This window comes from Aeromicrobium sp. Sec7.5, from assembly GCF_036867135.1.
Classification (GTDB): Bacteria; Actinomycetota; Actinomycetes; order Propionibacteriales; family Nocardioidaceae; genus Aeromicrobium.
Genome location: NZ_JBAJIJ010000002.1, coordinates 391666 through 446598, shown reverse-complemented (window position 1 = coordinate 446598; position 54933 = coordinate 391666). Strand labels below are relative to the sequence as shown.

The window sequence follows — 54933 nt, the reverse complement described above, 5'->3', positions numbered from 1 at the left end:
GTCCGTCGGGCTCCCCGCTGCGGGGGCTCGTCAACGTGCTCCCCACGGGCCGCAACTTCTACACCGTCGACCCGCGCGCCGTCCCGTCGCGCCTGGCGTGGGGCACGGGTCAGGCCATGGCCGAGTCGCTCCTCGCGAAGTACCTCGAGGAGACCGGCGAGTACCCGGCCTCGGTGGGGCTGTCGGTGTGGGGCACATCGGCGATGCGCACGAGCGGCGACGACATCGCCGAGGTGCTGGCCCTGCTGGGCGTCCGCCCGGTGTGGGACGAGGCGTCCCGCCGCGTCGGCGACCTCGAGGTCGTCTCGCTCGAGGAGCTGGGCCGCCCCCGCATCGACGTCACGGTGCGCATCTCGGGATTCTTCCGCGACGCGTTCCCGCACGTCGTGGCGATGCTCGACGACGCCGTGCGGCTCGTGGCGGGCCTCGACGAGCCCGCCGACCGCAACTTCGTGCGTGCCCACACGCAGGCCGACCTCGCCGAGCACGGTGACGACCGGCGCGCGACGACCCGTATCTTCGGCTCGGCCCCCGGGTCCTACGGTGCGGGCATCCTGCAGCTCGTGGAGTCGGGCACGTGGCGCGATGACGCGGATCTCGCCGAGGTGTACACGGCCTGGGGCGGCTTCGCCTACGGCCGCGACCTCTCCGGCGTGCCGGCGGCCGACGACATGCGCACGTCGTACAAGCGCATCAAGGTCGCCGCGAAGAACATCGACACCCGCGAGCACGACATCGCCGACTCCGACGACTACTACCAGTACCACGGCGGCATGGTCGCCACCGTGCGCGCGCTGACGGGCTCCGACCCCAAGGCCTACGTCGGCGACTCCACCTCGCCCGACGCGGTCCGCACCCGCACGCTGCAGGAGGAGACCAACCGCGTCTTCCGCTCGCGCGTCGTCAACCCGCGCTGGATCGGCGCGATGCGTCGCCACGGCTACAAGGGCGCGTTCGAGCTGGCGGCCACGGTCGACTACCTGTTCGGCTTCGACGCCACGGCCGGCGTGGTGCACGACTGGATGTACGAGTCGCTCGCGAAGGAGTACGTGCTCGACCCCGAGACGCAGGAGTTCATGCGCACGTCGAACCCGTGGGCGCTGCGGGGGATCGTCGAGAAGCTCGACGAGGCAGCCAAGCGTGGCCTGTGGGCCGAGCCCGACCCGGAGGTCGTGGCCGCGATGCACGCGGTCTACCTCGAGGTCGAGGGCGACCTGGAGGACCGGGCGTGACGGGGATCGACTGGTGGTGAGCCCGGCCGCTCAGCGCCTGCGCTTGGTCGGCATCGGCTGCGGCGACCCCGGGCACCTGACGGTCGAGGCGGTCGAGGCGCTGCGGTCGGCGTCGTTCGCGTTGGTCACCGTCAAGCGTGAGGGCGACCCCTTGGCGGCGGCCCGCCGCGCGATCCTCGACCGCTACGCCCCGGACCTGCGCGTCGTCGAGGTCGTCGACCCCGAGCGCGACCGGACGGAGCGCTCGACGGCGACGGTGGGTGACTACGAAGGCGTCGTGTCCGACTGGCACGAGGCCCGCGCCGCCGCCTGGGAGTCCGCCCTGACCGCCGCCTGGACCGACCCAGATTTGCGCCCAGTTGTGCAGTTCGTCGATGGCGATTCCGCACAACTGGGCGCAAATCTGGGTGCGGGGGTCCTGCTGGTGTGGGGTGACCCGGCGTTCTACGACTCGACGATCCGGGTGGTCGAGCGGGTGCTGGCGCGGGGCTCGCTGGACTTCGCGTGGGATGTCCTGCCGGGGATCTCCGCGCTGCAGCTGCTCGCGGCCCGACACCGCATCGTGCTGCACGAGGTGGGCCAGCCGATCACCGTCACGACGGCGCGGCGCCTGCGCGAGGCGGTCGACGGCGGCGCCGACAACGTGCTCGTGTTCCTGACGGGCCGCCTCGACCTCGCCGGCCTCGAGGACTGGACCATCTGGTGGGGCGCCAACCTCGGCGCCGACTCCGAGCGCCTCGTGTCGGGCCGGGTCGGCGACGTCGTGCCCGCGATCGAGTCCGCCCGTGTCGAGGCGAAGGCTGCCTCCGGCTGGGTCATGGACCTCTATCTCCTCCGCCGCTGAACTCCGCCCCGTGAGGTGCGACGAAGGAGCCTCGAAAGGGGTACCGCCACCAACCGAGGCTTCGAGGCTCGTGCGCCAGAGCGCACTCACACCTCAGCCACCGGAAGTGGCCTCAGCCGCGGACGTGGAGGCCGACCCAGTCGAGCAGCGGCTGCGTCTCGCGCCAGTCGGCGCGCACGACGTCGAGCAGGGCGGGCGTGCCCACGACGTCGGGACCGAAGCCGCGATCGCGGCGCACCGTCAGCGACTTGTGGCGCAGCAGGTCGATCCGTGGGTGGTCGGCGTCGTAGCCGCGGGGCGAGGTCTTGAGCCGCTGCCCACCGCGCACCCACCCGGCTGACTCGAGCGTCTCGACGATCGCCTCCAGCTCGGCGCCGAACGTGTCGTGCACGATCGCCTCGCGCAGGCTCGCGACGCGTGCGGGGGAGGCGTCGTAGAACCCGGCGCCGGTCGCGATTCCTGGCGCACCGACCTGCACGTAGTAGCCGAGCGACGGGCCGACCGCGACGAAGATCCCCTGGTGGGTCTTGTAGGGCGTCTTGTCCTTGCTGAACCGGACGTCGCGGTACGGCCGGAAGATCTTGGCCTGGCCGAACTCGTTGCCGAGCGCAGCCACGAATGCCTTCGCCGGTGCCGCGACGTGCTCGTCGTAGCGGTGCCGGTTCTCGGTCCAGAAGGTCTTGGTGTTGTCGGCCTCGAGGTCGTCGTAGAAGTCGAGCGCAGCCTCGGGGAATCCGTCGAACGTCACCGCTCGAGCCTACGCACCGGCGGTGATCGGTCCGCGGTGTGATCCATGTCGCTTGCGCCGGACGGGTCCGCAGGGTCTAAGTTAGGCAAGGCTTTCCAACTGACCCGAAAGGACCAGGCGTGCCTCCCTCGGACCACCTGCTCACGATCGACTCGATCGACGAGTACGCCGCGACGCTGCACCGCGGCGTCGACCACCTCGCGCGCCACCTGTCGGGCCTCGAGCGTCCCTTCTCCGGGGTCACGCCCGCCGAGTCCGCGGCCAAGGTCGGCCCGGTCGACCTCGACGGCCCCACACTCGACCTCGAGGGCGTGCTCGCCGAGCTGAGCGAGGTCTACCTCGACGACGCGGTCTGGTTCCACGACCCCCGCTACGCCGCCCACCTCAACTGCCCCGTGGCCGTGCCGGCGCTGCTGGCCGAGGTGTTCGTCTCGGCCGTCAACTCCTCCCTCGACACGTGGGACCAGAGCGCCGGCGGCACCCTGATCGAGCGCAGGCTCGTCGACTGGACCGCCGGCCGCATCGGCTTCGACGCGGAGGCCGACGGCATCTTCACGAGCGGCGGCACGCAGTCGAACCTGCAGGCGCTCCTGCTCGCCCGGGGCCAGGCGTGCCTCGCCGAGAGCGACCCCACGGCACCGCTGGCGGCCACGCTCGCGCGCCTGCGCATCTTCGCCACGGCCGAGAGCCACTTCAGCGTGCAGAAGGCCGCGAGCGTCATGGGACTCGGGGCCGAGGCGGTCGTGCTCGTGCCCACCGACCACCTGCACCGCATGGACCCGTTCGCCCTCGCCGACGCGCTGGCCAGCGCTGCGGCGCACGACCTGCTGCCGATGGCGGTCGTCGCCACCGCCGGCACCACCGACCTCGGCGCGATCGACCCGATCGACCGCATCGCCGACGTCTGCGCGGCCCAGGCAGGGGTGCCGGGCCCTGGGCGGCAAGATGAGTACGGGGTGCCGGGCCCTGGGCGGCAAGATGGGCAGAGCACCTGGCTCCACGTCGACGCCGCGTACGGGGGAGGCCTGCTGGCCTCGACCAGGCGCCGTCACCTTCTCGCCGGCATCGAGCGGGCCGACTCGGTCACGATCGACTTCCACAAGACGTGGTTTCAGCCGGTCAGCTCCAGCGCGATCATCGTGCGCGACGCCGAGACGATGCGGCATGTCACGTGGCACGCCGACTACCTCAACCCCAAGGCCGCGCAGCTGCCCAACCAGGTCGACAAGAGCATGCAGACGACGCGCCGCTTCGATGCGTTGAAGCTCTGGACGACGCTGCGCATGACCGGTGCCGACGCGATCGGCGACATGTTCGACACGACGATCGACCTGGCCCGCGAGCTCTTCTGGGTCCTGACCGACGACGAGTGGGCGGCTGACTTCGAGGTCGCGATGCAGCCCACGCTCTCGACCGTGGTCTTCCGCTTCCGGCCGGTCGAGATCGACCCCGCGGACGCCTCGGCGCTCAACACCCGCATCCGCCGCGAGCTGTTCGCCGGTGGTGAGGGGATCGTCGCGTCGACGACGTTCCACGGCGAGACCTGGCTCAAGCTGACGCTCCTCAACCCCACGGCCACGGTCGGCGGGCTCTGCGACCTGCTCGACCTGGTGCGCACGACGGGCCACCGCCTCCTCGACACGACCGAGGTCACCCGATGAGCGAGCATCAGCGAGCGATCCATCGGATCCTCATCGCGACATCGCCATACCGTTCTTCCCTCATGGAGGTGTCGCGATGAGCACCCACGACGTCATCGGCATCGGGGTCGGTCCGTTCAACCTCGGGCTCGCCGCGCTCGCCGAGCCGCTCCACGACCTCGACGCGGTCTTCCTGGAGTCGCGCGACCAGTTCGAGTGGCACCCGGGCATGGTGCTCGAGGACGCGACGCTGCAGGTGCCCTTCATGGCCGACCTGGTCACGATGGCCGACCCCACGTCGCGGTTCTCGTACCTGAACTTCCTCAAGCAGGTCGGCCGCCTCTACCCGTTCTACATCCGCGAGAGCTTCTACCCGCTGCGGTCGGAGTTCGTGGAGTACGGCCGCTGGGTCGCCGAGCAGCTGGACGGCGTGCACTTCGGTCGGCACGTCACCGAGGTCACGCACGACGGCGAGCAGTACGTCGTGCGCGCCCGGGTGGGGCAGGAGACGCAGACCTACCGCGCCCCGCGCCTCGTGCTCGGCACGGGCTCGACGCCGTACGTGCCGCCGGCCGCGGCGGAGCACCTCACGAGCGACGCGCCGGCCGTGCACTCCTCGGCGTACGTGCAGAACCGCGACGCGCTGCTGGCCCGAGGGAGCGTCACGATCGTGGGCAGCGGCCAGAGCGCGGCCGAGATCTACCTCGACCTGCTCACGGCGGGCGGGCCCCAGGTCACGTGGATCACGCGGTCGCCGCGGTTCTTCCCGATGGAGTACACCAAGCTCACGCTGGAGATGACCTCGCCGGAGTACACCGCGTACTTCCAGGGGCTCCCCGACGTCACCCGCGAGACGCTCCTGCGCGAGCAGCGCAGCCTCTACAAGGGCATCAGCGGCGACCTCGTCGACACGATCTACGACACGCTCTACCGCCTCCGCGCCCAGGGTCGCTGCGACACCCGCCTGCTGACCGCCACGGAGCTCACCGACCTCACGTGGGACGGCGACGAGTTCTCGCTTCGCCTGCGGCACGCCGAGACCGGTGAGGCCTTCGGCTCGACCACCGGCGCCGTCGTCCTGGCGACGGGGTACCGCTCGGTCGTGCCCACGTTCACGGACGGCGTCCGCGACCGCATCCGGTGGGACGAGCGCGGGCGCTACGCCGCGAGCGCCGACTACCAGGTCGGCACCCACCCCGGCGAGATCTGGGTGCAGAACGGTGAGGAGCACACGCACGGCTTCGTGGCGCCCGACCTCGGCATGGGTGCGTTCCGCAGCTCGGTCATCCTCAACTCGATGCTGGACCGCGAGGTGTACCCCGTCGAGACGCGCATCGCGGTGCAGGAGTTCGGCACGCCGTCGTGGGCCCGGCTGCGGGAGGGAGCGCGGTGAGCGCCCGAGGCGCGATCGGGCTCGAGCCGCTCGACCTCGACCGGCACCTGGAGCTGCTGCACGCGTGGGTCACGCACCCGCGGTCGGTGTACTGGCAGATGCAGGACGCGTCGCTCGAGGACGTGCACGCGGAGTACGCGGCGATCGCGGCGAATCCTCACCACGAGGCCCGGATCGGCACGGTCGACGGTGCGCCGGCGTTCCTCGTCGAGCGGTACGACCCGGCGCACTCCGAGCTGGCGGGCCACCTCGCGCCCACCGACGGCGACGTCGGCATGCACGTCCTCGTCGCGCCCCTCGCAACGGGGGCCGAGCCGGTCGCCGGCCACACCGACGCGATCTTCGCCGCGGTCATGGCCTGGCTGTTCGAGGACCCCGCCGTCACGCGCGTCGTCGTCGAGCCCGACGCCCGCAACGAGGCGATCCGGGCCAAGAACGTCGCTGCCGGTTTCGTCGAGCTGCAGGAGATCGAGCTGCCCACCAAGACCGCGATGCTCAGCACGTGTAGCCGCGAGGCCTTCGCCGCGAGTTCCCTCGGTGTCGAGCAGAGCGGAGGCGCCCGTGCCCTCGTCTGACACCCTCGCGCCGGTGATCGACCCGAGCTCGGCGCACCTCGAGCCGGCCGCGATGGAGGCGGCGCACCGCCACCTCGTCGCCAAGATCCTGGCCGAGCTGACGCACGAGCGTCTGCTCACGCCACAGGCGGTCGCGGGACACGTCGACACCTGGGTCGTCCGCACCGAGGGCGGTTCCGAATACCGCTTCCGCGGCCGGGTGCACCACCTCGAGCACTGGACGATCGACCCCGCCAGCATCGAGCGGCGGGCCGGCGCGGAGCTGGCCGCGGTCGACGCGATGGACGTCGTGGTCGACCTCGCGCCGGTGCTCGGCATCCCTGACGCGCTGCTGCCGGTGTACCTCGAGGAGGTGGCCTCCACTCTGCAGTCGGCGGCGTGGAAGCGCACGCACCACCGGCTCACGTCGGCCGATCTCGTGCACGCCGACCTGCCCACGATCGAGGCGGCGATGACCGAGGGCCACCCGGCCTTCATCGCCAACAACGGGCGCATCGGCTTCTCGCTCGACGACTTCGCGGCGTACGCGCCGGAGGCCGGGGCGCCGGTGCACCTGCAGTGGACCGCGGTGCGACGCAGCCTCGCGCACCTCTCGGTCGGCGAGGGCTGGGACGAGGCGTCGCTGTGGGCCCACGAGCTCGACGACGACCTGGTCGCGGGCTGGCGCGAGCTGCTGCGTGGCCTGGGCGAGGACCCCGACGACTACCTCTTCGCACCCGCGCACCCGTGGCAGTGGCAGCACAAGCTCGCCATCACCTTCGCCCCCGACGTGGCCCGCCGCGACATCGTGCCGCTCGGCCCGGGGCGCGACGACCACCGCGCGCAGCAGTCGATCCGCACGTTCCTCAACGCCTCCGACCCGGCGCGCCACTACGTCAAGACGGCGCTCTCGATCCAGAACATGGGCTTCCTGCGCGGGCTCTCGCCGCACTACATGCGTCCGACCCCGGCCATCAACGACTGGGTGGCCGGCCGCGTGCGCACCGATCCGGAGCTGCAGGAGTGCGGCTTCGACGTGCTGCGGGAGGTCGCCGCGATCGGCTACACCGGCGGCGCCTACCAGCGGCTGCCGCGGCCGTCGGCCCACCAGAAGATGTTCGCGGCGCTGTGGCGCGAGAGCGCCACGTCCCGCCTGCGCGAGGGCGAGCGCGCGGCCACGATGGCCTCCCTCCTGCACCGTGATGCCGACGGCGTGAGCCTGGTGTCGCAGCTCGTGGCCGCCTCGGGCCTGTCGGCCGCCGACTGGCTCTCCCGCTACCTCCGCGCGTACCTGCGGCCCCTCGTCCACTGCCTCGCGCAGCACCGGCTGGCCTTCATGCCGCACGGCGAGAACCTGATCCTCGTGCTGCGCGACCACGCGCCCGTGCGGGTGCTCATGAAGGACGTCGGCGAGGAGGTCGCGGTCTTCGCCGGGCCGGACGGGTCCGGGGTGGAGCTGCCCGACGACATTGCCCGCATCAAGGTCGACGTCGATCCCGACCTGCAGGTGCTGTCGATCCTGACCGACGCAGTCGACGGGTTCCTGCGCTTCCTCGCCGCGATCTGCGCCGACGACGGGCTGCTGTCCGACGACGACTTCTGGTCGCTCGCGCGCGAGGTCGTGCAGCAGCACGCCGCCGATCACCCCGAGCTCACCGACCGCCTTGCGGAGCTCGACGTCCTCCGGCCCCGGTTCGCCCACTCGTGCCTGAACCGGCTGCAGCTGCGCAACACGCTGCAGATGGTCGACCTCGCCGACCAGGCGTCGTCGCTCATCATGGCCGGCGAGCTCACCAACCCGATGGCCGTCGTGCGGAGCCGCGGGGCGTGAGCATCGAGCACGATCCGCACGGTGTCCCCGTCATCCGCGGCGCGTCCCTCCTGGAGGTCGCGCGCGAGCAGGGACGCTCGGTCGCGCGCGAGCGCGGGTGGCAGATCGAGCTCGAGCGGCTCCGGGGGGAGGGCCGCACGGCCGAGCTGCTCGGCACCGCGGGCGTGCCCTGGGACGTGTTCGCCCGGCGTTCCCTGCTCGAGGAGGTCGCCAAGCACGCCTACCGCGGCCTCGACGCGACGAGCCGGGCGTTCGTCGACGCGTTCGTCGACGGCGTCAACGGTGGCCTGCTGGCGTCGCCGACCCCGCCCGAGCTGGCCCGCGTCGGCGCCCGGCCGGGGGAGTGGAAGCCATGGACGCCGCTCGCGGTGTTCCTCGTGCAGCACGTGCTGTTCGCGACGTTCCCCACGAAGTGGTGGCGCGAGCGGCTCGCGACCGTCGTGGGCGAGGACGCCGTGGCGCTGTTCGACCTCGAGGGTCCCGTCTGGTCGGGCTCCAATGCGTGGGCGGTCGGCGGCGATCGCACCGCGTCGGGCCTGCCGATCGTGGCCGGCGACCCGCACCGCCTGATCGAGTCGCCCGGCGTCTACCAGCAGGTGCGCCTCGTAGGTCCGGACTTCGACGTCGTGGGCCTGACCTTCCCGGGTGTGCCGGGGGTGCAGCACTTCGCACACACGGGTCACGTCGCGTGGGGGATCACGAACGCGATGGCCGACTACCAGGACCTCTACGTCGAACGCCTGCGTCGCGACGAGACTGGTGTCATCGGGGAGGGCCTCATGGTCGAGGGGCCCGACGGCTGGTACGACGCCGACACCTCGACGAGTCGCGTGCAGGTGCGTGGCGGCCCACCGGTCGATGTCGAGATCATCGTGACCCGCAACGGGCCGGTGGTCCACGGCGGTCCGGGCGAGCGCGCCTACGCGTTGCGCACGCCGTCGTTCGCGCTGCGCGACCTCGGGTTCTCGGCCCTCGTGCCGCTGTTGCACGCGCGGACGGTCGACGACGTGGAGACCGCCTTCGCCGCCTGGGTCGAGCCGGTCAACGACGTGCTGGTCGCGGACACGACCGGGGCCGTGCGCCACCTCACGGCGGGCCGGGTCCCGGTGCGCGCCGAGGCGAACCGGCAGCGACCCGTCCCCGCCTGGGAGCCCGGGCACGAGTGGACCGGGTGGGCCGACGCGATGCCGCGGCACGACGTCCCCGCCGACGGGTTCGTCGTCACCGCCAACGAGCGCCGGGGCGAGGCGCCCTGGCTCGGCATCGAGTTCGCACCACCGCACCGGGCCCGCCGGATCGCCGAGCTGCTCGCCGCCGACGCGAAGGTCGACGCGACCCTCTGCGCGCGCATCCAGACCGACACGTTCCTGCCGACGGCGGCCCGGCTGCAGGGACTCGTCGCCGACCTGGCGTCGCTCAGCCCCGGCGCCGGCCGGTGGCGTGACGCGATCGTCGCCTGGGACGGCCACATGGACGCCGACAGCATCGGAGCCGGCGCCTTCGGGGCGTGGCGAAGCGAGCTGGTGCGGCGCATCGCTGCCGCCGACGCCTTGGCGGGGCTCGAGGGCACTCCGGAGGCCGGGCCCCTCTTCGAGCCGTGGTTCCTCGTCGCGACCCGGGTCATGACGGGCCTCGACGCGATCGTCGTCGACGGCGGCCGCGTCCTCGGCGTGGACCTCGTCGAGCTCGCCCGTGAGGCGCTCGAGGCGCTGGGGGAGTCGGAGCCCGCGACGTGGGGCAGTCGGCACACGCTCTGGCCGCTCAGCGCCACCGACGAGCCGCCGCCGCGCACCGTGCGGCTCTCGGGCGACCTCGACTGCGTCCTCTCCACCACCGCGGCGCCGACGCTCGACGACCTGTGCTTCCGCGGCCCGGTCGCCCGCTACGTGTGGGACCTGGCCGACCGGTCCGCCGGAGGATGGGTCGTGCCGCTCGGCGCCAGCGGGCTCGGCGACACCGACCACGCCTTCGACCAGCTCGACGCCTGGGCGGACGGTCACCTGATCAGCCTTCCGGAGGACGCACCGTGACCCCGACCTTGACCGTCCGACCGATCGACCCGGTCGCGGACGCGGACGCGATCCACCGCTGGGTCACCGAGGACCGCGGCAGCTTCTGGATGATGAGCGAGTACACGCTCGAAGAGGTCCGGGAGGTGTACACGTGGCTCGACGAGCAGCCCACCCACACGGCCTCGTTCGTCCTCGCCGACGGAGCGCCGGCTGCGATCGTGCAGACCTATCGCGTCGACGCCGAGGTCGAGCCGATCTCGCAGCTGATCGACCACCGCCCCGGCGACCTCGGCATCCACTTCTTCGTCGCCGGAGGCGACACGCACCGCGAGGGCTGGACGGCGAGCCTGGTCGCGGCGGGAGCCCGGCACGTGCTGGCCGACCGCTCGATCCGGCGGCTCGTGCTCGACCCCGACGTGGACAACACCGCCGCGATCGACCTCGCCGAGCGCTTCGGCGCGGTGCGCGGACCGATCGTCGACCTCGGTCACAAGACCGCGCAGGTCCTGCTCCTCGACGCCGCGTCGCTGCGCTGAACCCAGCCGATCGGGGGAGTTCGGTGCACCGAACTTCCCTGATCGGGTCTGGCAGCCATCGCGAGATGGGTGTACCGTCCATCCCATGGTGGACCTGTCGATGAGGCTCTACGTGGCGCAGGAGCCGCGTCAGCAGCTGCAGCGCGGTCTCGCCCGCACCGCCGCCTTCGTCGCGGTGTTCTGTGCGATCCCCGGCGTGGCCGCCCTCTTCGGCTGAACCCCACCCCGCTGCTGTCCTAGACTCCGCACCATGTCGGTCACGTCGGTCGGGGACCTCACCCCCAGCGTGCAGAACTACCTCAAGGCCATCTGGAGCCTGCAGGAGTGGACCACCGACCCCGTCACCGCGAGCCGTATCGCCGCACGGGTCGAGCTCCGCACGTCCACCGTCTCCGGGGCCCTCGCCAAGCTGACCGAGCAGGGACTCGTCGAGCACGACCGCTACGGCACCGTCGAGCTGACGCCGGCTGGCCGCACGATGGCGCTCGCGATGGTGCGCCGGCACCGCTTGATCGAGACGTTCCTGGTCAAGGTGCTCGACTACTCGTGGGACCAGGTCGACGACGAGGCCGAGCACCTCGAGCACGCGGTGTCCGACTTCATGGTCGACCGCATCGACGAGGTGCTCGGTCGGCCCACGCGCGACCCGCACGGCGACCCGATCCCCGACGCTGCCGGCGTCATCACGATGCCCGACGCGGTGCGACTCACGGGGGTGGACGCCGGGTCGGCGGTCCGCGTCGAGCGCATCTCCGACCGCGACCCCGGGCTGCTGCAGCACCTGGAGTTCGCGGGCGTCCTGCCCGGCGCCCAGCTCATGGTCGGTGAGGGCGAGCCGTACTCGGGCGCGATCGAGGTGCGGGTCGGCGACGGCGACGGCGTCAACCTCGGCACCTCCGCGACCGACGCCGTCTTCGTGACGATCCTCGGCTGACCTCACTCGGAGCAGCGGAGAGGACCTACGGCTGCGGGACGCCCGTCGGGTTGGGGTAGAAGATCACGCCGGTGGACTCGATCGAGCGGGCCATCGGCACCAGCGCGGGGACGAGGGCGTACGCACGGGCCGTGCCCTCCTGGTCGAGCCCGGCTCCGCACGAACGGTCGGTCGCGTCCTCGAGACGCTCCCGCGCCGCGCGGCCCGTCTCCGTCGCCTCGGTGCCGTCGACCCAGCCGAACTGCTGCAGACGGTCGAAGGCCGCGGCCCACTGCTCCTCGGTCCAGCCGCGAGAGCGGTATTGGTCGTGGGTCACGAGCCCGACGGCGGCAGCCAGCGCGTTCGACTCGGCACCGCCCAGCCCGGCCGCGGTGAGGACCGCGACGTGCGAGTCACCCCGGTACTCGCGCAGCACGGTGGCCGCGTGCCAGAGCTTCCCGAGCGGATCGGTCGGTGCCGGCACGCTGCGGTGGGCCGCGGCGAGCGGCCGGCCGGCGAGGTCGAGCATCCCGGCGAGCTGGTGGAGGGCGTCGGCCGTGCGGGCGACGTCGACGTCCGCGGGCAGGTCGACGAAGCCACGCTCCAGCGCCTCGCGGGCGCCGTCGAGGCGGGCCGTCAGCACGGCGTCGGGGGTGGTGCGGTCCCACGCGTCGGGCAGGGCCCGCCCGACCCGGCCGGGCGCGAAGCCGTGGAACAGGGCGGTGGCGACCTCCGGGCCGACCGCCCCGAGAGCGCCTCCGCGCGAGGCGCAGTAGCCCATCCAGAAGCCCCGCAGGCCCAGCTGCTCGTAACGCTCGATCGCCTCCGGTGCGAAGTACACGACGTCGTGGATGGCCTCGATGCTCCGCCAGAATTCCCGGGTGGTCATGACCTGAACCTACGGTGTCGCCGGGACCCGCACTGCGGGGTGCCCGATAGCGTCCGGGTCATGACCTTCACGACCCCTGACCTGTGCGACGAGCTGGGCGAGGCGGCGCGGGTCCTCGCGGCCGGCTTCCGCGACTTCGGCGGACGCGAGGTGTTCGACGGCCCGGTGCGCACGGTTCGGTGCCTCGGGGACAACTCGCGCGTCAAGGAGCTGCTGGCCACGCCGGGGGACGGCGCGGTCCTGGTGGTCGACGGCGGCGGGTCGCTCTCGGTCGCGCTGCTCGGCGACATGATCGCCGAGGGTGCGGTGGCCGAGGGCTGGGTCGGTGTCGTGATCGAGGGCGCCGTCCGTGACGTCGAGATCCTTCGCACCCTCCCGTTCGGGGTGCGTGCGCTCGGCTCGGTCCCGCGCCGGTCCGACCGCCAGGGTCGTGGCGAGGTCGATGTCCCCGTCACGGTCGGCGGCGTGCGCGTCGAGGTGGGCGACCACCTCTACGCCGATGCCACCGGAATCCTCGTCACCCGCCCCTGAACCCCCGAGAGGTGACCACATCTGGGCGGTCGGGGTCAGGGGTGCTCCTCGACGGTGCGGGAGTCGGTCAGGGTCAGGGCGCCCCAGCCCGCGACGAGCCCGACCACGACGGCCAGCGCGCCGAACATCACGCGCTCGCCGTGGAAGAACGAATCGACCAGGTCGCTGGTCCACGCACCGGACGGTAGGCGGGTCGTCACGAGCAGCGCGATGAGCGTGCCGACGACGGCCGTGCCGACGCTCGTGCCGACCTCCTGCGCGGTGTCGTTGAGCGCCGTGCCCATGGACGTCCGGTTGGCCGGCATGGCCTCGACCAGGGCGACGGCGCAGATCGTCATGACGGTGCGCAGCCCGATCGTCATGACGACCAGCGAGACGGCGATCGCGAGGTAGCCGTGCTCGACGCCCCAGGCCATGCCGACGAGCGACGTGGTGAGGAAGCCGACGCCGACCAGGCAGGCGATGCGGTGGCCGAACCGTTTGGCCAGCGACTCCGACAGCGGCGAGGCCAGGATCATCGTGACGATGAGCGGCAGGTTGGCCAGTCCGGCGCGGACCGGGCTCCAGCCGTAGGCGTACTGGAAGTGCAGGATCAGCCCGAACATGACCCCGGCCATCGCGATCGAGGTGCCGACCTGGGCGATCGCAGCACCGCGGACCGTCCCGTTGCGGAACAGTCCGAGGTCGAGCATGGGCGACGGCGTCCGGCGCTCGTGCCACATGAAGGCGCCCAGGGCGACGGCGGCCCCGACGACCGTCAGGAGCGTCGTCGCGGCGAGCCACCCGTGCTCCACGGCGGTCGTGAGGGTGTAGCAGGCCAGGCCGATCGCGGCGATGCTCAGCACGGCACCGGGCAGGTCGAGCCGGTCGTCGGTCAGGTCCTCCCGGCGGTCGGGTGCGACGCCCTTCCAGACACCGATGCCGGCGATGAGCGCGATCGGCGCGTTGACGACGAGCAGCCACTCCCAGCTGACGTGGGCGAGTGCGGTGCCGCCGAGCAGCGGTCCGAGCACGAAGCCCGACAGTCCAACGGTGATCATCAGCGTCATGGCGCGCATGCGCAGTGCCTGGTCCTCGAAGAGCCGAAACACGAGCGAGTTCGTGATGGGTGCCATGGCTGCGGCGCAGATGCCCAGGGCGGCGCGCAGGGCGATGAGCTCGCCCGCGGTCGACACGAGCACGACGAACAGGCTCAGCACGCCGAACGCTGCGAGTCCGACGAGCAGCACGCGTCGCCGGCCGAGTCGGTCGGCGGTCGCGCCGGCGGTGAGGAGCAGCCCGCCGAAGGTCAGCGAGTAGGCCCCGGTGATCCACTGCAGGGTCGTGGTCTCCCCGCCGAGGTCGCGACCGATCGTGGGCAGCGCGATCGTCAGCAGCGTGTTGTCGACCATCTCGACGAAGAACGCCAGGCACAGAGCGGCGAGCGGGATCCACGCCGCACGTAGCGACGGGTAGGTGCGGCTGGGGGTGGGAGTCGTGGTGGTGGTCATCGCGACCCGCCTCCTCTCGGAAGTTATCGAACAACGTTCGAGTTTCGAACGTCGTTCGATAACATAGAACGTTGTTCGATGTTGCGCAAGGTGTGGTGGGATGTGCGTCATGGCACCACCCAGGGAGCGACCCGCCGCGCGCCGGCGAAGTGGTCGTCCGCGCGTCACGCACTCGATGAACGCGGTGCTGACCGAGGCGGTCGCGCTGCTCGACGAGGCCGGCGAGCCGGCGCTCACCTTCCGGGCCCTGGCCGAGCGTCTCGGCGGCGGGGTCGCCAGCATCTACTGGTACGTCTCGAGCAAGGACGAGCTGCTCGACCGCGCCACCGACCACGTGCTCGAGCGCGTGCTCGCCGACGTCGCGCGCCTGCCCGCCACCGACGAACCGATCGACGATCTCCGCAGTGTTGCGCTGACGTTGTTCGACGCGGTTGTCGACCGGCCGTGGCTCGGCGCCTACTTCATGCGCAACACGGCTCTGCAGCCTTCTGGTCTGAAGATGTACGACCGACTCGGACGAGAGGTGCTGCGGCTCGAGGGCCTGACGCCCCTGCAGCAGTTCCACGCTGTGTCGGCGGTCATCGGCTTCGTCGTGGGCACGGCGGCCGACCTCGGTCAGGAGCCGCCGCGCGAGGTGCTCGAAGGCAAGGTCGGTCGTGCGGAGTATCTCGAGCGGTTTGCCGACCAATGGCGAGCGCTCGACGCCGATGAGTTCCCCTTCGTGACGCACATCGTCGAGGAGTTCTCCGGGCACGACGACGCTGTCCAGTTCCGGGCGGGGCTTGACCTCTTGCTGGCCGGGCTCCGGCTGCAGGCCGGACTCTGACGTCGGACCTAGTCGGCAGTCGACTCCTGACGATCCCGTGACCTCCGCCTGATCGCGGATCTCGCCGTCAGGGCACCGATCGCGCCGACCGCGGCCAGCAGGACGATGCCGGTGATGACCGCCGCCGTCTCCGTCCGTGGCGCGCCTCGGCCCTGTCCCACCATCTCGTCGGGAGCCACGAGGCACATGGCCCCGAGGAGTCCGATGAAGGCCGTGGTCAGGGCCAGGGTCGCCGACACGGCCGTGGCCGAGGTGGTCCACTCCAGCATCACGGCACCGAACGCGAGGAAGAGTGCGGTCATCACGAGCATCAAGGTCGGCGCCGCGAGGTTGACGACCAGTCGGCTCGACTCCGCCCACAGCGGTTCGCCCGTCGTGGCCCAGCGCGCGGCCGTCGCGACCGGCAGCATCACGCCGAAGGCGAGGAAGACCCAGCCGGTCGCCCGGTCGTTCAGGGACGGCTCATGGCTCACGCGACCACTCTCGCACGACGCGACGGCGGGGTGCGGGTCTCGGACGGGGTGCCTCAACCGACCCAGGCTTCGAGGCTCGTCGCCAGGGCTCCTCGCACCTCAACCACCGGTGGTGGGAAACGCCCGCTCGTCGTGGGCGTTGACGACCGTCACGTCGGGGTCGGCGTGCAGCGCGGCCAGCGCGGCATGGTTGATCTTGAGCCGCTTCGGGAGGCGCACGACGGTCTTCTCGAACGCGCGGAGGATGCCGACCTTCGCGAGCGAGGGGTCGTAGTGGCTGGCGTCGAACACCGCGTCCCCGGCGTGCACGACCAGCCCCGACTCACCCTCGACCGTGACCGCCGCATGCCCACGCGTGTGGCCGATCATCGGCACGAGGGTGATGCCGTCGAGCACCTGGATCGCCGACAGTCCGTGCCGCCACGGGTCGCCCTCGCCGGCGTGGCTCTGGACGACCGGGGATCCGCCGAGGTGGGCGGAGCGGTAGCGCGACTTCTCGATCGCCTTGATGTCGGAGGTCGCTGCCGCCCACTCGGCCGCGGTGGTGTGCCAGGTGGCCTGCGGGAAGTCGAGCGCACCGCCGACGTGGTCGAAGTCGAGATGCGTCAGCACGACGTGGGCGACGTCGGCCGGGTCGAACCCGGCGGCCTCGACGGCGTCGATGGCCGTCACGCCCGCCTTCGGCCGCAGCAGGTGACGGGCCGGTCCGAGCCGCTTCGGGTCCGCCAGGTCGGCGCGACCGAGCCCGCTGTCGACCAGCACCAGGCCGTCCGGGTGCTCCACGAGCAGGACGTGGCAGATGATCGGGGGGCCCAGCGGCGGCGCCATGCGCCCCGCGACGAGATGGTGGACGCGCATGCCGCGATGCTAGGCCCGCGAGCGCTCCCGCAGGTCCCGATCGCCTACTTCTTCTTGGCAGGCTTCTTGCGGGCGGCGGGGCGGTGGACGAGCACGGGCGCGGTGGCCTGGTTGAGCACCTTGTTCGCGACCGAGCCCATCAGCACGGCCTGGGTGCGGGTGCTGCTGCTCGCGAGCACGATGAGGCCGGAGCCGAACCGTGTGGCGGCCTTGAGGATCTCGTTCGCCGGCGACCCGCCGTAGACGTGGGTCGAGACGGGCGGACCCCAGTCGGTGAGCTCCGCGGCGACGCTCAGCACGGCCTTCTCGGCCGACGCGCGGAACGACATCTCGTCGATGCTGGAGTCGTCGTCGGTCGCGAACGGGACGGCCGCCAGGGGGCTCACGACGGCGACGACCGAGACCTTCGTGACGGTCTTCGCGGCGACGGTCTTGCGCAGGAACTTCGCCGCGTCGTGGGACTGGCGAGATCCGTCGGTGGCAACGAGGACGTGCATGGCAACCCCTAGTGGTGTGTGAGCTCAGGTCAGCCGGTGAGCTCGGCCGGATCGATGGACTGCGGGTCGCCCGACATGGCGAGCCGGTTGATGAAGTACAGGACGACACCCAAGGCCAGAATGCCACCGCACCAGACCAGAGAGCCAGGGTCGTCGATCGCGGTGTAGATCAGGATCGCGACGTTCGCGACCACGCCGAGGTACAGCAGGAAGGTCGGGGCGCTGTAGTTCTCGTGGTCGACGCCGGAACCACGACGCAGGACGAGTGCGGCGAGGCAGACCACGCCGTAGACGACGATCAGGAACAGCACCGTCACGGTGGCGAGACGATCGACGTCGGCCGTGGCGAGCAGCAGGCACACCAGGCTCGCGGTGAAGATGATCGCGACCCACGGCGTGCGCCGGGTGGCGTGGGTGCGGGCGAAGATCCGGGGCACGATGCCCTGCTTCGCCATGCCGTACATGATCCGCGACTGGGCGACGAGGGAGACGAGCGCGGTGTTGGTGACGGCGACCAGCGCAATGACGGCGAAGACCTCGTCGGGGACCGCGAGCGGCCCGGCCTGGACGACGGTCAGGAGGCTGCCGCCCTCGCCGCTGTCGGCCGCGAGGTCCTCGATCGGGGCGACCATCGAGGCGATGAACGCGATGACCATGTAGAGGACGCCGGCCGTGGCCATGCCGCCCAGCAGTGCCTTCGGGAAGACCTTGCTCGGCTCACGGACCTCCTCGGCGATGTTCGCCGCGTTCTCGAACCCGGTCATCGCGAAGAACGCCAGGGCCACGCCGCTCAGCACCACGAGCGCCGGGTTGCCGTCATTGAGGTCGAACGGCTGGCTGAAGTCCGCGTCGCCGCTGACGACCACCAGGATGCCGACGAGCAGGACGATCGCGAGCCCGACCGTCTCGACGGCCGTCATGATGGCGTTGGCCCACACCGACTCGCTGATGCCGCGGAAGTTCAGCAGCGACAGGACGATGATGAAGACGATGGCCACGGCAGTCGTGGACATGCCCTCGAGGATCGTGCCCTCGGTGACCGACTCGAAGTAGGTGCCGCCGAAGACCCGGGCGAGCGTGCCCGCCGCGGCGATCGTGGCGGCGAGCAGGCAGAACGTCACGAGGAACGTCACGGGCGGGCTCTTGAACGCCTTGTGCGTGTAGAGAGCGGCGCCGGCGGCCTGGGGGTACTTCGTGATCAGCTCGGCGTAGGCGAACCCGGTCAGGAGGGCGACGGAGACGCCGATGACGAACGACAGCCAGAACGCGCCTCCCACCGTGAACGCCATGACGCCGATGAGGGCGTAGATGCCGGACCCGAGCACGTCGCCGAGCACGTAGAAGAACAGGAGCGGCCCGCCGATGGCCCGCTGCAGCTCCTCGGTGGGTGCCGGTCCTCGACCGGACGACGTCGGGGCATCGGTCATGAGCGTGCTCCTCGTCCAACGTGGTGCGGCCGTTCCCGACACTCTGGCACCGCGGTCCGGGGCCGCAACTCGGCACTGATGCCGGGGATCTCGGTGGCCTACCCTGAGGTGACTGACGGGGCCGACCGACGGAGGTGGCGCATGAAGGTGCTCGTGACCGGAGGAGCTCGCTCGGGCAAGTCCTTCCACGCGGAGTCGTTGGTGGTCGGCGAGCCGGTCGTCACCTACGTGGCTCCGGGCCCCGCGCCCGAGGTCGAGGACGACCCCGACTGGGCGGCGCGCGTCGCCTCGCACCGGTCGCGCCGACCGGCGCACTGGGCCACGGTGGAGTCGGTCGAGCTGCCGGACGCCATCGCCGCCGCCGAGGGCGCGGTGATCGTCGACTGCCTGGGCACCTGGATCACCGCCCAGCTCGACGAGCTCGACGCGTGGGACGCCCTGCAGGACGACTGGGAGCCCGTGCTGCGCGAGCGCATCGCCGCGGTCGCGCGCGCCGTGGCCGAGAGCGAGCAGCCGATCGTCGTGGTCACGAACGAGGTCGGCATGGGCGTGGTGCCCGAACACCGGTCGGGTCGGCTGTTCCGTGACATGCTCGGGCGCGCCAACCAAGCCGTCGCGGCCGAGTGCGACCAGGTGCTCCTCGTCGTCGCCGGCCGAGTCCTGACCCTCTGACCGATCGGACCCCGCCATGCGCACCACCGTGACCTTCGACGTGCAGGGAACCACCGTGGAGGCCTGGGCCTACGCACCGGACGACCCCGCCGGGCCGGTTCCGGTCGTCGTGCTCGGTCACGGGCTCGGCTACGTGAAGTCGGCCGGTCTCGACGCCTTCGCGAGCCGGTTCGTCGAGGCCGGCTACGCGGCGCTGGCGTTCGACTACCGCAGCTTCGGCGGAAGCGGGGGCGAGCCGCGCCAGGTGCTCTCGGTCAAGCGCCAGCTGGAGGACTGGGACGCCGCGATCGCGTTCGCCCGCACGCTGCCCGGCGTCGATCCGGATCGCGTCGTGGTGTGGGGCACGAGCTTCGGCGGCGGCCACGCCCTGACGCTGGCGCACCGGTCCGACCTCGCCGCCGCGATCGCCCAGTGCCCGTTCACCGACGGCATCGCCTCGCTGCGGGTGGTGCCCACGCTGACCTCGCTCAAGGTGACCTGGACGGCACTCCGGGATCTCGTCGCGCGCCTGTTCCGCCGTGATCCGGTCTACATCGCCGGTTCAGCCCCCGCTGGGGGGACCGCGATGATGACCGCGCCCGATGCCGAGCCGGCCATGCGGGTGCTCACGGCCGACGCCCCGGACTTCGAGAACCGGATGGCGGGCCGCGCCGCGGTCGAGGTCATGCTCTACGGGCCCGGCCGCAAGGTGAAGGGCATCCGCACGCCAGTGCTGGCAGCGGTCTGCGACCGCGACACCGTGGCGCCGTCACGCACGGCGACCCGCCAGCTCGCGCGGTCGTCGGCGATCGAGGTGCGTCACCACGATGTGGGTCACTTCGAGATCTACCTCGGCGAACCGTTCGAGGCGGCCGTCGCCGACTACCTCGAGTTCCTCGAGCGCGTCGTCCCGGTCAGCTGACGCTCGACGCCGGAGGCGTCATGGCCCAGCGGATCGTGCGGACCGCGGTCTCGCCGCCGAGGCGGATCGCGGTCGACTCCGAGACGGGGAGCCAGGGCAGGCGCAGCGGCAGCCGGGCCCATCGGGGCAGCAGCCCCACGGCGGCGCCGGCGAGCAGTGCGTAGGGCGCGCGCAGCGGCAGCGGGACCGGTGGGTTGACCAGGAGGAAGCGCGCGGTCCGACGGGCTGCCGGTGTGCTCCGCAGCTCCGACCGGTAGCCGGCCAGCGCCTGCTCGAGCTCGGCGACCGATGCGGGGACGTCCTCGGCGCCGAGCTGCCGGGCGACGACGGCCGCCTCGGCCAGGTACTGGTCGCGTCCTGCGGCGTCGAGGGGCTTCGCTCCGTATCGGTTGTGCGCACGCAGGAAGCTGTCGACCTCGGCGACGTGCACCCAGCGCAGCAGGTGCGGGTCGGACGCCCGGTACGGCCGACCGTCGGGCGCCGTGCCGGTGATGGTGTCGTGGACCGCACGAACCGCGCGGACCATGCGGTCGGCATCGGCCTCGGTGCCGAACGTCGTGGTGGCGAGGAAGTGGCTCGTGCGCTGCAGGCGGCCCCACGGGTCACCCCGGAAGCCCGAGTGCTGGTCGACCGCGGCCATCGCGAGGGGGTGCAGCGACTGCAGCAGCAGCGCCCGGATGCCGCCGATGAACATCGAGGCGTCACCGTGCACCTGCACGATCGCCGAGTCGGGACCGAACCGACGCGGCCCGTCGGCGAAGTGGATGCGGTCGCGGTGCGCCGGGCCGTCGTCGCCCGCGACGCGGGCGAAGATCAGCTCGCCGAGCTTCGCGCGGGGGTCCATGCCGCCAGTGTGCCTCGGGGGCCCTCGTCGCGCCGCTCGACGGCTCAGGGCGACTAGCCTGAGCCGGTGGCCCGTCGACTCACACCGTTGCCCCCCGCCGAGCTCGCCGCGGTCCTCGCCCGGCTCGACGCCGGCGGCGCCGAGCGTGCCGACCTCGCCGCCGCGACGCGCCACTTCATGGCGGTGCTGGAGTCGCGCTCGCCCGGCCACAGCGTCGAGGTCCGGGTGCCGCCATTCGCGGCGGTCCAGGTGGTCGAGGGCGCCAAGCACACTCGCGGCACCCCGCCTGCGGTGGTGGAGACCGACGCCCCCACCTGGATCGCCCTGGCGAGGGGCACGACCACCTGGGCCGAGGCCCGGGCTGCGTACCGGGTGAAGGCCAGCGGTGAGCGCTCCGACCTCACCCCCCACCTCCCCCTCACCTGAGCCCTCGGGTTGCGGTACCCCTTTCGAGGCTCGTTCCTCGCACCTCAAGGGGCGGGGCTCCGCCCGCACTCCCGGTGGTTGAGGTGTGAGGAGCGCCAGCGACGAGCCTCGAAACCTTGGTCAGGTGGTGGTGTCGGTACCCCTTTCGGGGCTCGTTCCTCGCACCTCAAGGGGCGGGGCTTCGCCCGCACTCCCGGTGGTTGAGGTGTGAGGAGCGCCAGCGACGAGCCTCGAAACCTTGGTCAGGTGGTGGTGTCGGTACCCCTTTCGAGGCTCGTTCCTCGCACCTCAAGGGGCGGGGCTCCGCCCGCACTCCCGGTGGTTGAGGTGTGAGGAGCGCCAGCGACGAGCCTCGAAACCTTGGTCAGGTGGTGGTGTCGGTACCCCTTTCGAGGCTCCTCGTTCCTCACTCGCACCTCAAGGGGCGGCGCTTCGCCCGTCCCGGTCAGACCTGGCGCTGCTGGTCGCCCCAGTACGGCTTGCGCAGGTCGCGCTTGAGGATCTTGCCCGACGGGTTGCGGGGGAGGGCGCCGATCACATCGATCGTGGTCGGGGCCTTGTAGTGGGCCAGGTGCTCCTTCGTGAAGCCGATCAGCTCCTCCGCCGTCGCCTCCACACCGGGCCGCAGGGCCACGACGGCCTTGACCGTCTCGCCCCACCGGTCGTCGGGCACGCCGATCACGGCGGCCTCCAGCACGGCGGGGTGCTCGGCCAGGACGCGCTCGACCTCGGGGGAGTACACGTTCTCGCCGCCGGTGATGATCATGTCCTTGATTCGGTCCTCGATGAAGATGAAGCCGCCGTCGTCGACGCGTCCGACGTCGCCCGTGCGCACCCAGCCGTCGTCGGTGATGAGCTCCGAGGTGGCCTCGGGGCGCCCCAGGTACCCGATCGTGGCCTGCTCGGTGCGGAACCAGAGCTCGCCGGACGTGCCGGTGGGCACGTCCTCGAGCGTGCCCGGGTCGACGACCCGCAGCTCGGCCCCCTCGACCGGCTGACCGACCGAGAGCAGGCGCTCCGGACGGTCCAGGTCACGGTGGGCGGCGTCGTCGAGCACCGAGATGACCCCGCCGAACTCGGTCATGCCGTAGACCTGCATGAACGAGGTGTCGGGCCAGGCCTCGATGACCTTGCGCACGACCGGCGGCGGCATGGGCGCGGCGCCGTAGCCGACCTGGCGGAGGCGACCGAACAGGCCCATCGCCTGCTCGCCGGCCTGCAGCAGCGCCGCGATGACGGGCGGCACGAGGAACGCGTGGGTGCAGCCGGCGAGCATCGCCCCGGCCATCAGGGTCGGATCGACCTCCTTGACCACGAAGGCGGGAATGCCGTGCGTCAGCCCGAGGAGCGCGTACGACGTGCCCCCGACGTGGAACATCGGCATCGCGACCATCATCATCGAGCCCTCGGCGTACTCCGCGTCGCCGCCGCCGACGTAGCAGTGCCGCACCATGGCGTGCTGCGTGAGCTGCACGCCCTTGGGCCGCCCGGTGGTGCCGGAGGAGTACATGACGACGCAGACGTCGTCGGGCACGACGTCGGGCTGGCGGTCGATCGGCTCGGTGCCCGTCGTCCAGGCCTCGAACTCGTCGTGCTCACCGCCCAGGCGCACGGCCCGCTCGACGTGCTCGAGTCGGTCGGCCACGAGGTCGTAGGCGTCCTGGAGGTCGGCGCCGACGACGGCGAGCCGCGCGCCGCTGTCGTTGACGACGTAGTCGAGCTCGTCGCCGGCCAGGCGCCAGTTGACCACCGTGGTGGCCGCGCCGACCAGGCTGCCGCCCAGGATGAGCTGGAGGATCGCCGGGTTGTTCTTCTCGAGCACCGCCACGCGGTCACCCCGTCCGATGCCGCTCGCCCGCAGTGCGGCGGCCGTGCGCCGCACCGACGCCCAGGCCTCGGCGAAGGTCCACGTGCGCTCGCCGTAGATCCAGCACGTCGCGTCGGGCTGGACCCGGGCCTGGTGCTCGAGGAAGTCGGGCAGGAAGGTGGCGGTGGGGACGGTGGTCATGGGCGCTCCTGACAGGCGTGTGACGGCGATCACATGAGCCTAGGTGGCCCCGTGGCACAGCCGCCAGGGTGCCCGGCACCAAGGGTCCTTCAGGCCGTGGCGAGCGCCGTGATCCAGCAGGCCGTCGAGACGACGTTCGTCGCGGTGCGGGCCAGGTTCCACCGGGTCCACGGGCGCTCGAAGCGGGCCCGCAGGTCGGACGCCTCGCCCGTGCCGCGCTCCAGCGCCTCGTTCATCGGCACGTTGCGTCCGATCGTGATGGCCAGCGTGGCGACGTACGTGACCAGGCCGGCGAGCGCCCACCCGGCGCCACCGGAGTCGCGAGCCGTGACGGTGGCGGCGATGCCGAGCAGCAGCGAGCCCGCGAACAGCACCGCGAACACCGGGTTGAGGATCGCCCGGTTGACCTCGCGCATCGTCTGCACGACCGTGGCGTCGTCGGCGCGGCGCAACCCGGGCATCACGGCGTAGGCGAAGCCTGCGAACAGGCCGGCGACCAGCCCCGTGGTCAGGGCGGTCGCCCCGAGCAGCAGCTCGGTCACGGCCAGGCTCAGCGCTCGAGCAGCTCGGCGAGCCGCTTGAGCGTCTTGGTCATCGCCTTCCCGGTGTTGTCGGGCATCGAGCCCTTCTTCAGGAAGACCTTCTGCTTGTCCTGGCTGACGTCCCACGTCTCACGGACGAGGGTGCCGTCACCGGCGGGCTCGAGCTCGTAGCGCCAGATGCGCCCGCCGATCAGCCCGCCGAGGCCGGTCGTCTTCCAGGCGATGAGCCGGTCCTGCTCGTACTCGACCACGACGTTCTTGGTCGAGTAGGGCAGGCCCATCTTCATCGACATCCCGAACTCCGAGCCGAGGTGGAGCGGCTCGCCGGGCTGCTTGACGCCCTTGACCGTGCCGGAGCCGTCGATCTCCTGGTGCCGTGAGGCATCGGCGACAACGGCGAAGATGGCGGAGGCGGGGGCCTCGATGACGCGCTCCACGTGGACCTGATCGCTGCTCATGCCCCCCATCCCACCAGACGAGCGCGGTTCTGCAGGCCGAACGGTCGGCTCAGCCGAGCGCGAAGGCCGTCAGGAAGCCGCACGCGGTCGCCAGGCCGACCCACCAGCCGCCCTCGCGGTAGGCCTCCGGGAACAGCGTGTCGGCCAGCACCGCGATCGTGGCGCCGCCGGCGAAGGCCTGCACGAGGGCGATCGAGGTGTCGCTCATGGCGTCGGAGGCCGCATAGGCGCCGACGGTGCAGGCCACGAGCACCAGGCCCGTGAACGCCCAGAGTCCGAGGGCACGCGCGTGGCCGAAGCTCGACCGGCCGAGCAGGGCGCCGCTGCTGACCGCCTCGGGCACGTTGCCCACACTGATCGCCACGAGCAGCACGACGCTGCCACCCTGCACGAGGCCCACGCCGAGCGCGATGTTCTCCGGGATGCCGTCGAGGACCGCGCCGAGCAGCAGGGCCGGCCCGGCAGCCGCGGCGCCCAGCCGGGTGTCGAGCAGGTGGCTCGCACCGACGTAGACGCCTGCGCCGAGCAGCAGCGCCCCGCCCGCCAGCAGGACGCCCTCCGACCGGAACGCCGGACCGAAGAGCTCCTCGGACGCGGCCGCGGTGAGCGTGCCGGCACCGAACGCCATCAGCACCGCGAGCACGGGTATCGGCAGCTGCCACCGCAGGCCGACCGCTGCGCCGATCACGAGCGGTACCGCGGTCGCCACCCCGAACCAGAAGGCCATCGCCATGCGTCCGAGGCTAGCCACCGGCGGCCGTCGCGCACGCCGTGGCTCGGTGGGCGGTAGGCCGGCTCCGGTCGCGGCCCTACACTGGTGCCGTGGCGCGCGGCGATGGTCTTCTCACCCACGACATCGATCCCTCGGATCGGGGTCCTCAGGACGCCTGTGGCGTCTTCGGCGTCTGGGCGCCGGGCGAAGAGGTCGCGAAGCTGACCTACTTCGGCCTGTACGCGTTGCAGCACCGCGGCCAGGAGTCGGCGGGCATCGCGGTCAGCAACGGCCGCCAGATCCTCGTCTACAAGGACATGGGCCTCGTGAGCCAGGTCTTCGACGAGTCCACGCTCGACTCGCTCAAGGGCGAGATCGCGATCGGTCACGCCCGCTACTCCACGACCGGCTCCAGCGTGTGGCAGAACGCGCAGCCGACGTTCCGTCCCACGGCGTCCGGCTCGGTGGCCCTGGGCCACAACGGCAACCTCACCAACACCGCCGAGCTCGTCGAGCTGCTCGACCAGCGCACGGCGGGCGAGAGCCGTCCGCACGAGACCGCCACGAGCGACACCGCCGCGATGGCGAGCCTGCTCGCGTCCTACCGCGATCGCTCCGTCGAGGAGGCCGCGCTCGAGGTCCTGCCGAAGGTGCGCGGCGCCTTCTCGCTCGTGTTCATGGACGAGCACACGCTCTACGCCGCCCGCGACCCGCAGGGCATCCGTCCCCTCGTCCTCGGCCGCCTCGAGCGCGGCTGGGTCGTGGCCAGCGAGACCGCGGCCCTCGACATCGTGGGCGCCTCCTACATCCGGGAGATCGAGCCGGGCGAGTTCATCGCGGTCGACGAGAACGGCCTGCGCAGCGAGCGCTTCGCCGAGCCGGCCCCCAAGGGCTGCATCTTCGAGTACGTCTACCTCGCGCGCCCCGACACCACGATCAACGACCAGCGCGTGTTCAGCGTCCGCGAGCGCATCGGTCGCAAGCTGGCGAACACCGCACCGGTCGAGGCCGACCTCGTCATCCCCGTGCCGGAGTCGGGCACGCCCGCCGCGATCGGCTACGCCGCCGAGTCGGGCATCCCGTTCGGCCACGGCCTGGTCAAGAACTCCTACGTGGGCCGCACGTTCATCCAGCCGTCGCAGACCATCCGCCAGCTCGGCATCCGGCTCAAGCTCAACCCGCTGCGCGACGTCGTGGCCGGCAAGCGCCTCGTCGTCGTCGACGACTCGATCGTCCGCGGCAACACCCAGCGGGCGCTCGTGCGCATGCTCCGCGAGTTCGGTGCGGCCGAGGTCCACGTGCGCATCTCGAGCCCACCGGTCAAGTGGCCGTGCTTCTACGGCATCGACTTCGCCTCGCGGGCCGAGCTCATCGCCAACGGCATCAGCGTCGACGAGATCCGCCGCTCGATCGGCGCCGACTCGCTGTCGTACGTCGAGCTCGACGACCTCGTCGAGGCCACGAACGTGCCGAAGGACAACCTCTGCCGGGCGTGCTTCGACGGCATCTACCCCGTCGCTCTCCCCGAGGACGACCTGATCGGCAAGCACCTCCTGGAGCTGCCCGCCGACACCACGACCCTGAAGGTGATCCAGTGACCGACTACGCGGCCGCCGGCGTCTCCGTCGCCGAGGGCGATCGCGCCGTCGAGCTCATGAAGACCTGGGTCGACAAGGCCCGCCGCCCCGAGGTCGTGGGCGGCATCGGCGGCTTCGCCGGCCTGTTCGACGCCTCAGCCCTGAAGGACTACCGCCGGCCGCTGCTGGCCACCTCCGCCGACGGCGTCGGCACCAAGGTCCAGATCGCCCAGCGCATGGACAAGCACGACACGATCGGCTTCGACCTCGTCGGCATGCTCGTCGACGACCTAGTGGTGTGCGGCGCCGAGCCGTTGTTCATGACCGACTACATCGCGTGCGGCAAGGTCGTGCCCGAGCGCATCGCCGAGATCGTCAAGGGCATCGCGCAGGCGTGCGCAGAGTCCGGCACTGCCCTGCTGGGTGGCGAGACGGCCGAGCACCCCGGCCTGCTGAGCCCCGACGAGTACGACATCGCCGGCTCCACCACCGGAGTCGTCGAGGCCGACGATCTCCTGGGCCGTGAGCTCGTCCGTCCCGGTGACGTCGTGATCGCGATGGCGTCGTCGGGCCTGCACTCCAACGGCTACTCACTCGTGCGCCACGTGTTCTTCGGCGGAGGCAACCGCGAGGGCGCGGGCTGGTCGCTCGACCGCCACGTGCCCGAGCTCGGCACGACGCTCGGCGAGGCCCTGCTCGTCCCCACCAAGCTCTACACGCTGCCGTGCCTCGCGCTCGCGCGCGCCGGCGGCGTCCACGCGATGTCGCACATCACCGGTGGCGGGCTCGCGGCCAACCTCGAGCGCGTCGTCCCGGAGTCGGTGTCGGTCCGCGTCGACCGCGCCACCTGGACGCCGGACCCGATGTTCGGTCTCGTCGCCGAGCTCGGGCGGGTGGAGCGCCCCGCGCTCGAGCAGGCGCTGAACGTAGGAGTCGGCATGATCGCGCTCGTGGAGCCCGAATCGGCTGACGCGGCGGTGCGGCTGCTCGCCGAGCACGGCGTCGAGGCCTGGGTCGCGGGCGAGGTGGCGGACGCCGGCGTCCACGGCGCCGGGGGCTCGGTCACGATGGTGGGGGAACACACCTCGACCCCGTGACGCATCTCGACCGATGATTCTGTAGGCTGACGGCACGACATACTCATCATCACTGTGCGAGGGGGTCGACCCATGGGGCGCGGCCGTGCGAAAGCCAAGCAGACCAAGGTTGCACGCAATCTCAAGTACCGGACCTTCGATCCGGACTTCAGCGACCTCCAGCGAGAGCTTCACGGCGAGGACGGCGAACCGATCCCTGATCAGTACGCCGAGCTCGCGGAGAAGCCTGAGCTCGTTGAGCAGCTGTTCAAGGACCGCGACGCCAGCTGATCCTTCGGGGTCTGCGCCGACGGCGGTGAATCCGCCGTCATCCGGCGTGCAGCGGTGACGGCAAGCTCACCGCCCCAGGCGGCTGGGCCACCAGAAGCGGCGGCCGATCCAGGCGACCATGGCCGGCGTCACGAGGCCACGGACCACGACGGTGTCGAGCAGCACGCCGAACCCGACGAGCACGCCGAGCTGCGCCAGGAGCACCAGCGGCAGCACACCCAGCACCGTGAACACCGCGGCGAGCAGGACGCCGGCGCTCGTGATGACACCACCGGTGACGGCGAGCGCGGTGACGACCGACTGCGTCGCGTCGCCCGTGGCCGCCATCTCCTCGCGAGCCCGGGCCGTGAGGAAGATGTTGTAGTCGACGCCCAGGGCCACGAGGAAGATGAAGGCGAGCAGGGGCGTGCTGACGTCCATCGCCGGCCACCCCAGGACGTGGTCGAAGAAGAGCCACCCGACCCCCAGGGCCGAGAGGTACGAGAGCACGGTCGTGGCACCCAGCAGCACCGCGGCCACGGCGGACCTCAGCAGCACGAGCAGCATCACGAGGACCACGGCCAGCACGAGCGGCACGATCTTGGTCCGGTCCGAGGCGGCGGTGTCCGCCTCGTCGACCGCTTCGGCATCGGGCCCGCCGACGGCAGCGTCGGGGTCGACCTCGTGCACGGCGTCGCGGAGTCGATCGATCGTCGCCAGTGCTGCACCGCTTCCGGGGTCGGCCTCGAGCACGACCCTGACCTCGCCGGTGGTGTCGTCCCCGCCTGCGGACTCGGCGGACTGGACGCCGTCGACCTCGGCTGCCGCGGCCGCGACGTCGCCGACCGAGTCCGCGACCGTCGCCACCACGGTGGGCGAGGAGATGCCGCCCGCGAACGCCGATGAGAGCGTCGACTGGGCGCTGATCGACTCCGGGGTGTCGAGGAACTGCTCGTCCTGCGCCAGCCCGGTCTTGATGCCGAGCGCGCCGAGCGCCATCGCGCCGAGCACCGCGAGTCCGGCGACGGTCACGACCGCGGGACGTGCCGTCACGGCGGCTCCGACCCGACCCCACACGCCTCGGTGCGCGCGGTCCTCGTCGCCCACCCGGGGGACGAAGGGCCAGAACAACCATCGACCGGGCAGCGACATGGCGGCCGGCAGCACCACGAGGGCGAAGAAGACGGCGACCGCGAGTCCGGCGGCGCCCGCCAGCCCGATCCGGCTCACGAAGGGGGAGTCCGCGACGAGCAGCGTGAGCAGGCCGAGGATCACGGTGCCGGAGCTCGACAGGATGGCCGGCGCGGCGGCACCGACGGCCTGCCGCATCGCCTCGTGGCGGCTCTCGTGCCGCCGGAGCTCCTCGCGGTACCGGGCGATCAGCAGCAGGGCGTAGTTCGTGCCCGCGCCGAAGACGAGCACCGACGTGATGCCCGTGATCGAGCCGTCGACCGCGAGCCCGCTCCAGGCCGAGACGGTGTCGACGACCTTGGCCGCCACCCGGTCGCCCAGGCCGATCACCGCGAGCGGCACGATCCACAACCACGGGCTGCGGTACGTGATGATGAGGAGCAGGGCCACGACCGAGGCGGTGACGAGCAGCAGGCGGGTGTCGGCACCGGAGAAGACCTCACCGAGATCGGCCTGGACGGCCGGTCCTCCCGTGACCTGGGTCGTGAGGCCGTCGGGCAGGTCGTCCTTCGCGATCGACCGGATCTCGGCGACCAGGTCGCCGTTCTCCTCGTTCGACAGGTCGCCGGACACCGGCACCTGCGCGAGGGCGACGGAACCGTCGTCGGAAGGGATCGGCCCGACGGCCTCGACGTCCAGCTCCTGGCTGAGGGCCTGCACGCGCTCGCCCGCGGCTGCGAGATCGGCGGCATCGAGTCCACCGTCGCGCGAGAACACGACGATGGCCGGCGCGTCGTCGCCCTCGGGCAGGGTGGCGAGCCGCTCCTGCGCGATCGACGACTCGGCGTCGTCGGGCAGGTTCGACCCGGCGTCGCTGCCCTCGGTCGGGGCCGGTGCCAGGACCAGCACGGCGGCTCCCAGCAGCAGTCCGGCGAGCAGGACCGCGATGGATCGGCCCGGGCCGACGAGACGCGCGAGGAAGAAGGTTCGATGATCGAAAGATTCCACGATCACACGATATGCTGACGATCGTGACGACGCACATCGGGGGGCGGCCCTCCACGAGCGACCGTCTGGAGCTCGTCCAGCGGCTGCAGCGGCTGACCACGGCGACCCTGCACTTCTCGGACCGGGCGGCGGCCTCGCGGGGCCTGCACCGCTCGGACTTGCAGGCGCTCCAGGCGCTCGTGGCCGCTCGAGCCTCCGGTGCGGCAGCGCTGACGCCGGGGGAGCTGGCGCAGGTGCTCGTGCTGAGTCCCTCCGCCACCACGACCCTCGTCGACCGCCTCGTGCGTGCCGGCCACGTCGAGCGTCACCACGACCAGGACGACCGCCGCCGCATCAGCCTGACGATGACCGAGCACGCGGGCACCGAGGCGCGGGCGATGTTCGGTCCGATGGCAGCCTCGATGGTCGAGCTCCTGGACGACTTCGACGACGCCGAGGTCGCCACGATCAGCCGCTTCCTCGCCGCCGCCACGAAGGTCATCACCCACGCCCAACCCGGAGAGACCCCGCCCGCCACCGGTGGTTGAGGTGTGAGTGCCGCCTGCGGCGCGAGCCTCGAAACCTCGGTCACGTGCGGGGCTGAGGTACCCCTTTCGAGGCTCGTTCCTCGCACCTCAAGGGGCGGGGCTCCGCCCGCAACCACCGGATGCGTCAGCCGGGGAGGTGGATGCCGCGGAGGCGGCCGACGTCGCGCATGCGCTGCTCGGCCTGCCGGTCGGCGGCCTCGGCCGACGTGATCTGCTCGCTGGCGGCCCGTCCGAGCACCGCGAGCGTCGTGTCGAAGATGCCGGTCGCCCGAGCCTTGGCCCGGTCGAAGCTGAACCCGTTCGGGTCGAGCTCGTCGGCCACCTGGATCACGCCGCCGGCGTTGACGCAGTAGTCGGGCGCGTACGTGATGCCCTTCTCGGTCAGGAGCTTGGCCGTTCCGTCGTGCGCGAGCTGGTTGTTGGCGCCGCCGCACACGACCCGGGCCGAGAGCGCGCTCACGACCGTGTCGGTCAAGGCGTGGCCGAGCGCGCACGGCGCGAAGACGTCGAGCTGCTCCGCCACGAGGGCGTCGGTCGAGTCCACGACCCGCACGCTCGGGTGCGCCGCGGTGATGGCCTCGAGCGCGCTGGCGCTCACGTCGGTGACGACGACCCGGGCGTCCTCCTCGACCAGGTGACGCACGAGGTGCCGGCCGACCTTGCCGACGCCGGCGATGCCGACCGTGCGACCGGCGAGCGAGGTGCTGCCCCAGACGTGCTCGGCACTGGCCCGCATGCCCTGGTACACGCCGAAGGCCGTGAGCACGGAGGAGTCGCCGGCGCCGCCGTGCTCGACCGTGCGGCCCGTGACGTACGAGGTCTCGCGGGCGATGACGTCCATGTCGGGGCTGAACGTGCCGACGTCGCACGCCGTGAAGTACCGGCCGTTGATCGACTCGACGAACCGGCCGTACGCGCGCAGGAGCGCCTCGGACTTGTCGACCTGCGGATCGCCGATGATGACGGCCTTGCCGCCGCCGAGGTCGAGACCGGCCAGCGCGTTCTTGTACGCCATGCCCTGGCTCAGGGCGAGCACGTCCGTGAGGGCGTCGGCCTCCGAGGCGTACGGGTAGAACCGGGTGCCGCCGAGGCCTGGGCCGAGGGCCGTGGAGTAGAGGCCGATGATCGCCTTGAGTCCGCTGGCGGGGTCGTGGCAGAAGACGACCTGCTCGTGCGGGTGGGCGAAGACGGTGGACGAGTCGCTCATGGTGATGCTCTTTCTCGTGGGTCGCGAGGGCGCGGTGGTGGGCGTCCTCGTCGGAGTGCCGCGGGGTGGTGCGGCTCCGCGTCGACTGTACCGCCGGCGTGGCCTCCTGGGGAGGGCTCGCTCAGTCCTTGCGGACCGACTGCTCCGCGGCGGACTCCGGGTCCTCCACCCCGCGGAAGCGTCGGAAGCTGTACACGATGATGGCCAGCGCGATGAGGGCCGAGAGGATCAAGGTCGCTCCGGTGCCCCAGCCGCCGATCAGCCAGTAGCGGTCGGCGAGCGGCCAGGCCTCGGGTGCGTCCGGTCGCAGACCCCACACCACGCCGAGGGCGCCCAGGACGAGGGCGCCGGAGACGCTCGCCAGGATCCGCGGCCAGGTCTGCACGCCGTCTGCCGCGGTCTTGAACGCCACGACCTTGACCGGCTCCAGACGACGCTCGGCCCACTCGTACTGCTGGGACAACACCGCCAGACCGGCAGCGAGCAGGAGCAGCCCGGGCCCGGGGAGGACCAGGGCCGCGATGCCGGCCAGCACCAGGAGCCAGCCGAGGATCGTGGCGGCGATGCGCCGAGCGGCGTGGGCGGACCTCGAGCGGCGGGTCCTGGACTCGCTCATCGGGGCGCCTGCGGGGAAGTCGTCATGCTTGATCCTCGCGCGCCGAGGGCCGCCGCGCTCGGTGACGGCGGGCCGGCCTCACGACGTGATCGCGTACAGGGGGGTCGTGCGGCCGATGCCCTTCAGCTCGACCTCACCGTGCTCCTCGCACCTGACCTCGTCGCGCACCAGCAGCCAGGTGGCCCGCGTCATGAGCACGCGGCCGGGCGGGCACTCGGTCTGGATCCGGGCGGCCAGGTTCACGGCGCGGCCGATCGCGGCGTACTTCTGGCGGGCGCCGGAGCCGACGTTGCCGACCGCCACGACGCCGGTGTTGATGCCCATGCGGATGCGGAACTCGACGTCGATGCCGGCCTGCTCCCACCGCGCGTTGAGGCCGACCACCGCCTCCTGCATCTCGACCGCCATCCGCACTGATCGCAGCGCGTGGTCGCGATCGTTCGTGGCAGTGGGGGCGCCGAAGAAGATCAGCACGGCATCGCCGACGAGCTCGTCGATCGTGCCGTCGTAGCGGCCCGCGATGGCCGCCATCTCGGAGAAGTACTCGCCGAGGACCAGGGCCAGGTCCTCGGGCTCCATGCGTTCGGTGGTCTCGGTGAAGCCGACGATGTCGGAGAAGAACACCGTGATCTTGCGTCGTTCGAGCCGGGTGGCGGTGTCACCGTGCTCGAGGACCGCGGCGGCCACCTGAGCCGGCACGTAGCGGCGGATGACCTCGTGGCTGCGGTCGAGGGCCTCGCGCTGCCGGTCGACCATCGCGAGCATGCCGAACGCGAGCACCATCGCGACCACGACGAAGACGAGCAGGGGCCCGCCGGTGCCGAGCAGGCGCGACACCGAGCCGGAGTCCTGCACCGAGTCGCCGATCAGGGCCGGTGCGTACGCGATGACGCCGAGGAAGCGCAGGGCCTCGAGCACGCCGGTCGCCGCGACGGCGCCGGCGACGGACAGGATGCCGTAGCTCCGGCCGAAGAGGATGCCGGTCAGCAGTCCCGTGACGGCGGGGAACAGCAGGAAGGGCGAGGCCCAGAACCCGAAGATGTAGGCGATCGCCACACCGAAGAGGCTGTACATCAGGGCCGTCGCGCCGAGCACCGACCTCGCGAGCCAGGTCTCGCCCTCGGGGTCGCGGGGCGCCAGCCAGGTCAGCATGGCCGCACTGGCGACGACGCCTGCCAGACCGGTCACGACGACCGGGCCGAAGAAGTCCATGCGGACCTGCTCGGAGCGGCCCACGAGGAAGAAGCAGAGCACCGAGGCGCCGGCCTGCGCGACGCTGAAGAGGCCCATGACGAGCGCGGCGCGCACGATCCGCGGCCGCGTGAGCACGTCGTCCAGCGTCAGGAGCCAGGGCGGCAGCTGGGCGTTGTGCATGGCCGGAGCCTAGTGCGCGAGGCTCGTCCCTCGCCTCGACGGTGGTTCGTTCCTCACCACTGCCGGGCTACGCCCGGACGCTTGCCCCGCTCCGCTCGGCCGGTGGACCCGCCAGGGGCCGGGTCATTCCTGCTTCCGCACCTTGCGCTGGAGCCGTTTGTCCATGCGGCGGACCTGCGGGGCGATCGCCTTCGTGAGCACGCCCGGCAGCACCGACATGCCGGCCTGGCCGATCGCGCCACCGAGGCTCGTGACGCGCGACGGTCGGTCCTCGGTGGCCTTGACGAGCCACGCACCCGCCTTCGCCGAGGTCATCATGGGCATCGCGGCGTAGATCGAGGTGGCGCCCGACATCTCGGTGCGGACCATCGGGAAGTAGACGACCGTGGTGGTGATGCCCCGGTGGCCGAGCTCGGCGAGCAGCGACCGTGCGTACGACTCGAGCGCACTCTTGCTGGCGAGGTAGGCCGAGAAGAGCGGGACGGGCACCTGCGTGGAGAGGGTCGAGCTGAAGACGACGTGCCCCTGACCGCGCTCGAGCATGGCGGGCAGGAACGCGTGCGTGAGCCGGACCGCGGCGAGGTAGTTGATGGCCATGACGCGCTCGTGGTCGTGCAGGCGGTCGAGCGAGTCGCTGATCGAGCGACGGATCGACCGGCCGGCGTTGTTGACGAGCACGTCGACGTGGCCGTGCTCGGCGAGCACCTGGTCGACGACCGCCTGCGTCGCGGTCTCGTCGGTGAGGTCGACGGCATGGACGCTGGCGGTGCCGCCGGCTGCGCGCACCCGGGCGGCGACGACGTCGAGCTCGTCGGCCCGTCGGGCGAGCAGGCACACGGTCCAGCCGCGTCGGCCGAGCTGCACCGCGGCCTCCGCCCCGATGCCGCTGGAGGACCCGGTGATGACGACGACGCGGGTCACGAGGCGCTCACCGTGACGTCGCTGAGCAGTGCCGTGAAGAGGCGGGTGACACGCTCGACCATCTGCGCCGCTGACTCGTCGGGGTGGGCCACCCACCAGTCCATCAGGGAGTCGACGATGCCGAGCCAGGCCGCGGTCATGACCGAGATGTCGCGCTCGTCGGAGTCGCCGGCCAGGGCGAGCAGCTCGGTCACTCCCTCCTGGGCCAGCCGGTCGATGCGGTGGGTGTGCTGGTTCACGATCGCCGCGATCGCTCCAGTGGCGGGGGCCGTGCGGTCGTGGAGGAGGCGCCAGAGGTGGCGCTGGTCCTCGAGCAGGGCGAACATGCCGTCGAGGGTGCGGATGCCGCGCTCGATGCCGACCGCGTCGCCTCGGGCGATGCGCTCGATCTCGTCGCCGACCAGGGCGCCGGCCTGGTGGAGGCACGCGGCGTACAGGCCCTCCTTGGAGCCGAAGTAGTTGTAGACCAGCGGCTTCGAGATGCCGGCGTCACGGGCGACCTCGGAGATGTTCGTGGCGGCGAAGCCGTCGGCCCCGAAGGCCATCGAGGCGACCGCGAGGATCTGCTGCTCGCGCTCGGCGCGGGGGACACCCTTGGTGCCGGCGTTGGGACGGGCCACGACGTCATCCTAGTCGTGGCCCTGACCGTGTGGTAACTTACCCGAAAGTCATATCACCGACATCGCTCGTGGGAGACCTCGATGAACGACCTGCTCGATCCGCTGAAGAACCCGGTCACGTACGCCGCACCGTTCTTCCTGCTGACGATCCTCATCGAGCTCGCCGCGCTGAAGTGGCTCGACCACGACGACAACGCGACCGGCTACGCCATGAAGGACGCGCGCGCCTCGATCTCGATGGGCGTGGTCTCGGTCGTGTTCCTGACGCTGTTCAAGGTCGTGACGTTCTTCGCGTTCACGGCGGTCTTCGCCTACCTGGCGCTGTGGGAGCTCCCCACCGACACGTGGTGGTACTGGGTCCTGGTCATCCTCGGTGTGGACCTCGGCTACTACTTCCACCACCGCTTCAGCCATCGCGTGCGGATCGCCTGGGCCGGCCACCAGGCCCACCACTCCAGCGAGTTCATGAACTTCGGCACCGCGCTGCGGCAGAAGTGGAACCCGTGGTTCGAGTTCTTCTTCTGGCTGCCGCTGCCGCTGCTCGGGTTCGCGCCCTGGACGCTCTACGTCGCGTTCGGCATCAACCTGATCTTCCAGTTCTACGTGCACACCGAGCTGGTCGACCGGCTCCCGCGCCCCGTCGAGTACGTGTTCAACACGCCGTCGCACCACCGCGTGCACCACGGCTCGGACCCGGAGTACCTCGACAAGAACTACGGCGGGATCCTGATCGTCTGGGACCGGCTGTTCGGCACCTTCACCCGGGAACGTCAGCGCCCGACGTACGGCCTGACGAAGAAGGTCGAGACGTACAACCTGCTCAAGCTGCAGTACGGCGACTACGTCGACATCGCCCGCGACGTGCGCAGCACGCGGCGCTGGCGGCACAAGATGGGCTACGTCTTCGGGCCGCCGGGCTGGACCCCGAAGGACGAGGCCGCCGAGGACGACCTGGTGCTGCCGCGCCGCTGACCCCCCCCTCAGGGGCGGTGAGTGTTCCACCTTGGACCCCGGGCGGTGAGTGTTCCACCGCCCCGCGGCTGAGGCGGTGGAACACTCACCGCCCCCGGATCAGCGCTCGAGGCCCCAGCGGGCCTGGAACTCCGAGGCGGTCAGGCCGTCGAGCTGGTGCTGGATCTCGTCGAGACCCATCGCGGTCTCCTCGGTCCCCGTGACGGGCAGGCGGAGCACCTCGCTGCCGTCGTCGACCCGCCGCACGACGACGTCCCCGAACGAGGGTTGGTCGACGACACCGAGCCCGGCGCCGATGACACGGATCGGCCACGCCAGCATCGACAGCAGTCGCCGCTGGCGGTCGGGGGCCTCGAGCTCGACCCCGTAGGTCTGGTTCGCGGCAGGCACGTCGGTCGGGTCGGTCATGGGGCTCCGGTCGTCGAGGTCGGTGGCTCCATCCTCTCGGGACGGCCCGGGCGGCGCGAGTCGGGTGATCGGCCGCGGGGTGGTTTCGAGGCTCGCGCGCCAGAGCGCACTCGCACCTCAACCAGCGGGTGGACGCTGCGGCTGGGAGGGACCCCCAGGCGACCCGCCGGTTCTCGTGCCAACCCTCATCACAGACGAAAGCGACCCCGCAAAGAATGCGGGGTCGCTTTCGTCTGTGGCCAGGGCCGGGGTCGACTCCCCCTCGCCGCTCGTTCCTCGCGGCTGGGAGGGACCCCCAGGCGACTCGCCGTTTCTCGTGCCAACCCTGGTCGCTTCATGAGAAAAGCCCCCGCAAAGAGCGCGGGGGCTTTTCTCATGAAGTGGCCAGGGCCGGGGTCGAACCGGCGACCTACCGCTTTTCAGGCGGTCGCTCGTACCAACTGAGCTACCTGGCCGTGCCCGTCTCGCGACGAGCGACCGCCACTCTACTCGATGGTCTCGGCGCAGTCCGAATCGGTGCAGCCCTCAGACGACGCGGATCGCGTCGTCCGCCGAGATCCGGGGGAGCCGGTCGAACCAGGCGTCCTCACCGGGGTGGCCGATGTTGATGACGACCTGCGACTTCCAGGCCGTGCCCTCGAAGAACTCCGCGTCGACACCGGCCTTGTCGAAGCCGGCCTGGGGCCCCGTGCCGAGCCCGGCCGCCCGCAGGCCGATGATGAAGTACGCCGTCTGCAGTGCGGCGTTGTAGACCGCGGTGCGCTCACGCCCGGCGTCGTCGCCGAACCAGGTGATGGCGTCAGGAGCGTGCGGGAAGTGCTCGGGGAGCCGCTCGTGGAAGTCGGTGTCGGCCGCGACGACCGCGACGAGCGGGGCGGCGGCGGTCTTGGCGCTGTTGCTGCCGGACATGTGGGCGACCAGCCGGTCACGACCGGGGCCCTTCTCGACCAGCAGGAGGCGCATCGGCTGGTTGTTCATGGCCGTCGGGCCGAGCTTGACCAGCTCGAAGACCTCGCGAACCTGGTCGACCGAGACCGGCTCGTCGGTCCAGGTGTTGGCGGTTCGCGCCTCCCGGAACAACAGGTCGAGCGTCGTGTCGTCGAGGACGAAGGCATCAGTGGTCGCGGAAGTGCTCATGTGCACGTCCAACGCCGGGTTGGGCCGCCGTCTTCCCGACGCCCATGCGGTGAGACCGAGGCCTCACGGGCGCCGGCCCGGGCTCACGCGGAGATCGCCTTCTCGTCACCAAGCCGGGCGCGGTCGGCCGCCGCCCGCCCGCGAGACGTCGACCGCGCGTCGTTGACCGCGCTGCTGCCCTTCCAGGTGCCGCGGACACCGTGCTGGCGCCTCATCGTGTCGTAGTAGTCGTCGACCTCGAGGTCCTTGGCGGCCAGTGCTAGGGCCTTCGACCCGGGAGCGGTGGCCGGCTCGCGGTCGACCCCGGACGCGGCCCGTGCGGCCCGCCTGGCCTCGTGGAGGCGCTGGCCGATGCGGTTGGTCCAGCCCTCGTAGAACGCGGCCCGAGCCGTGCGACCGTGCACCGGGCGGTGGGCGCCGGAGCGAATGTACGCGTCGGCGTCGGCGACCATCTGCACCGCGAGCGAGACGTAGAGCATCTGCGTGACGTCGATGTCGCCCGCGAAGCCGTAGAGCGTGACCCCGGTGTTGTCCTGTCGGATGCTGCACCGCAGGTCGTTGGCGCGAGCCACGGCCAGCATGAGCTGGATCAGACGGACGTTCGACGGCTGCCCACGATGGCCGAGCCGGACACTCTCGAACGTGGGGGTGTGGGCGTTCTCGCCCTGCTCATGGGCGGCCCTGGCGACGGCGAGCTCGATCGAGTGGACCGAGGCCAGCTCCTGTGCCTTTGAGAAGAAGGCCTCGCGCTCGGCCTCGGTGGAGGCTCCCTCGGCGTGACGGAGCAGCTTGCCGACCTTCTCGAGCATCCCGTCGTCGGCGCCTCGGCGGCGATCGAGGCCGGTCTGCGCGTAGGCCTCGCGCAACATGGCGGCGATCTGGATCCAGCCGATGTCCTCCAGGAGCCGGACGAAGGTGGACCGGAACCCCTCACCGTGGACGTCGATGATGGCGCCCTCGACCCCGGTGTTGAGGTGATGGGCCAGCTCGTGGAGCACGACCAGTCCTCGCAACGCCCACGAACCGCCCCGCTCGCGGGCCGGGAGGAAGATGAACCCCTCGCTGTAGCTCGCCTTCTTCCAGCCCGAGTGGGCCACGACCCGCACCGGCTTCTTCTCCCGACCGCGGTAGCCGGATCCGTGCTGGCGCGACAGGTCCTGCAGCCGGTCGAGCACCTTGTCGACGAAGGCAGTGACCTCGGACGGCCGGCTGAAGCGGGGCTCGACCTCGGGTGTGAACGTGGCCCGCTGGTTGCGGCCGTCGCGCCGCACCGTGACCTGGACCTCGCCGGTCTCGAACGAGGTGGCATCGAGCCACGCGGTGACCATGTCCTCGGCGGCGTACGTCGTCCTGCGGTCCGGATCACCCATGCGAGAAGCCTGTCAGAGACCCCTGACAAGCAGCAGGGTCCATGCCTGACGGCATGGACCCTGCTGCTTTCTGGCGACCCCGACGGGACTCGATCCCCCTCGCCCCTCGCTCGGGTGCAACCCGAGGGGATCCGACCGGAGCCCGGGGTTGGCGCTCGGGGCTGGGAGGTACCCCCACCGCTTCGCGGGTACTCGTCCGTCGGACGCCACAAAAGCAGCGAGGTCCATGCCTCACGGCGTGGACCTCGCTGCTTTTCTGGCGACCCCGACGGGACTCGAACCCGCGACCTCCGCCGTGACAGGGCGGCGCGCTAACCAACTGCGCCACGGGGCCTCATACGTGCGGCGAACCGCGGACGCAACCTTATCCCATGGGGTCGGCGCGGATCAAAACGACCCCCTCGTGAACGCGGTACCCCATCGGGTCGGCGTCAGGCCCGCGTCCCACACTGCGGGATCGGCGCCACGGGGCGGCCAGGAGGGCTTCGATGGACCCATGTCCGTCCGCCGCGTCACCGTGCCCGCTCTGAGTCTCGCCGAGCTGGTCGACCTCACCCAGGAGGTCGCCGAGGAGGTTCGGCGCGGGTGTCACGCGGTGCACGCCGACGCCGAGGATCGCTGGCACGTGCGTCTGCGCCGCGACGACCAGGTCGACGTCTGGCTGATCAGCTGGACCACCGACCAGGGCACGCAGCTGCACGACCACGGCGGCTCCTCCGGCGCCTACACCGTCGTCGAGGGCGAGCTGACCGAGACCGTCTGGACGCCGGGTGCCCACGAGCTGCGCGACACCGTCCGCGCCGTGGGCGACACCGTGGTCTTCGGCGAGCACTACGTGCACGACGTCCGCAACGTCGCCACGACCGTCGCCGTCAGCGTCCACGCCTACTCGCCGCCCCTGGAGTCGATGAGCTACTACGAGGCGGAGGGCGGGCAGCTGGTCAAGCTCGCCGAGGCCTGGACCGACGATCCGGAGGCGCCGGCCCCGGCGTCGCTCACCGAGCGGCGGGCCTCGTGACGGGGTCGTTCGACTCGGTCGACGCCCTGCTCGCGCAGGCACGCCGGTCGATCGACCGTCACGCGCCGGCCGACGCGGCCCGCCGCGTCGCCGAGGGCGCGCTCCTGGTCGACATCCGTCCTGCGTGGCAACGCGTCGAGGACGGTGAGATCCCCGGCGCGCTCGTGGTCGAGCGCAACCACCTCGAGTGGCGGCTGCACCCCGACTCGGGAGCGGCGCTGCCGCAGGCGGCCCGCGACCAGAGCTGGATCGTGTACTGCACGGAGGGCTACTCGTCCTCGCTCGCCGCGGCCACGCTGGTGTCGCTCGGGCTGCGCGCCGGCGACCTCGACGGCGGCATCCGGGCGTGGCGCGCCGCCGGCCTGCCGATCGTGGCCGGCGGCACCCCCGTCGAGGGGGTCGTCGGGGCGTGAACGCCCACCCGGTCGCCCGGGCCAGTGCCCGGCCTCAGCCCTCGGAGAGGCCGATCCTGTCGTGCAGCCTGCGCAGGGGACGGGGAGCCCACCAGTTGCGCCGGCCGAGCATCGCCATGAGCGACGGCACGAGGAAGGCCCGGACGATCGTGGCGTCGATCAGCACGGCGGCCGCGACGCCGACGCCGAGCTGCTTGATGAACACGACCTCGCTCGTGGCGAACGCGCCGAGCGCGATCGCGAACAGCACGGCGGCCGCCGTCACGATGCGGCCGGTCCGCTGCAGGCCGAGCGCCACCGCCTCCCGGTCGGAGGCGCCCGCGTCCCTCGCCTCCTTGATGCGGGTCAGGAGGAAGACCGCGTAGTCGGTCGAGAGCCCGAAGACCAGCGCGAAGATCAGCACGGGCTGGGTCGAGTTCAGGGCGCCGACGCTCGTGAAGCCGAGCAGTCCCTCGAGGTGGCCCCACTGGAAGATCATCACGAGCAGCCCGAACGTCGCGCTGACCGTCAGCAGGTTCATGAGCAGCGCCTTGACGGGCAGCACGACCGAGCCGGTCATGAGGAACAGCGTCACGAACGTCAGGGCCCCGAGGATCAGGAGCGCCAGCGGGATCCGGTCGGCGATCGTGGCGAGCTGGTCGACGTGGTCGGCCGCCGTGCCGCCCACCAGGACCTTGCCGGGTGACTCGAGCGCGCGGATGTCGGAGACGAGCGCCTTGGTGGCCTGGTCGAGCGGCGCGCCGGTCGTGAGGACGTCGAGCTGCCACAGGTCGTCGCCCAGGTAGCGGGCAGGCGCCACGGTCTCCACGCCGTCCAGGCCGTCCAGGCCGTCGAGCTGACGCGCCCAGGCCTCGACCTCGGCACCGGCCGACTCGTCCGCCGCCAGGGCGACGAGGACCGGTGAGGAGTCCGCGTCGGTGAACTCGGTGCGGAGGATGTCGTCGGCGACCCGTGCGGACGCGCTCTCGGGGAGCACGCTGGAGTCGACCCCCGTGAAGCTCACGTTGAGGAAGGGGGCGCCGATGCCCAGCAGCACGGTCGTGGCCACGACCGCGGTCGCGACCCGGTAGCGCATGACGAACTGCGAGAGCCGGTACCAGAACCCCCGGTGGTCGGGGTCGGCCTCGGCCTCGCTCGCGCGCTTCCAGCGGGCGGGGGCCAGCGCGTTGACGCGCAGCTGCAGCACGGCGAAGATCGCCGGCAGCACGACGAGGCTGACGGCCGCCGCCATGAGCGACACGAGGATGACGCCAACGCCCATCGAGTAGAGGAAGCGCAGCGGGAACACGAGCAGCGAGACGCCGGCCCCGGCGATCGTGACGGCGGAGTACAGCACGGTGCGACCGGCCGTCGCCACGGTGCGGCGCACCGCCTCCGCCCCTGGCCCGACGCGCACGAGCTCCTCGCGGAACCGCGAGACCATGAACAGCGAGTAGTCGATCGCCAGGCCCAGGCCGAGCCCGGTGATGAGGTTGAGCGCGAACACCGACATCTCGAGGCCCTCGTTGACCCCGCGCAGGACGAGCATCGAGGAGATGATCGTCAGTCCGCCGACCAGCAGCGGCAGCAGCGCGGCGACGGCCGACCGGAACACCAGCAGCGCCGCCACGAAGAGCAGCGGGAACGCGATGAGCTCGGCCCGGACCAGGTCGTTCTCGACCTGGTCGTTGACCTGCTGGAAGGCCACGGCGGACCCACCCACGAGGACCCCGTCGATGCGGGCCAGCTCGTCGCGGAGGTGCTCGGTGGCGAGGTCGCTGTCGGCCTCGGCCGCGTAGGTCACGGCGTAGAACGTGCGCTCGCCGTCGTCGGAGACGAACGGCGGCCCGGCGTCGGGCCCACCCGCGACCTGCCCCACGGCGTCGTCGCGGTCCAGGATCTCGAGCAGCGCCTCCTGGGCCTCGGTGTCGCCGGTGTCGACGAGGGCGACGACCGAGGGGGACGCGTCCAGGCCGCTGGCCTCGGCGACCCGGTCGAGGGCGAGCGAGCTGTCCGAGCTCGTGTCGGAGAAGGAGTCGGTGTCGGCGTTGAGCAGGCCGGTCACGGGCCCGCCCAGCACGACGGCGACCGCGACGAACACGCCGGTCACGGCGAGGACCCGCCACGGGCGGGAGGTGGTGAGGCGGGACAGGGCGTCGATCATCAGAGCTCCTCGAGGATCTGGAGGGGGTCGCCGAAGAGGTCGGGCAGGTCCAGCGCCCCGAGGACCGTCAGCAACATCCCGTAGGACATGAACCGGCGGACCTCGTCGGGCGATGCGCCGCTGACGTCGGCGACCTCGTCCCACACCGCCCGGTACGTGCGCTGGGCGACGTCCTTGATGGCCGGGTCCGAGGCGGCGGCCCACGTGTGGAGCTGGCAGCGCAGGTCGTTCGGGTCGTCCTGGAGCAGGCTGAGGTAGGCCACGCCCATCGCCGCGAGGGGCGACATGCCCTCGGGCCGGTTCGCCGCAGCGTCCCGGAAGACCGCGCGCAGGCCGTCGGTGTGGTGCTCGATCGCGGCGGCGATGAGGTCGGCCTTGGTGCCGAACAGGCGGAAGAGGTACGGCTGACTTATGCCGGCGCGCTCGGCGATGACCTCGGTGGACGTGGCGTGCATGCCCGTGCGTCCGTACTCGAGGATCGCCGCCTGCAGGATCGCCTCGCGGCGGTCGTCGGCACTCATGCGGGGTGACATGATCGTAAGTTAGTGATGACTCACAAACGCTGTCAAGACCCCGCGGTGCTCTGGACATCGGCCAGGCCGGGCGCAAGGCTGCACCCCATGCCTCTTCTCGACGTCAACGGCACGCAGGTCCACGTCACCGACACCGGGGGCGACGGACCGCCCGTGGTCCTCGGCCATGGCCTGCTGTTCAGCGGGTGGATGTTCGCGGCCCAGGTCGAGGCGCTGCGCGACCGGTACCGCTGCGTGACGATCGACTGGCGGGGTCAGGGCCAGTCGCCGCCGGCGCGGTCTGGGGGCTACGACATGGACACGCTCACCGACGACCTCGTGGGCGTGCTCGAGGCCCTGGACCTCGGCCCGGTGCACTACGTGGGTCTCTCGATGGGCGGCTTCGTCGGCATGCGGCTGGCAGCGCGACACCCGGAGCGGGTCCGCACGCTGACGCTCCTCGACACGAGTGCCGGGCCCGAGGACCCCGAGAAGATCGCGCAGTACAAGCTCCTGGCGACCGTCTACCGGCTGGTCGGGATGAAGCCGGTGGCCGGCAAGGTCGAACCCATCATGTTCGCCCCGGGCTACGGTGACGCCCCGGCCGAGCGTGCCCAGATCGAGGAGTGGATGAGCCAGCTAGGTCGGGTGCGACGTGGCGGCATGAAGCGTGCGATTCGCGGGGTGACCGACCGGGAGGCGATCCTGCCGGAGCTCGGCCGCATCACGGCGCCGACCGTCGTGGCCACCGGTGAGCACGACGCGGCCACCCCGGTGGCCAAGGCGGAGACCATCGCCGACGCGATTCCCGGGTCGCGACTCGTGATCATCCCGGGCGCGGGCCACTCGAGCACGATCGAGCGCCCCGACGTGGTGACGCAGATCCTCGAGGACCACCTGGCAGCGCACGGCTGATTGACGGCGAGGCTGCCTGTCGCCTGACCGAGGTTTCGAGGCTCGCGCCGCAGGCGGCACTCACACCTCAACCACCGGGAGCGTGGGCGGAGCCCCGCCCCTTGAGGTGCGAGGAACGAGCCTCGAAAGGGGTACCTCAGCCTTCGACCTGACCGAGGTTTCGAGGCTCGTCGCTGGCGCTCCTCGCACCTCAACCACCGGGAGCGTGGGCGGAGCCCCGCCCCTTGAGGTGCGAGGAACGAGCCTCGAAAGGGGTAACTCAGCCTTCGACCTGACCGAGGTTTCGAGGCTCGTCGCTGGCGCTCCTCGCACCTCAACCACCGGGGGTGGGGCTCAGTCGGGGGCCGGCGGGGTCACGATCCAGGGGTCGCGTGGCAGTCGGGCGGGGTCGAAATCGGCGAGCCACTCGCGCGGTCCCGCGCCGGTGAACCCCAGGGACCCACCGATGAGCGCGAGCACGTCGACTCCTCGGTCGGTGAGCTCAGCGAGCGTCACCGCTCCGTCGCGCTTCGCCAGACGTGCGCCACCGGCGTTCAGGGCCAGCGGGACGTGGGCGTACTCCGGGACCGCGAGGTCGAGGAGGGTGGCGAGGTGGGCCTGCCGCGGCGTCGACGGCAGCAGGTCGTCTCCACGGACGACCTGGTCGACTCCTTGGTGCGCGTCGTCCAGCACGACCGTGAGGTTGTAGGCGACGACGCCGTCGCCGCGCTGCAGGACGAGGTCGTCCACGGGGCCCGTGAACGCGCCGTGCAGCAGGTCGTGCACGGTCCACTCGTCCACCTCGGACCGCAGGCGGATCGCCGCGGGACGGTCGCGGCGGCGCTCGTCGCGCTCCGCGGGTGAGAGGTCCCGGCACGTGCCGGGGTAGGACCCCGGCGGGTGGTGGGGCGCGGTCGGAGCCTCCGCGATCTCGCGGCGCGTGCAGAAGCACTCGAACGTCCGGCCGGCGTCGATCAACGACCGCACGGCGTCCTGGTGCGCGCCGGAGCGGGTGGACTGCCACAGCACCGGGCCGTCCCAGTCGAGGCCGAGGGCCTCGAGGTCCGCGAGCTGACGCTCGGCGGCACCGGGTCTCACGCGGTCGAGGTCGTCGACCCGCAGCAGGAAGTCGCGGTCCGTGGATCGGGCGAGGAGCCAGGCGAGCACCGCGGTGCGCAGGTTGCCCACGTGGAGGTCGCCCGAGGGGGAGGGGGCGTAGCGACCGGCGGGCATCGCCCCAGTCTGCCGCGCGCCTGCCCCTGGACGTGCAAACGCCCCGCCCCCTGCGTGAGGGGACGGGGCGCTTGCTACGCGCTCAGATCAGATCAGAGGGCGCGGATGTTCGCGGCCTGCAGACCCTTCTGGCCCTGCTCGACGTCGAACTCGACCTTCTGGTTCTCGTCGAGCGAGCGGTAGCCCGAGCCCTGGATCTGGTTGAAGTGGGCGAAGAGGTCCTCGCCGCCGCCGTCGGGGGCGATGAAGCCGTAGCCCTTTTCAGCGTTGAACCACTTGACGGTTCCGGTAGCCATATTGTTCTCCTTCGGTGGTGCGCACGTACTGATTACGTGCGACGGAGTCGCGACGCGCATCAACCGAGAGAAGAATCAAAGACTCCACCTGAGTGGGGCCGGTCAAGCAACACTGGCACATCAACGCTTACAACACCGGTAACACTACCCCATGGTGGGCGGCGCGCGACACTCGCCGCGCACCACGGGGCGGCGCACTCGCGTCCGGGCCCGGCAGGCCACATCGGAGGAGGGTTCATGGACGAGCTGGGAGCGGCGGTCGACGCCCTGCGACAGGCCGAGGAGGTCGTTGCCGAGGCCACGCGTCGACGTGACGACGCGGCGCGGCGCGCGATCGCCGACGGTGTCCCGGTCGCGTCGATCGCGGAGCGGGCGGGCCTGTCGAAGGCCCGCGTCTACCAGATCCGCGACCACCGACGCTGACGGCGCAGCGGGGCGGCGCAGCGAGGCGGGACGGTGGGGCCAGGCGGGGCGTCAGCCCTGGGCGGGCAGGGCCGACGCGAGGTCGGGATGGATCTCGAACACGTTCTCCATGCCGGTGATCGTGAGCACCCGGTGCACGACCGAGTTGGCGCCCGCGACCCGGAACGCCCCGTTCTCGCGGACGATCTTCCAGGCGCCGACGAGGGCGCCCAGGCCGGACGAGTCCATGAAGTCGACCTTGGTCAGGTCGACCACGACCCGCTCGTCACCGGACGGCAGGCCGGCGATGAGCTCGGCGCGCAGGTGGCGGGCGGTCTCGATGTCGATGTCGCCGTCGAGCGTGAAGAGGACGTGACCGTCGCGCTCCTCGCGGGTGACGGACAGGGGGACGTCGGACCGGGCATCGGTGGGCTGATCACTCATGGTGGGTCCATTGTGGTGGACGGGTCGGAATCGCGCCTCGTGGGCCCCGAGCGACGCAGGGCGACGACGGTGAGGTCGTCGTCCATCGTGCCGGGAACGGCGGCCAGGAGTCCCTCGATCCAGTCCTCGAGCGGACCGTCGGTGGGGATGTCGGCGACCCCGGCGCGGAGCTGGTCGAACGACTCGTCCAGGAGCACGCCACGTCGTTCGACGAGGCCGTCGGTGTACAGGAGCATCATCTCGCCGGGGGCGAGCTGCACCCAGTCAGTGCGGGCGGATCCGGTGCCTGCACCGAGGAGCGGGCGACCGGTGGCCGGCTGGGTCGTGGTGCCGTCGGCCCGCACGACGAGCGGCGGCGGGTGCCCCGCGTTGGCCAGCTCCACCTCGCCGGTGGTGGTGTCGATGACCGCCATGATCACGGTGGCCGTCTGGCCGCCGAGCATCCGGGCCACGAAGCGGTCGAGACGGTCGAGGATCTCGGCGGGGGAGTGCCCGTCGACCGCGTACGCGCGCAGCGACGTGCGGACCTGCGCCATCGCCGCGGCCGCCGTCACGCCGTGCCCCGCGACGTCGCCGACGGTGACGGCGACGCGTCCGTCCGGGAGCGCGAACACGTCCCACCAGTCGCCGCCCAGCTGGATGTCGGCGGCGGGGCGGTAGCGGGCGAGCAGGTCGAAGTCCGCGAGCTCGGGGGTCTCGGTCGGCACCAGCGAGCGCTGCAGCGACTCCGCGACGGCCACGTGCTCGCGTGAGCGGCGCACGAGCTCGTGGGAGACCGTGCTGCGGAGCTGGTCGGCGACCTCGAGGTGCCAGGGGAGCCACGGGTCGCTGCGGTCGCGCACGACCTCGCGCCAGCGCTCGAACGACTTGCGCGGACTCAGGCGGACGTCCGGCCCCTCGGCCGCGGCGAGCTCCTTGTTACGCGGGTCGCCGCCCCAGTCGACGACGTGGACCTGCGCCGGGCGGATCCACATCATCCAGCGGTCGGCGCTGTTGCTGATGACGAGCGCACCGGCGGCGGTGGCGGAGTGAGCGGCGAGGTCGGGGTCGAGCTCGGCGAGGTGGTTCGACGACACCGCCGAGCCCGTGTCGGACCGGAGCAGGCCCGCGATCCGGTGCAGCGCGGCGTCCTCGGGCACGCGCCCGGCGGTCCGCAGCCGGCCGTCGACCCAGATCGCCGCCCCGGTCGCGCCCACGAGGTCCAGCGTGGTCGGGTCGGCGATCAGCGCATCGTGCACGGGTCCCAGGTTCGCGCCGATCCGCGCCACGAGGGCTGCCAGCTCGGTCGTGGCATGGAGCTGGTCGAGTCGTCGGTCGGCGCGCTGGCGGTCGTCGATCATCTGCGAGCCGGTCTGGCCCAGGAACTCCGCGGCGCTGCGCACGTCGAACGAGACGTGGTGCGGCCCGGAGTAGTGGTGGCAGGCCACGAGTCCCCACAGCTCACCGTCGCTGATCATCGAGACCGACATCGACGCCGTGACGCCCATGTTGCTGAGGTACTCGACGTGGATCGGCGAGACGCTGCGCAGGGTCGAGTGCGACAGGTCCAGGGGTTCGCCGGTCGTCGCGTCCAGCACAGGATCGAGCGGGACGGGCGCGTAGCCGATGTCGGCGATCAGGCGGGTCCAGTTGACGGTGTAGAGGCGGCGCGCCTGGGCGGGGATGTCGGTGGCGGGGTAGTGCAGGCCGCGGAACGAGTTGAGGTCGGGACGCTTGTCCTCGGCCACGACCTCGCCGTTCCACTGCGCGTCGAACCGGTAGACCATGACGCGGTCGAACCCGGTGAGCGACCGGATCTCGGTCGCGAGCTGGTCGCAGAGCTCGCTCAGCGAGCGGGTCTGCGCCAGTCGGCCGACGGCGGTGCGGGCCGTGCGGTAGGACACGACCTGGCCGGCACCCCCGACCGGCTCGAGCTCCACCACGACGCGGTCGCCGGAGTGGTGCACGACCAGGTCGACGGCCGAGCGGCCGAGCAGGCCGGACCCGGGCACGCGGACCCGCTGCGCCACGAAGAGGTGCTCGTCGGCGAGGGCCTGGCGCACTGCCGCCGCCGCCTCGCGACCGATCACGTCGTGGAGCAACTGGCCGCGCACGTCCGTGACCGGGCGATCCAGCATGTCGACGGTGTTGGCCGAGACGATCTGGACGCGCTCCTCGACGTCGATGGCCAGCAGGAGCCCGTGCGGCTGGATCGCTCCGGGGACGTGGATCGGCTCGCGGTCGCACGTGGACAGGCTCGCGGCCTCGTAGGCGGGCGTGTGGTCCGACAGGGGGAGCGTCACAGGAACCCTTCGAGGAGGTGGCCCGCCTGGATGCTCAACCGGTGGCCCGAATCCTAGGGGGTGCGACGCACGCCGGTCGCGCAGCGTGCTGCTCCGGAGCGTCCCGGTTGCGGGCACTGCCCGGGCGACGCACGGTGGAGGCATGACCGATTCCACGCATGTGACCGTGACCCGCACGATCGACGCACCGGCCGACGCCGTCTTCGACGTGTTGTCCAACCCCGAGCGGCACGCCGAGCTGGACGGCTCCGGATTCGTCCGCGGCGACGCCGTGTCCGACCGCATCACCGCGACCGGGCAGGTGTTCACGATGAACATGGCCGGCGAGCACATGGGCGGCGAGTACCAGACCGACAACCACGTGACCGGCTACGACAAGAACCACCTGCTGGCGTGGAAGACCGCCCCCGCCGGCGCGGAGCCGCCCGGCTGGGAGTGGGTCTGGGAGCTCGAGAACCAGGGCCCGGACGCCACCGAGGTCCGACTCACGTACGACTGGAGCAAGGTCGAGGACCAGGAGCTGCTCCAGAAGCTCTCGTTCCCGCTCGTGCCGCAGGAGGGCCTCGAGGAGTCGCTCAACCGGCTCGCCGCAGCGGTGGCCTCCTGACCCGAGGCTTGGCCTGCCGCGCCCGACTCCCCTAGGGTTGGGCGCGGTGGGTCTTCCACGCTGGCTCCAGCACCGGGCCCTCGGGATGTCCTCGCCTGCCCGGTCCGACCGTGTCGCCCGGGCGACGTCGAGCCGATCGTGAGGATTTCATGGAGCAGCCTGATCTGGTGCTCGAGGTCGAGGTGAGCGACCGCCACACGACCGTCAAGGTGGCCGGTGACATCGACCTCCTGACCGCCGAGACGTTCCGGGACTACGCCTGTGACGAGATCGCGGCGCACCCGAAGTCACCCGTCATCGACATGACGGGCGTGGGCTTCGTGGACTCGTCGGGCATCAGCGCCCTCGTGGCGATCCGGCGCCATGCCGACGCCCTGGGGCTGTCGGTCGTGGTGGAGCCCTCGCGACGCGTCCAGGCGGCGCTCAAGCTGGCTGGCCTGACCGAGATCTTCCAGTCGGACCCCCCGGACGATCCCGGCTCCTCGCAGCCGGCCTGAACCACTCATCCGCTCCGGCGGAGCGCGTGCAGGTGGCCCGTGAGTGCGACCGCCAGGGTGATCGCTGCCGCGACCCACAACCCGGCGCCGAGCTGTAGCTCGAGCGCGGCGGCGCCGACCAGGGCACCGAGCAGGATCAGCCCGACGGCGGTCGCCCGGCGCGCGCTTCCGCCGCCCTGTCCGGACCCGAGCTTGGAGTCGGCCGCGAGCGCGGTGACGGTGGAGGTGACGACGACCGTCGTGACGTCCTTGACCGCGATGCGTCGCGCGGTGGCGGCCTGGATCCCCATCGCCGCGCCGAGCACCGTCGTGATCACGACGGTCGTCGCTGGGTCGGGGTCCGACGGGAGCACCAGCAGCAGCGTGCCACCGGCCGCCATGACGGTGCCGACCAGGGCGACGAGGGTCGTGGTCCGTCCGGACCACCCCGACGGGGCACGGCGCAGCACGCGCCCGCCCGTCGCGGCCCCGACCATGAATCCGACCAGTGCGAGCGCGGGACCGAGGACCGGCAGGTCGTCCGCCCCCGTCAGGCCCATGCCCAGGATCACGATGTTGCCGGTCATGTTGCCGGTGAAGACCCGGTCCAGTCCGAGGTACCCGACGGCGTCGACCACGCCCGTCGAGAAGGTCAGGGCCAGCATCAGGGCGAGGTGAAGGCGTTCGGCCGGGACGGCCCTGAGGCGGGTGATCACACCGTCGATGGTGGAGTCCGCGTGTGCCGTTCACGTCACGGGACTGTGACATGGGAGTCCTACGCTGACGCGATGATCCTCCAGCCCGGCACGGCGGTCCCCGTCGGTGCGACCTACCTGGCCTCGACCCCCGAGCACGTGCGCTGGGGGCGCCTGCCGTGCGAAGCGGACGCTCCGGTGCTGTCGGTCGAGAGCGGCAGCCAGGTCGTGATCGACACGATCAGCCACGAGGGGATCCTGGAGGACCAGGGTCGCGACCCGCTCGCGTTCTTCGGGTCGCACGGCGTGGGCGACGGCGAGGTCCTCGAGGATGCCGTCGCGCTGGCGGCGTCCGACCACCCGCGGACGTGGGGCGTCGACGGCCCGCACGTCGTGACCGGTCCGATCGAGGTCGCGGGTGCCGAGGTCGGGGACCTGATCGCGATGCACGTCCTCGAGACGGTGCCGCGGGTGCCCTACGGCGTCGTGTCGAACCGGCACGGCAAGGGTGCGCTCCCCGGGGAGTTCCCCCAGGACGGCGAGGTGTTCAGCGTGTTCTGCTCCGTCGGTGAGCGCGACGGTCGCGCCGTCGGGGTGCTTCCGGTCGCACCCGGATCCGAGCGCACGGTGGCCTTCGACCTGCACCCCTTCCTGGGCACGATGGGGGTCGCCGTCGCGGGTTCGGAGCGCCCGCACTCGGTTCCTCCGGGCCCGTTCGGCGGGAATCTCGACATCAACCTCCTGACCTCGGGCTCGACCCTGTACCTCCCTGTCCAGGTGGCGGGTGCGCTCGCCTACGTCGGCGACCCGCACTTCGCGCAGGGTGACGGTGAGGTGGCCCTGACCGCGATGGAGGCGTCGCTGCGCGTCCGGGTGGGGTTCGAGGTCATCGCCCGCGAGGACGCGCTGGCAGCGTTCGGGGAGCTCGTCGGGCCCGTGGCCGAGACGGCCGAGTACCTCGTGCCGACCGGCCTCGACCTCGATCTCGACGTCGCGGTGCAGCACTGCGTGCGGGCGGCCATCGCCCTGCTGCAGGCGCGATTCGGCATGGACCCCCGACATGCCTACGCCTACCTCTCGGCGGCGACGGACTTCCGCATCAGCCAGGTCGTCGATGTCGTCAAGGGCGTGCACGCGACGATCCGCAAGAGCGACTTCGCATGAGCGAGGTCGCGCGGGTGTCGCTGCGGAGCGGCCTGACCGCAGCGTTCTGGGAGTACGAGCGGGCGCTGATGGCGAACGACCTCGAGGCGCTCGACCGGTTGTTCGCGGCGTACGCGACGACCCTGCGGGGCGATGCCGGCGGTCTCCTCGTGGGTCATGACGCGATCAGTGCCTTCCGCGGGTCCCGGGGCGGCGCTCCCGCTCGCCGCATCGTCGCGACGCACGTGCAGGAGATCGACGATCGGCACGCCCTGGTCGTCGCGGTCACGGAGCTCGCCACCGGCGGACGCGGCCAGCAGACCCAGCTGTGGCGGCACGACGGCACCGCCTGGGCCGTGACGGCGGCGCACGTCGCCGGCTCGGCTCCCGCCCTCGACCGACGCGTGTGGCGAGTCGTCGGCGACCCGCTCGTCCCGCCGACCGGCACCGGTCCGCTCGGCGGCGAGACCGTGGCGGTCAAGGACCTGTTCGCCGTCGCCGGTCAACGCATCGGCGCCGGCAACCCGACGTGGCTCGAGTCCGCACCCGTCGAGAACGAGAACGCGGCGGCCGTCGACGCGCTGCTGGGCGCTGGCGCATCGCTGCGCGGGCTGGCTCGCACCGACGAGCTCGCCTACAGCCTGGCCGGCACCAACCCGCACTACGGCACACCGCCCAACCCGCGGGCGCCGCACCGGATCAGCGGCGGTTCGACGTCGGGCCCGGCCTCCGCGGTGTCGCTCGGGCACGCGACGATCGGCCTCGGCACCGACACCGGGGGCTCGATCCGGGTTCCCGCGGCCTATCAAGGGCTGTGGGGGATCCGGCCCACCCACGGCGCCGTGTCGGCCGCCGGCCTGCTGCCGCTGGCGCCGAGCTTCGACACCGTCGGCTGGCTGACGCGCGGGCCTGACCTGCTCGCGGGTGTCGGCGCGGTGCTGCTGCCGGAGGACACGGCGGTGCCGGGCGACCTCGTCACCGCGAGTGGGCTGTGGGAGCTCGCCACCCCGGACGTCCGGGACGCGGTCGAGCCCCGCACGGCCGGCGCCGTCGACCTCGACTGGCCCGTGTCGGACCTGCCGACCTGGCTGGAGGCCTTCCGGGTCGTGCAGGCGGGGGAGGCGTGGGCGAGCCACGGAGCGTGGCTCGAAGGAAGGCTCGACGGGCTCGGACCCGACATCCGTTCCCGCTTCGAGGTCGCCGCGACCGTGACGCCGTCAGCGCTCGCGGCCGCCCGGGCGGTGGTCGACGAGGTCCGCGACCAGATCCGCGACCGACTCGCGGGGCGGGTCCTGCTCCTGCCGTCGGCCTCCTCCGTCGCCCCCTCGGCGCTCGCCACCGCGGGTCTGGACGAGGTCCGGCGCGCGACGATGCTGCTGACGTGCATCGCCGGGATCGGTGGACTGCCGGTCGTCTCGGTCCCGGTCGAGACCGGGGATCGGCTGCCGGCCGGGCTGTCCCTCGTCGGCCCGGCCGGGAGCGACCGTGCGCTGATCGACCTGGCGCACGCCCTCGCTGACTGAGACGCAGCGGCCCGCCGGACGAGCGGTATCGACGCACCCAACGGGTGGGGATCCACTCTTAACGCCAGTGAAACGCGCGTGCCAGCGTCGGCAACATCCGGGGCCTAGCGTTTCGCGACGTGGAGCTGAGCGCGTTCAACACCCTGTCGGCCGAGGCGGCCGCGGGCGTCGTGCGGCCGTGGGCGGACGTCCCGGGCTGGGTCGGCGCCATCGTCGAGGGACGGCCCTATCCGGACCTCGAGACCCTGCTCGCCCTGGCCGACGCCGAGGCCCGGACCTGGACCGCCAGCGACGTCGACCGTGCGCTCGTGCACCATCCCCGCATCGGGGAGCAGGTGGCCGGGACCGGCGCCGAGCAGGACCTGTCGCGGGCCGAGCAGGCATCGATCGGTGACCGCGCCGACGACGTCGACCTCGCGCTCGCCGCGGGCAACGCCGCGTACGAGCACCGGTTCGGCCGGGTCTTCCTGGTCCGGGCGAGGGGTCGAACAGCGCCGGAGATCCTCGAGAACCTCACCGCGCGGCTCGACCACGACGACGCCACCGAGATCGAGGTCGCCGCCGACGAGCTCCGCCAGATCGCGCTGCTTCGACTCGAGGGGACGTTCGCCTGATGCCGAGCCTGTCCACCCACGTCCTCGACGCCGCCCGGGGCGCTCCCGCCAGCGGACTGGCCGTCGACCTGCTCGAGGGCGACGTCGTCCTTGAGAGCGCCGTGACCGACCCCGACGGCCGTGTCGCGTGGGGCTCGGCACCGGGTGCAGGCGTCCTCCGGGTGCGGTTCGCGACGGGACCGTGGTTCGCCGCAGCTGGACGGGAGACGTTCTTCCCGGTCGTCGAGGTGACGGCCGAGCTGACCGAGGGCTCCGAGCACGTGCACCTCGCCCTGCTGCTGAGCCCCTTCGCGTACACGACCTACCGAGGGAGCTGACATGGCCGACGGCGACATCGTCCTCGGGGCGAACCAGTACGGCAAGGCCGAGTGCCGGCTCGTCCGGATCGACCGGGAGACCCCGGTCCACCGCATCACCGACCTCACGGTCACGTCGCAGCTGCGGGGGGACTTCGCCGCGTGCCACACCGACGGGGACAACAGCCAGGTCGTCGCGACCGACACCCAGAAGAACACGATCTACGCGTACGCCCGCGACGGCATCGGGGCACCCGAGGAGTTCCTGATCCGTCTCGGACGGCACTTCACCGACGACTTCCCGTGGGTCACGGGTGGCCGGTGGGAGGCCGAGCAGCACCCCTGGGACCGCATCGCGGTGGCTGGCTCCCCGCACGACCACGCCTTCGCCAGGGCCGGCGGCGAGGTGCGCCGGACCGTCGTCCAGCTCGACGGCGACGAGACCCACGTCGTGTCGGGTTTCACCGACTG

At 71.7% G+C, this 54933-nt stretch carries 59 protein-coding genes and 2 tRNA genes (2 of these 61 cut by a window edge); 31 read left to right on the top strand and 30 right to left on the bottom strand.

The annotated features are described in order from the left end of the window. Both cobN and cobF read left to right on the top strand, forming a co-directional pair. On the top strand, window positions 1-1232 hold the final stretch of the coding sequence (gene cobN / locus V6S66_RS15525; RefSeq protein WP_334207689.1) for a cobaltochelatase subunit CobN. Its footprint begins 2374 nt before the window's first position; only the last 1232 of its 3606 coding nucleotides appear in the window; its start codon lies beyond the left edge, outside the window; it ends in the stop codon at window positions 1230-1232. 13 nt (window positions 1233-1245) lie between these two features. Beyond that, window positions 1246-2076: a precorrin-6A synthase (deacetylating) gene (gene cobF, locus V6S66_RS15520; RefSeq protein WP_334207688.1), complete on the top strand. Its 831-nt coding sequence runs from the start codon at window positions 1246-1248 to the stop codon at window positions 2074-2076. Window positions 2077-2188: 112 nt separating this feature from the next. Here the strand turns inward: cobF and V6S66_RS15515 are convergent, their stop codons facing one another. Continuing rightward, a complete protein-coding gene (locus V6S66_RS15515; protein ID WP_334207687.1) occupies window positions 2189-2824 on the bottom strand; it encodes a DUF2461 domain-containing protein in 636 nt (211 codons plus the stop codon). 119 nt (window positions 2825-2943) lie between these two features. Between V6S66_RS15515 and V6S66_RS15510 the strand changes: the two genes are divergently transcribed. The 8 genes from V6S66_RS15510 to V6S66_RS15475 all read left to right on the top strand — a co-directional run bounded on the left by V6S66_RS15510 (window position 2944) and on the right by V6S66_RS15475 (window position 11724). Further along, window positions 2944-4485: a pyridoxal phosphate-dependent decarboxylase family protein gene (locus tag V6S66_RS15510; protein WP_334207686.1), complete on the top strand. Its 1542-nt coding sequence runs from the start codon at window positions 2944-2946 to the stop codon at window positions 4483-4485. Window positions 4486-4561: 76 nt separating this feature from the next. Further along, window positions 4562-5857, top strand: a complete 1296-nt coding sequence (locus V6S66_RS15505; protein ID WP_334207685.1) for a lysine N(6)-hydroxylase/L-ornithine N(5)-oxygenase family protein — start codon at window positions 4562-4564, stop codon at window positions 5855-5857. Beyond that, window positions 5854-6432, top strand: a complete 579-nt coding sequence (locus V6S66_RS15500; RefSeq protein ID WP_334207684.1) for a GNAT family N-acetyltransferase — start codon at window positions 5854-5856, stop codon at window positions 6430-6432. Before V6S66_RS15505 ends, V6S66_RS15500 begins: the two co-directional genes overlap by 4 nt. Continuing rightward, a complete protein-coding gene (locus V6S66_RS15495; RefSeq protein ID WP_334207683.1) occupies window positions 6419-8242 on the top strand; it encodes an IucA/IucC family protein in 1824 nt (607 codons plus the stop codon). The genes V6S66_RS15500 and V6S66_RS15495 overlap by 14 nt, the downstream gene beginning before the upstream one ends. Next, complete coding sequence (locus V6S66_RS15490; protein WP_334207682.1) at window positions 8239-10272, top strand: penicillin acylase family protein; 2034 nt, start codon at window positions 8239-8241, stop codon at window positions 10270-10272. Before V6S66_RS15495 ends, V6S66_RS15490 begins: the two co-directional genes overlap by 4 nt. Continuing rightward, a complete protein-coding gene (locus V6S66_RS15485; protein ID WP_334207681.1) occupies window positions 10269-10790 on the top strand; it encodes a GNAT family N-acetyltransferase in 522 nt (173 codons plus the stop codon). Before V6S66_RS15490 ends, V6S66_RS15485 begins: the two co-directional genes overlap by 4 nt. Before the next feature lie 85 nt (window positions 10791-10875). Continuing rightward, window positions 10876-11007 (top strand): hypothetical protein, encoded by a 132-nt coding sequence (locus tag V6S66_RS15480; protein WP_334207680.1) that lies wholly within the window; start codon window positions 10876-10878, stop codon window positions 11005-11007. A gap of 33 nt (window positions 11008-11040) precedes the next feature. Then, window positions 11041-11724: a metal-dependent transcriptional regulator gene (locus V6S66_RS15475; protein ID WP_334207679.1), complete on the top strand. Its 684-nt coding sequence runs from the start codon at window positions 11041-11043 to the stop codon at window positions 11722-11724. 25 nt (window positions 11725-11749) lie between these two features. On the opposite strand, the gene V6S66_RS15470 is transcribed toward V6S66_RS15475, so the two are convergent. Further along, entirely contained in the window at window positions 11750-12592 is an 843-nt protein-coding gene (locus V6S66_RS15470; RefSeq protein WP_334207678.1) for an SCO6745 family protein, read from the bottom strand. A gap of 60 nt (window positions 12593-12652) precedes the next feature. On the opposite strand from V6S66_RS15470, the gene rraA reads away from it, so the two are divergent. Further along, window positions 12653-13123, top strand: coding sequence for a ribonuclease E activity regulator RraA (gene rraA / locus V6S66_RS15465; protein WP_334207677.1), 471 nt, complete (start codon window positions 12653-12655; stop codon window positions 13121-13123). Between the two features lie 35 nt (window positions 13124-13158). Here the strand turns inward: rraA and V6S66_RS15460 are convergent, their stop codons facing one another. After that, complete coding sequence (locus V6S66_RS15460; protein ID WP_334207676.1) at window positions 13159-14613, bottom strand: MFS transporter; 1455 nt, start codon at window positions 14611-14613, stop codon at window positions 13159-13161. A 109-nt stretch (window positions 14614-14722) separates the two neighbouring features. Between V6S66_RS15460 and V6S66_RS15455 the strand changes: the two genes are divergently transcribed. Then, window positions 14723-15439: a TetR/AcrR family transcriptional regulator gene (locus tag V6S66_RS15455; RefSeq protein WP_334207675.1), complete on the top strand. Its 717-nt coding sequence runs from the start codon at window positions 14723-14725 to the stop codon at window positions 15437-15439. An 8-nt stretch (window positions 15440-15447) separates the two neighbouring features. Here the strand turns inward: V6S66_RS15455 and V6S66_RS15450 are convergent, their stop codons facing one another. The 4 genes from V6S66_RS15450 to V6S66_RS15435 form a co-directional block, all read right to left on the bottom strand. Further along, a complete protein-coding gene (locus V6S66_RS15450; RefSeq protein ID WP_334207674.1) occupies window positions 15448-15912 on the bottom strand; it encodes a hypothetical protein in 465 nt (154 codons plus the stop codon). A gap of 99 nt (window positions 15913-16011) precedes the next feature. Further along, window positions 16012-16770, bottom strand: coding sequence for an MBL fold metallo-hydrolase (locus V6S66_RS15445; RefSeq protein WP_334207673.1), 759 nt, complete (start codon window positions 16768-16770; stop codon window positions 16012-16014). A 44-nt stretch (window positions 16771-16814) separates the two neighbouring features. Beyond that, entirely contained in the window at window positions 16815-17267 is a 453-nt protein-coding gene (locus V6S66_RS15440) for a universal stress protein (RefSeq protein WP_334207672.1), read from the bottom strand. A gap of 29 nt (window positions 17268-17296) precedes the next feature. Further along, window positions 17297-18694 (bottom strand): APC family permease, encoded by a 1398-nt coding sequence (locus V6S66_RS15435; RefSeq protein ID WP_334207671.1) that lies wholly within the window; start codon window positions 18692-18694, stop codon window positions 17297-17299. A 141-nt stretch (window positions 18695-18835) separates the two neighbouring features. Here V6S66_RS15435 and cobU point away from each other — a divergent pair, with 141 nt between their 5' ends. Both cobU and V6S66_RS15425 read left to right on the top strand, forming a co-directional pair. Continuing rightward, window positions 18836-19366, top strand: coding sequence for a bifunctional adenosylcobinamide kinase/adenosylcobinamide-phosphate guanylyltransferase (gene cobU, locus V6S66_RS15430; protein ID WP_334207670.1), 531 nt, complete (start codon window positions 18836-18838; stop codon window positions 19364-19366). A 16-nt stretch (window positions 19367-19382) separates the two neighbouring features. After that, the gene (locus V6S66_RS15425) at window positions 19383-20267 is read left to right on the top strand and encodes an alpha/beta hydrolase (protein ID WP_334207669.1); all 885 of its coding nucleotides are present in this window, start codon (window positions 19383-19385) and stop codon (window positions 20265-20267) included. Here V6S66_RS15425 and V6S66_RS15420 read toward each other — a convergent pair. Next, entirely contained in the window at window positions 20260-21111 is an 852-nt protein-coding gene (locus V6S66_RS15420; RefSeq protein ID WP_334207668.1) for an oxygenase MpaB family protein, read from the bottom strand. The genes V6S66_RS15425 and V6S66_RS15420 overlap by 8 nt on opposite strands. 66 nt (window positions 21112-21177) lie before the next feature. Here V6S66_RS15420 and V6S66_RS15415 point away from each other — a divergent pair, with 66 nt between their 5' ends. Next, on the top strand, window positions 21178-21537 hold the full coding sequence (locus tag V6S66_RS15415) for a sterol carrier family protein (protein ID WP_334207667.1): 360 nt from the start codon (window positions 21178-21180) through the stop codon (window positions 21535-21537). A 445-nt stretch (window positions 21538-21982) separates the two neighbouring features. Here V6S66_RS15415 and V6S66_RS15410 read toward each other — a convergent pair whose 3' ends face one another. From V6S66_RS15410 to V6S66_RS15395, 4 genes are all read right to left on the bottom strand, one after another. Beyond that, window positions 21983-23545, bottom strand: a complete 1563-nt coding sequence (locus tag V6S66_RS15410; RefSeq protein WP_334207666.1) for a class I adenylate-forming enzyme family protein — start codon at window positions 23543-23545, stop codon at window positions 21983-21985. 89 nt (window positions 23546-23634) lie between these two features. After that, entirely contained in the window at window positions 23635-24087 is a 453-nt protein-coding gene (locus tag V6S66_RS15405; protein ID WP_334207665.1) for an anthrone oxygenase family protein, read from the bottom strand. Window positions 24088-24095: 8 nt separating this feature from the next. Continuing rightward, the gene (locus tag V6S66_RS15400) at window positions 24096-24545 is read right to left on the bottom strand and encodes an SRPBCC family protein (protein WP_334207664.1); all 450 of its coding nucleotides are present in this window, start codon (window positions 24543-24545) and stop codon (window positions 24096-24098) included. A gap of 49 nt (window positions 24546-24594) precedes the next feature. Further along, window positions 24595-25278, bottom strand: a complete 684-nt coding sequence (locus V6S66_RS15395) for a ZIP family metal transporter (protein ID WP_334207663.1) — start codon at window positions 25276-25278, stop codon at window positions 24595-24597. A gap of 89 nt (window positions 25279-25367) precedes the next feature. On the opposite strand from V6S66_RS15395, the gene purF reads away from it, so the two are divergent. From purF to V6S66_RS15380, 3 genes are all read left to right on the top strand, one after another. Beyond that, window positions 25368-26855 (top strand): amidophosphoribosyltransferase, encoded by a 1488-nt coding sequence (gene purF, locus V6S66_RS15390; protein WP_334207662.1) that lies wholly within the window; start codon window positions 25368-25370, stop codon window positions 26853-26855. Then, window positions 26852-27931 carry a phosphoribosylformylglycinamidine cyclo-ligase gene (purM, locus tag V6S66_RS15385; RefSeq protein WP_334207661.1) on the top strand — a complete coding sequence of 360 codons (1080 nt, stop codon included), beginning with the start codon at window positions 26852-26854 and terminating at the stop codon, window positions 27929-27931. The genes purF and purM overlap by 4 nt, the downstream gene beginning before the upstream one ends. A 72-nt stretch (window positions 27932-28003) precedes the next feature. Beyond that, window positions 28004-28201, top strand: coding sequence for a DUF3073 family protein (locus V6S66_RS15380; RefSeq protein ID WP_334207660.1), 198 nt, complete (start codon window positions 28004-28006; stop codon window positions 28199-28201). Window positions 28202-28267: 66 nt separating this feature from the next. Here the strand turns inward: V6S66_RS15380 and V6S66_RS15375 are convergent, their stop codons facing one another. Beyond that, entirely contained in the window at window positions 28268-30319 is a 2052-nt protein-coding gene (locus tag V6S66_RS15375) for an MMPL family transporter (protein WP_334207659.1), read from the bottom strand. 23 nt (window positions 30320-30342) lie between these two features. Here V6S66_RS15375 and V6S66_RS15370 point away from each other — a divergent pair, with 23 nt between their 5' ends. Then, window positions 30343-30846 carry a MarR family winged helix-turn-helix transcriptional regulator gene (locus V6S66_RS15370; protein ID WP_334207658.1) on the top strand — a complete coding sequence of 168 codons (504 nt, stop codon included), beginning with the start codon at window positions 30343-30345 and terminating at the stop codon, window positions 30844-30846. A gap of 124 nt (window positions 30847-30970) precedes the next feature. On the opposite strand, the gene V6S66_RS15365 is transcribed toward V6S66_RS15370, so the two are convergent. The 5 genes from V6S66_RS15365 to V6S66_RS15345 all read right to left on the bottom strand — a co-directional run bounded on the left by V6S66_RS15365 (window position 30971) and on the right by V6S66_RS15345 (window position 35584). Next, window positions 30971-32053 carry a Glu/Leu/Phe/Val dehydrogenase dimerization domain-containing protein gene (locus tag V6S66_RS15365; RefSeq protein WP_334207657.1) on the bottom strand — a complete coding sequence of 361 codons (1083 nt, stop codon included), beginning with the start codon at window positions 32051-32053 and terminating at the stop codon, window positions 30971-30973. A gap of 121 nt (window positions 32054-32174) precedes the next feature. Then, window positions 32175-32669 (bottom strand): PGPGW domain-containing protein, encoded by a 495-nt coding sequence (locus V6S66_RS15360; protein ID WP_334207656.1) that lies wholly within the window; start codon window positions 32667-32669, stop codon window positions 32175-32177. Window positions 32670-32747: 78 nt separating this feature from the next. Further along, complete coding sequence (locus V6S66_RS15355) at window positions 32748-34043, bottom strand: adenylate/guanylate cyclase domain-containing protein (RefSeq protein WP_334207655.1); 1296 nt, start codon at window positions 34041-34043, stop codon at window positions 32748-32750. Between the two features lie 123 nt (window positions 34044-34166). Continuing rightward, on the bottom strand, window positions 34167-34964 hold the full coding sequence (locus V6S66_RS15350) for an SDR family NAD(P)-dependent oxidoreductase (protein ID WP_334207654.1): 798 nt from the start codon (window positions 34962-34964) through the stop codon (window positions 34167-34169). Next, complete coding sequence (locus tag V6S66_RS15345) at window positions 34961-35584, bottom strand: TetR/AcrR family transcriptional regulator (RefSeq protein ID WP_334207653.1); 624 nt, start codon at window positions 35582-35584, stop codon at window positions 34961-34963. Before V6S66_RS15345 ends, V6S66_RS15350 begins: the two co-directional genes overlap by 4 nt. An 81-nt stretch (window positions 35585-35665) precedes the next feature. Here V6S66_RS15345 and V6S66_RS15340 point away from each other — a divergent pair, with 81 nt between their 5' ends. Continuing rightward, on the top strand, window positions 35666-36556 hold the full coding sequence (locus V6S66_RS15340) for a sterol desaturase family protein (RefSeq protein ID WP_334207652.1): 891 nt from the start codon (window positions 35666-35668) through the stop codon (window positions 36554-36556). Window positions 36557-36655: 99 nt separating this feature from the next. Here V6S66_RS15340 and V6S66_RS15335 read toward each other — a convergent pair whose 3' ends face one another. From V6S66_RS15335 to V6S66_RS15315, 5 genes are all read right to left on the bottom strand, one after another. Further along, on the bottom strand, window positions 36656-36964 hold the full coding sequence (locus V6S66_RS15335) for a hypothetical protein (protein ID WP_334207651.1): 309 nt from the start codon (window positions 36962-36964) through the stop codon (window positions 36656-36658). Window positions 36965-37345: 381 nt separating this feature from the next. Continuing rightward, window positions 37346-37419: transfer RNA gene (locus tag V6S66_RS15330), tRNA-Phe, on the bottom strand. Between the two features lie 70 nt (window positions 37420-37489). Continuing rightward, window positions 37490-38101 carry a malonic semialdehyde reductase gene (locus tag V6S66_RS15325; RefSeq protein ID WP_334207650.1) on the bottom strand — a complete coding sequence of 204 codons (612 nt, stop codon included), beginning with the start codon at window positions 38099-38101 and terminating at the stop codon, window positions 37490-37492. Window positions 38102-38184: 83 nt separating this feature from the next. Then, window positions 38185-39471: a DUF7168 domain-containing protein gene (locus V6S66_RS15320; protein WP_334207649.1), complete on the bottom strand. Its 1287-nt coding sequence runs from the start codon at window positions 39469-39471 to the stop codon at window positions 38185-38187. A 257-nt stretch (window positions 39472-39728) separates the two neighbouring features. Beyond that, a tRNA-Asp gene (locus V6S66_RS15315) sits at window positions 39729-39805 on the bottom strand. A gap of 162 nt (window positions 39806-39967) precedes the next feature. On the opposite strand from V6S66_RS15315, the gene V6S66_RS15310 reads away from it, so the two are divergent. Continuing rightward, window positions 39968-40489 (top strand): cysteine dioxygenase, encoded by a 522-nt coding sequence (locus V6S66_RS15310; protein ID WP_334207648.1) that lies wholly within the window; start codon window positions 39968-39970, stop codon window positions 40487-40489. Beyond that, window positions 40486-40902 (top strand): rhodanese-like domain-containing protein, encoded by a 417-nt coding sequence (locus tag V6S66_RS15305; protein ID WP_334207647.1) that lies wholly within the window; start codon window positions 40486-40488, stop codon window positions 40900-40902. The genes V6S66_RS15310 and V6S66_RS15305 overlap by 4 nt, the downstream gene beginning before the upstream one ends. A gap of 34 nt (window positions 40903-40936) precedes the next feature. Here the strand turns inward: V6S66_RS15305 and V6S66_RS15300 are convergent, their stop codons facing one another. Further along, the gene (locus tag V6S66_RS15300) at window positions 40937-43045 is read right to left on the bottom strand and encodes an MMPL family transporter (RefSeq protein ID WP_334207646.1); all 2109 of its coding nucleotides are present in this window, start codon (window positions 43043-43045) and stop codon (window positions 40937-40939) included. Beyond that, complete coding sequence (locus tag V6S66_RS15295) at window positions 43045-43566, bottom strand: TetR/AcrR family transcriptional regulator (RefSeq protein WP_334207645.1); 522 nt, start codon at window positions 43564-43566, stop codon at window positions 43045-43047. Before V6S66_RS15295 ends, V6S66_RS15300 begins: the two co-directional genes overlap by 1 nt. 99 nt (window positions 43567-43665) lie before the next feature. On the opposite strand from V6S66_RS15295, the gene V6S66_RS15290 reads away from it, so the two are divergent. Continuing rightward, the gene (locus V6S66_RS15290; RefSeq protein WP_334207644.1) at window positions 43666-44472 is read left to right on the top strand and encodes an alpha/beta fold hydrolase; all 807 of its coding nucleotides are present in this window, start codon (window positions 43666-43668) and stop codon (window positions 44470-44472) included. A 333-nt stretch (window positions 44473-44805) separates the two neighbouring features. On the opposite strand, the gene gluQRS is transcribed toward V6S66_RS15290, so the two are convergent. Next, on the bottom strand, window positions 44806-45684 hold the full coding sequence (gene gluQRS / locus V6S66_RS15285) for a tRNA glutamyl-Q(34) synthetase GluQRS (RefSeq protein WP_334207643.1): 879 nt from the start codon (window positions 45682-45684) through the stop codon (window positions 44806-44808). Between the two features lie 92 nt (window positions 45685-45776). Further along, entirely contained in the window at window positions 45777-45980 is a 204-nt protein-coding gene (locus V6S66_RS15280) for a cold-shock protein (protein ID WP_300237442.1), read from the bottom strand. 237 nt (window positions 45981-46217) lie between these two features. Here V6S66_RS15280 and V6S66_RS15275 point away from each other — a divergent pair, with 237 nt between their 5' ends. Further along, window positions 46218-46403 (top strand): hypothetical protein, encoded by a 186-nt coding sequence (locus tag V6S66_RS15275; RefSeq protein ID WP_334207642.1) that lies wholly within the window; start codon window positions 46218-46220, stop codon window positions 46401-46403. A 51-nt stretch (window positions 46404-46454) separates the two neighbouring features. Here V6S66_RS15275 and V6S66_RS15270 read toward each other — a convergent pair whose 3' ends face one another. Beyond that, window positions 46455-46826, bottom strand: a complete 372-nt coding sequence (locus tag V6S66_RS15270) for an STAS domain-containing protein (RefSeq protein ID WP_334207641.1) — start codon at window positions 46824-46826, stop codon at window positions 46455-46457. Next, a complete protein-coding gene (locus V6S66_RS15265; protein ID WP_334207640.1) occupies window positions 46823-49108 on the bottom strand; it encodes a SpoIIE family protein phosphatase in 2286 nt (761 codons plus the stop codon). The genes V6S66_RS15270 and V6S66_RS15265 overlap by 4 nt, the downstream gene beginning before the upstream one ends. A 142-nt stretch (window positions 49109-49250) precedes the next feature. Here V6S66_RS15265 and V6S66_RS15260 point away from each other — a divergent pair, with 142 nt between their 5' ends. Continuing rightward, window positions 49251-49715 (top strand): SRPBCC family protein, encoded by a 465-nt coding sequence (locus V6S66_RS15260; RefSeq protein ID WP_334207639.1) that lies wholly within the window; start codon window positions 49251-49253, stop codon window positions 49713-49715. Between the two features lie 149 nt (window positions 49716-49864). After that, window positions 49865-50212 (top strand): STAS domain-containing protein, encoded by a 348-nt coding sequence (locus V6S66_RS15255; RefSeq protein WP_334207638.1) that lies wholly within the window; start codon window positions 49865-49867, stop codon window positions 50210-50212. 5 nt (window positions 50213-50217) lie between these two features. Here V6S66_RS15255 and V6S66_RS15250 read toward each other — a convergent pair whose 3' ends face one another. Beyond that, on the bottom strand, window positions 50218-50907 hold the full coding sequence (locus V6S66_RS15250; RefSeq protein ID WP_334207637.1) for a YoaK family protein: 690 nt from the start codon (window positions 50905-50907) through the stop codon (window positions 50218-50220). A gap of 72 nt (window positions 50908-50979) precedes the next feature. Here V6S66_RS15250 and V6S66_RS15245 point away from each other — a divergent pair, with 72 nt between their 5' ends. The 5 genes from V6S66_RS15245 to pucL all read left to right on the top strand — a co-directional run. Continuing rightward, on the top strand, window positions 50980-52050 hold the full coding sequence (locus V6S66_RS15245) for an acetamidase/formamidase family protein (protein ID WP_334207636.1): 1071 nt from the start codon (window positions 50980-50982) through the stop codon (window positions 52048-52050). Next, entirely contained in the window at window positions 52047-53552 is a 1506-nt protein-coding gene (locus V6S66_RS15240) for an amidase (protein WP_334207635.1), read from the top strand. Before V6S66_RS15245 ends, V6S66_RS15240 begins: the two co-directional genes overlap by 4 nt. A gap of 119 nt (window positions 53553-53671) precedes the next feature. After that, window positions 53672-54166, top strand: coding sequence for a 2-oxo-4-hydroxy-4-carboxy-5-ureidoimidazoline decarboxylase (gene uraD / locus V6S66_RS15235; RefSeq protein ID WP_334207634.1), 495 nt, complete (start codon window positions 53672-53674; stop codon window positions 54164-54166). After that, window positions 54166-54483: a hydroxyisourate hydrolase gene (gene uraH / locus V6S66_RS15230; RefSeq protein ID WP_334207633.1), complete on the top strand. Its 318-nt coding sequence runs from the start codon at window positions 54166-54168 to the stop codon at window positions 54481-54483. Before uraD ends, uraH begins: the two co-directional genes overlap by 1 nt. Before the next feature lies 1 nt (window position 54484). Beyond that, a protein-coding gene (pucL, locus tag V6S66_RS15225) for a factor-independent urate hydroxylase (protein WP_334207632.1) crosses the window boundary here: on the top strand, window positions 54485-54933 show its start. Its footprint extends 451 nt past the window's final position; 449 of the gene's 900 nt are visible here — the first part of the coding sequence; its start codon is at window positions 54485-54487; its stop codon lies off the right edge, out of view.

Bases quoted from the DNA above. Each gene is read 5' to 3' on its own strand.
- V6S66_RS15505 (WP_334207685.1), top strand. From the start codon at position 4,562: ATGAGCACCCACGACGTCATCGGCATCGGGGTCGGTCCGTTCAACCTC.
- V6S66_RS15480 (WP_334207680.1), top strand. From the start codon at position 10,876: ATGGTGGACCTGTCGATGAGGCTCTACGTGGCGCAGGAGCCGCGTCAG.
- V6S66_RS15475 (WP_334207679.1), top strand. From the start codon at position 11,041: ATGTCGGTCACGTCGGTCGGGGACCTCACCCCCAGCGTGCAGAACTAC.
- V6S66_RS15470 (WP_334207678.1), bottom strand. From the start codon at position 12,592: ATGACCACCCGGGAATTCTGGCGGAGCATCGAGGCCATCCACGACGTC.
- rraA (WP_334207677.1), top strand. From the start codon at position 12,653: ATGACCTTCACGACCCCTGACCTGTGCGACGAGCTGGGCGAGGCGGCG.
- V6S66_RS15460 (WP_334207676.1), bottom strand. From the start codon at position 14,613: ATGACCACCACCACGACTCCCACCCCCAGCCGCACCTACCCGTCGCTA.
- V6S66_RS15455 (WP_334207675.1), top strand. From the start codon at position 14,723: ATGGCACCACCCAGGGAGCGACCCGCCGCGCGCCGGCGAAGTGGTCGT.
- V6S66_RS15445 (WP_334207673.1), bottom strand. From the start codon at position 16,770: ATGCGCGTCCACCATCTCGTCGCGGGGCGCATGGCGCCGCCGCTGGGC.
- V6S66_RS15440 (WP_334207672.1), bottom strand. From the start codon at position 17,267: ATGCACGTCCTCGTTGCCACCGACGGATCTCGCCAGTCCCACGACGCG.
- V6S66_RS15435 (WP_334207671.1), bottom strand. From the start codon at position 18,694: ATGACCGATGCCCCGACGTCGTCCGGTCGAGGACCGGCACCCACCGAG.
- cobU (WP_334207670.1), top strand. From the start codon at position 18,836: ATGAAGGTGCTCGTGACCGGAGGAGCTCGCTCGGGCAAGTCCTTCCAC.
- V6S66_RS15425 (WP_334207669.1), top strand. From the start codon at position 19,383: ATGCGCACCACCGTGACCTTCGACGTGCAGGGAACCACCGTGGAGGCC.
- V6S66_RS15420 (WP_334207668.1), bottom strand. From the start codon at position 21,111: ATGGACCCCCGCGCGAAGCTCGGCGAGCTGATCTTCGCCCGCGTCGCG.
- V6S66_RS15410 (WP_334207666.1), bottom strand. From the start codon at position 23,545: ATGACCACCGTCCCCACCGCCACCTTCCTGCCCGACTTCCTCGAGCAC.
- V6S66_RS15400 (WP_334207664.1), bottom strand. From the start codon at position 24,545: ATGAGCAGCGATCAGGTCCACGTGGAGCGCGTCATCGAGGCCCCCGCC.
- V6S66_RS15395 (WP_334207663.1), bottom strand. From the start codon at position 25,278: ATGGCGATGGCCTTCTGGTTCGGGGTGGCGACCGCGGTACCGCTCGTG.
- V6S66_RS15380 (WP_334207660.1), top strand. From the start codon at position 28,004: ATGGGGCGCGGCCGTGCGAAAGCCAAGCAGACCAAGGTTGCACGCAAT.
- V6S66_RS15365 (WP_334207657.1), bottom strand. From the start codon at position 32,053: ATGAGCGACTCGTCCACCGTCTTCGCCCACCCGCACGAGCAGGTCGTC.
- V6S66_RS15360 (WP_334207656.1), bottom strand. From the start codon at position 32,669: ATGAGCGAGTCCAGGACCCGCCGCTCGAGGTCCGCCCACGCCGCTCGG.
- V6S66_RS15355 (WP_334207655.1), bottom strand. From the start codon at position 34,043: ATGCACAACGCCCAGCTGCCGCCCTGGCTCCTGACGCTGGACGACGTG.
- V6S66_RS15340 (WP_334207652.1), top strand. From the start codon at position 35,666: ATGAACGACCTGCTCGATCCGCTGAAGAACCCGGTCACGTACGCCGCA.
- V6S66_RS15335 (WP_334207651.1), bottom strand. From the start codon at position 36,964: ATGACCGACCCGACCGACGTGCCTGCCGCGAACCAGACCTACGGGGTC.
- V6S66_RS15325 (WP_334207650.1), bottom strand. From the start codon at position 38,101: ATGAGCACTTCCGCGACCACTGATGCCTTCGTCCTCGACGACACGACG.
- V6S66_RS15320 (WP_334207649.1), bottom strand. From the start codon at position 39,471: ATGGGTGATCCGGACCGCAGGACGACGTACGCCGCCGAGGACATGGTC.
- V6S66_RS15310 (WP_334207648.1), top strand. From the start codon at position 39,968: ATGTCCGTCCGCCGCGTCACCGTGCCCGCTCTGAGTCTCGCCGAGCTG.
- V6S66_RS15300 (WP_334207646.1), bottom strand. From the start codon at position 43,045: ATGATCGACGCCCTGTCCCGCCTCACCACCTCCCGCCCGTGGCGGGTC.
- V6S66_RS15295 (WP_334207645.1), bottom strand. From the start codon at position 43,566: ATGAGTGCCGACGACCGCCGCGAGGCGATCCTGCAGGCGGCGATCCTC.
- V6S66_RS15290 (WP_334207644.1), top strand. From the start codon at position 43,666: ATGCCTCTTCTCGACGTCAACGGCACGCAGGTCCACGTCACCGACACC.
- gluQRS (WP_334207643.1), bottom strand. From the start codon at position 45,684: ATGCCCGCCGGTCGCTACGCCCCCTCCCCCTCGGGCGACCTCCACGTG.
- V6S66_RS15280 (WP_300237442.1), bottom strand. From the start codon at position 45,980: ATGGCTACCGGAACCGTCAAGTGGTTCAACGCTGAAAAGGGCTACGGC.
- V6S66_RS15275 (WP_334207642.1), top strand. From the start codon at position 46,218: ATGGACGAGCTGGGAGCGGCGGTCGACGCCCTGCGACAGGCCGAGGAG.
- V6S66_RS15270 (WP_334207641.1), bottom strand. From the start codon at position 46,826: ATGAGTGATCAGCCCACCGATGCCCGGTCCGACGTCCCCCTGTCCGTC.
- V6S66_RS15260 (WP_334207639.1), top strand. From the start codon at position 49,251: ATGACCGATTCCACGCATGTGACCGTGACCCGCACGATCGACGCACCG.
- V6S66_RS15255 (WP_334207638.1), top strand. From the start codon at position 49,865: ATGGAGCAGCCTGATCTGGTGCTCGAGGTCGAGGTGAGCGACCGCCAC.
- V6S66_RS15245 (WP_334207636.1), top strand. From the start codon at position 50,980: ATGATCCTCCAGCCCGGCACGGCGGTCCCCGTCGGTGCGACCTACCTG.
- V6S66_RS15240 (WP_334207635.1), top strand. From the start codon at position 52,047: ATGAGCGAGGTCGCGCGGGTGTCGCTGCGGAGCGGCCTGACCGCAGCG.
- uraH (WP_334207633.1), top strand. From the start codon at position 54,166: ATGCCGAGCCTGTCCACCCACGTCCTCGACGCCGCCCGGGGCGCTCCC.